44 protein-coding genes and 2 pseudogenes (1 of these 46 running past the window's edge) are annotated in these 57,671 nt (G+C 73.2%); 10 read left to right on the forward strand and 36 right to left on the reverse strand.

All coding sequences use genetic code 11. The features are described from left to right. A pseudogene (locus ACIPSC_RS09965) lies at positions 1 to 94 on the forward strand (ATP-binding protein); the annotation flags it as partial. Positions 95 to 235: 141 nt separating this feature from the next. Here ACIPSC_RS09965 and cimA read toward each other — a convergent pair. The 4 genes from cimA to ACIPSC_RS09985 form a co-directional block, all read right to left on the reverse strand. After that, the gene (cimA, locus tag ACIPSC_RS09970) at positions 236 to 1,840 is read right to left on the reverse strand and encodes a citramalate synthase (RefSeq protein WP_400824565.1); all 1,605 of its coding nucleotides are present in this window, start codon (positions 1,838 to 1,840) and stop codon (positions 236 to 238) included. Between the two features lie 352 nt (positions 1,841 to 2,192). Beyond that, complete coding sequence (locus ACIPSC_RS09975) at positions 2,193 to 3,305, reverse strand: branched-chain amino acid aminotransferase (protein WP_400824566.1); 1,113 nt, start codon at positions 3,303 to 3,305, stop codon at positions 2,193 to 2,195. A 261-nt stretch (positions 3,306 to 3,566) separates the two neighbouring features. Next, on the reverse strand, positions 3,567 to 4,604 hold the full coding sequence (locus ACIPSC_RS09980) for a 3-isopropylmalate dehydrogenase (protein ID WP_400824568.1): 1,038 nt from the start codon (positions 4,602 to 4,604) through the stop codon (positions 3,567 to 3,569). A gap of 62 nt (positions 4,605 to 4,666) precedes the next feature. After that, positions 4,667 to 5,245, reverse strand: a complete 579-nt coding sequence (locus ACIPSC_RS09985) for a Uma2 family endonuclease (RefSeq protein WP_400824569.1) — start codon at positions 5,243 to 5,245, stop codon at positions 4,667 to 4,669. A 155-nt stretch (positions 5,246 to 5,400) separates the two neighbouring features. Between ACIPSC_RS09985 and ACIPSC_RS09990 the strand changes: the two genes are divergently transcribed. After that, complete coding sequence (locus ACIPSC_RS09990; RefSeq protein WP_400824570.1) at positions 5,401 to 7,920, forward strand: YfhO family protein; 2,520 nt, start codon at positions 5,401 to 5,403, stop codon at positions 7,918 to 7,920. A gap of 72 nt (positions 7,921 to 7,992) precedes the next feature. Here ACIPSC_RS09990 and ACIPSC_RS09995 read toward each other — a convergent pair whose 3' ends face one another. The 18 genes and pseudogenes from ACIPSC_RS09995 to ACIPSC_RS10080 all read right to left on the reverse strand — a co-directional run bounded on the left by ACIPSC_RS09995 (position 7,993) and on the right by ACIPSC_RS10080 (position 35,866). Next, positions 7,993 to 11,358 (reverse strand): S8 family serine peptidase, encoded by a 3,366-nt coding sequence (locus ACIPSC_RS09995; RefSeq protein WP_400824571.1) that lies wholly within the window; start codon positions 11,356 to 11,358, stop codon positions 7,993 to 7,995. Between the two features lie 235 nt (positions 11,359 to 11,593). Next, a complete protein-coding gene (locus ACIPSC_RS10000; RefSeq protein WP_400824572.1) occupies positions 11,594 to 11,755 on the reverse strand; it encodes a hypothetical protein in 162 nt (53 codons plus the stop codon). Positions 11,756 to 12,084: 329 nt separating this feature from the next. Next, positions 12,085 to 13,668 carry a phosphoglycerate dehydrogenase gene (gene serA / locus ACIPSC_RS10005; RefSeq protein ID WP_400824573.1) on the reverse strand — a complete coding sequence of 528 codons (1,584 nt, stop codon included), beginning with the start codon at positions 13,666 to 13,668 and terminating at the stop codon, positions 12,085 to 12,087. A gap of 264 nt (positions 13,669 to 13,932) precedes the next feature. Beyond that, complete coding sequence (ilvC, locus tag ACIPSC_RS10010) at positions 13,933 to 14,931, reverse strand: ketol-acid reductoisomerase (protein ID WP_400824574.1); 999 nt, start codon at positions 14,929 to 14,931, stop codon at positions 13,933 to 13,935. Positions 14,932 to 15,081: 150 nt separating this feature from the next. Further along, entirely contained in the window at positions 15,082 to 15,606 is a 525-nt protein-coding gene (gene ilvN / locus ACIPSC_RS10015) for an acetolactate synthase small subunit (RefSeq protein ID WP_238951331.1), read from the reverse strand. 72 nt (positions 15,607 to 15,678) lie between these two features. Next, entirely contained in the window at positions 15,679 to 17,535 is a 1,857-nt protein-coding gene (locus tag ACIPSC_RS10020; protein ID WP_400824575.1) for an acetolactate synthase large subunit, read from the reverse strand. 331 nt (positions 17,536 to 17,866) lie between these two features. Next, the gene (locus ACIPSC_RS10025) at positions 17,867 to 20,797 is read right to left on the reverse strand and encodes a putative bifunctional diguanylate cyclase/phosphodiesterase (protein ID WP_400824960.1); all 2,931 of its coding nucleotides are present in this window, start codon (positions 20,795 to 20,797) and stop codon (positions 17,867 to 17,869) included. Positions 20,798 to 21,270: 473 nt separating this feature from the next. Next, positions 21,271 to 24,318 carry an AAA family ATPase gene (locus ACIPSC_RS10030; RefSeq protein ID WP_400824576.1) on the reverse strand — a complete coding sequence of 1,016 codons (3,048 nt, stop codon included), beginning with the start codon at positions 24,316 to 24,318 and terminating at the stop codon, positions 21,271 to 21,273. Positions 24,319 to 24,452: 134 nt separating this feature from the next. Further along, on the reverse strand, positions 24,453 to 24,611 hold the full coding sequence (locus tag ACIPSC_RS10035; protein WP_400824577.1) for a hypothetical protein: 159 nt from the start codon (positions 24,609 to 24,611) through the stop codon (positions 24,453 to 24,455). A 331-nt stretch (positions 24,612 to 24,942) separates the two neighbouring features. Further along, positions 24,943 to 26,454, reverse strand: a complete 1,512-nt coding sequence (gene gatB / locus ACIPSC_RS10040) for an Asp-tRNA(Asn)/Glu-tRNA(Gln) amidotransferase subunit GatB (protein ID WP_400824579.1) — start codon at positions 26,452 to 26,454, stop codon at positions 24,943 to 24,945. A gap of 78 nt (positions 26,455 to 26,532) precedes the next feature. Beyond that, the gene (locus ACIPSC_RS10045) at positions 26,533 to 26,772 is read right to left on the reverse strand and encodes a hypothetical protein (RefSeq protein WP_400824580.1); all 240 of its coding nucleotides are present in this window, start codon (positions 26,770 to 26,772) and stop codon (positions 26,533 to 26,535) included. Then, the gene (gatA, locus tag ACIPSC_RS10050; RefSeq protein WP_400824581.1) at positions 26,769 to 28,262 is read right to left on the reverse strand and encodes an Asp-tRNA(Asn)/Glu-tRNA(Gln) amidotransferase subunit GatA; all 1,494 of its coding nucleotides are present in this window, start codon (positions 28,260 to 28,262) and stop codon (positions 26,769 to 26,771) included. Before gatA ends, ACIPSC_RS10045 begins: the two co-directional genes overlap by 4 nt. Positions 28,263 to 28,267: 5 nt before the next feature. Further along, positions 28,268 to 28,564 carry an Asp-tRNA(Asn)/Glu-tRNA(Gln) amidotransferase subunit GatC gene (gatC, locus tag ACIPSC_RS10055; RefSeq protein WP_035845952.1) on the reverse strand — a complete coding sequence of 99 codons (297 nt, stop codon included), beginning with the start codon at positions 28,562 to 28,564 and terminating at the stop codon, positions 28,268 to 28,270. Positions 28,565 to 29,163: 599 nt separating this feature from the next. Continuing rightward, a pseudogene (locus ACIPSC_RS10060) lies at positions 29,164 to 30,732 on the reverse strand (putative bifunctional diguanylate cyclase/phosphodiesterase); the annotation flags it as partial. Between the two features lie 372 nt (positions 30,733 to 31,104). After that, entirely contained in the window at positions 31,105 to 33,495 is a 2,391-nt protein-coding gene (gene ligA, locus ACIPSC_RS10065) for an NAD-dependent DNA ligase LigA (protein ID WP_400824962.1), read from the reverse strand. Between the two features lie 24 nt (positions 33,496 to 33,519). Then, positions 33,520 to 34,548: a methionine synthase gene (locus ACIPSC_RS10070; RefSeq protein ID WP_400824582.1), complete on the reverse strand. Its 1,029-nt coding sequence runs from the start codon at positions 34,546 to 34,548 to the stop codon at positions 33,520 to 33,522. A gap of 91 nt (positions 34,549 to 34,639) precedes the next feature. Beyond that, positions 34,640 to 35,329, reverse strand: a complete 690-nt coding sequence (locus ACIPSC_RS10075; protein WP_400824583.1) for an SDR family oxidoreductase — start codon at positions 35,327 to 35,329, stop codon at positions 34,640 to 34,642. 12 nt (positions 35,330 to 35,341) lie between these two features. Then, on the reverse strand, positions 35,342 to 35,866 hold the full coding sequence (locus tag ACIPSC_RS10080) for a TIGR00730 family Rossman fold protein (protein WP_400824584.1): 525 nt from the start codon (positions 35,864 to 35,866) through the stop codon (positions 35,342 to 35,344). 204 nt (positions 35,867 to 36,070) lie between these two features. On the opposite strand from ACIPSC_RS10080, the gene ACIPSC_RS10085 reads away from it, so the two are divergent. Beyond that, positions 36,071 to 36,385, forward strand: coding sequence for a hypothetical protein (locus ACIPSC_RS10085; protein ID WP_400824585.1), 315 nt, complete (start codon positions 36,071 to 36,073; stop codon positions 36,383 to 36,385). Positions 36,386 to 36,392: 7 nt separating this feature from the next. On the opposite strand, the gene ACIPSC_RS10090 is transcribed toward ACIPSC_RS10085, so the two are convergent. The 4 genes from ACIPSC_RS10090 to ACIPSC_RS10105 are packed head-to-tail and all read right to left on the reverse strand — an operon-like array spanning position 36,393 to position 39,289. Beyond that, complete coding sequence (locus ACIPSC_RS10090; protein WP_400824586.1) at positions 36,393 to 36,956, reverse strand: Uma2 family endonuclease; 564 nt, start codon at positions 36,954 to 36,956, stop codon at positions 36,393 to 36,395. Positions 36,957 to 36,999: 43 nt separating this feature from the next. Beyond that, positions 37,000 to 37,464, reverse strand: coding sequence for an NUDIX hydrolase (locus ACIPSC_RS10095; protein WP_400824587.1), 465 nt, complete (start codon positions 37,462 to 37,464; stop codon positions 37,000 to 37,002). Between the two features lie 17 nt (positions 37,465 to 37,481). Beyond that, a complete protein-coding gene (locus tag ACIPSC_RS10100; protein ID WP_400824588.1) occupies positions 37,482 to 38,018 on the reverse strand; it encodes a flavoprotein in 537 nt (178 codons plus the stop codon). Further along, positions 38,015 to 39,289, reverse strand: a complete 1,275-nt coding sequence (locus ACIPSC_RS10105) for a helix-turn-helix domain-containing protein (protein WP_400824589.1) — start codon at positions 39,287 to 39,289, stop codon at positions 38,015 to 38,017. Before ACIPSC_RS10105 ends, ACIPSC_RS10100 begins: the two co-directional genes overlap by 4 nt. 178 nt (positions 39,290 to 39,467) lie before the next feature. Between ACIPSC_RS10105 and ACIPSC_RS10110 the strand changes: the two genes are divergently transcribed. From ACIPSC_RS10110 to ACIPSC_RS10125, 4 genes are all read left to right on the forward strand, one after another. Continuing rightward, positions 39,468 to 39,938, forward strand: coding sequence for an ATP-binding protein (locus ACIPSC_RS10110; RefSeq protein WP_400824590.1), 471 nt, complete (start codon positions 39,468 to 39,470; stop codon positions 39,936 to 39,938). Beyond that, positions 39,935 to 40,078 carry a hypothetical protein gene (locus ACIPSC_RS10115; RefSeq protein WP_400824591.1) on the forward strand — a complete coding sequence of 48 codons (144 nt, stop codon included), beginning with the start codon at positions 39,935 to 39,937 and terminating at the stop codon, positions 40,076 to 40,078. Before ACIPSC_RS10110 ends, ACIPSC_RS10115 begins: the two co-directional genes overlap by 4 nt. A 156-nt stretch (positions 40,079 to 40,234) precedes the next feature. Beyond that, positions 40,235 to 40,369 (forward strand): hypothetical protein, encoded by a 135-nt coding sequence (locus ACIPSC_RS10120; RefSeq protein ID WP_400824592.1) that lies wholly within the window; start codon positions 40,235 to 40,237, stop codon positions 40,367 to 40,369. Next, positions 40,366 to 41,517: a methyltransferase domain-containing protein gene (locus ACIPSC_RS10125; RefSeq protein WP_400824593.1), complete on the forward strand. Its 1,152-nt coding sequence runs from the start codon at positions 40,366 to 40,368 to the stop codon at positions 41,515 to 41,517. Before ACIPSC_RS10120 ends, ACIPSC_RS10125 begins: the two co-directional genes overlap by 4 nt. On the opposite strand, the gene mnmA is transcribed toward ACIPSC_RS10125, so the two are convergent. Both mnmA and ACIPSC_RS10135 read right to left on the reverse strand, forming a co-directional pair. Then, positions 41,507 to 42,643 carry a tRNA 2-thiouridine(34) synthase MnmA gene (gene mnmA, locus ACIPSC_RS10130; protein WP_400824595.1) on the reverse strand — a complete coding sequence of 379 codons (1,137 nt, stop codon included), beginning with the start codon at positions 42,641 to 42,643 and terminating at the stop codon, positions 41,507 to 41,509. The genes ACIPSC_RS10125 and mnmA overlap by 11 nt on opposite strands. Before the next feature lie 44 nt (positions 42,644 to 42,687). Next, positions 42,688 to 43,875 (reverse strand): cysteine desulfurase family protein, encoded by a 1,188-nt coding sequence (locus tag ACIPSC_RS10135; protein ID WP_400824596.1) that lies wholly within the window; start codon positions 43,873 to 43,875, stop codon positions 42,688 to 42,690. Positions 43,876 to 44,229: 354 nt separating this feature from the next. Here ACIPSC_RS10135 and ACIPSC_RS10140 point away from each other — a divergent pair, with 354 nt between their 5' ends. Next, positions 44,230 to 44,991: an IclR family transcriptional regulator gene (locus tag ACIPSC_RS10140; protein WP_400824597.1), complete on the forward strand. Its 762-nt coding sequence runs from the start codon at positions 44,230 to 44,232 to the stop codon at positions 44,989 to 44,991. Here the strand turns inward: ACIPSC_RS10140 and ACIPSC_RS10145 are convergent. Next, positions 44,927 to 45,586: a trimeric intracellular cation channel family protein gene (locus ACIPSC_RS10145; protein ID WP_400824598.1), complete on the reverse strand. Its 660-nt coding sequence runs from the start codon at positions 45,584 to 45,586 to the stop codon at positions 44,927 to 44,929. The two genes, ACIPSC_RS10140 and ACIPSC_RS10145, sit on opposite strands and share 65 nt — an antisense overlap. 263 nt (positions 45,587 to 45,849) lie before the next feature. Between ACIPSC_RS10145 and ACIPSC_RS10150 the strand changes: the two genes are divergently transcribed. Together ACIPSC_RS10150 and ACIPSC_RS10155 are read left to right on the forward strand one after the other, a co-directional pair. Next, entirely contained in the window at positions 45,850 to 46,317 is a 468-nt protein-coding gene (locus ACIPSC_RS10150; RefSeq protein ID WP_400824599.1) for an FHA domain-containing protein, read from the forward strand. 34 nt (positions 46,318 to 46,351) lie between these two features. Further along, positions 46,352 to 48,802 carry a protein kinase gene (locus ACIPSC_RS10155; protein WP_400824600.1) on the forward strand — a complete coding sequence of 817 codons (2,451 nt, stop codon included), beginning with the start codon at positions 46,352 to 46,354 and terminating at the stop codon, positions 48,800 to 48,802. Positions 48,803 to 48,827: 25 nt separating this feature from the next. Here ACIPSC_RS10155 and ACIPSC_RS10160 read toward each other — a convergent pair whose 3' ends face one another. The 7 genes from ACIPSC_RS10160 to ACIPSC_RS10190 all read right to left on the reverse strand — a co-directional run. After that, positions 48,828 to 50,435, reverse strand: coding sequence for a protein kinase (locus ACIPSC_RS10160; protein ID WP_400824601.1), 1,608 nt, complete (start codon positions 50,433 to 50,435; stop codon positions 48,828 to 48,830). Between the two features lie 7 nt (positions 50,436 to 50,442). Then, complete coding sequence (locus ACIPSC_RS10165) at positions 50,443 to 51,660, reverse strand: hypothetical protein (protein WP_400824602.1); 1,218 nt, start codon at positions 51,658 to 51,660, stop codon at positions 50,443 to 50,445. A 286-nt stretch (positions 51,661 to 51,946) separates the two neighbouring features. Continuing rightward, entirely contained in the window at positions 51,947 to 52,993 is a 1,047-nt protein-coding gene (locus ACIPSC_RS10170) for an ABC transporter ATP-binding protein (RefSeq protein ID WP_400824603.1), read from the reverse strand. A gap of 46 nt (positions 52,994 to 53,039) precedes the next feature. Beyond that, positions 53,040 to 54,131: an ABC transporter ATP-binding protein gene (locus ACIPSC_RS10175; RefSeq protein WP_400824604.1), complete on the reverse strand. Its 1,092-nt coding sequence runs from the start codon at positions 54,129 to 54,131 to the stop codon at positions 53,040 to 53,042. Then, on the reverse strand, positions 54,128 to 55,138 hold the full coding sequence (locus ACIPSC_RS10180; protein WP_400824605.1) for an ABC transporter permease: 1,011 nt from the start codon (positions 55,136 to 55,138) through the stop codon (positions 54,128 to 54,130). The genes ACIPSC_RS10175 and ACIPSC_RS10180 overlap by 4 nt, the downstream gene beginning before the upstream one ends. Positions 55,139 to 55,237: 99 nt before the next feature. Beyond that, complete coding sequence (locus ACIPSC_RS10185; protein WP_400824606.1) at positions 55,238 to 57,010, reverse strand: ABC transporter substrate-binding protein; 1,773 nt, start codon at positions 57,008 to 57,010, stop codon at positions 55,238 to 55,240. A gap of 56 nt (positions 57,011 to 57,066) precedes the next feature. Further along, positions 57,067 to 57,671, reverse strand: partial view of an ABC transporter permease gene (locus ACIPSC_RS10190; RefSeq protein WP_400824964.1) — the 3' portion only. 385 nt of this gene lie beyond the right edge of the window; only the last 605 of its 990 coding nucleotides appear in the window; its start codon lies beyond the right edge, outside the window — the gene reads right to left on this strand; its stop codon occupies positions 57,067 to 57,069.

Here is a 57,671-nt window from a genome sequence, read left to right on the forward strand (position 1 = left end):
CCCCATCGTCACCCTCGACGCCCGCCGACGGGACAGCGCCAAGAGCGCCCTCATCACCCTCGTCGAACACGCCCTCCTCGCCCGCCTGCGCTAGGTCCTGTCTTCAGACTCCGGCCGGACGACGGGAGTCTGAAGACAGGACCTGGGCGGCCGGGAGGCGCCGCGGGTCCCCGCGGAACCGATGCGGCCCACGGCCCCCGTCCGGGAGTCCGTGGGCCGCCGGGCGTTCAGCGCCCTACTCGGAGGGCTCCAGCCCGGCCCGCAGCAGGCCGTAGGTGTAGGCGTCCTCCAGGGCCAGCCAGGAGGCGGCGACCACGTTGTCGGCCACCCCGACGGTGGACCAGGCCGCGGTGCCGTCGGTGGACTCGATCAGCACCCGGGTCTTGGAGCCGGTGCCGTGCTGGCCCTCCAGGATGCGGACCTTGTAGTCCACCAGCTCCAGCTTGGCCAGCTGCGGGTAGATCCGGTCCAGCGCGGTGCGCAGCGCCTTGTCCAGCGCGTCGACCGGGCCGTTGCCCTCACCGGTGGCGATCCGCCGCTCGCCCTTGGCCCAGAGCTTGACGGTCGCCTCGTTGCCGGTGAAGCCCTGGGGGCCCTGCTCGCTGATGGTCCGCCAGGACTCCAGGGCGTAGAAGCGCTCGCGGCTGCCGCGCACCTCGTCGCGGAGCAGCAGCTCGAAGGAGGCGTCGGCAGACTCGTAGGTGTAGCCGAGGTTCTCCTGCTCCTTGACCTTGGCGACCACCCGGCCGGCGAGGTCGCGGTCGGTGGAGAGGTCGTAGCCGAGCTCCTTGCCCTTGAGCTCGACCGAGGCGCGGCCCGCCATGTCGGAGACCAGCATCCGCATGGTGTTGCCGACCGTCTCCGGGTCGATGTGCTGGTAGAGGTCCGGGTCGACCTTGATCGCGGAGGCGTGCAGGCCGGCCTTGTGCGCGAAGGCGGAGTGGCCGACGTACGGCTGGTGGGTGGAGGGGGTCAGGTTGACCAGCTCGGCGATGGCGTGCGAGATCCGGGTCATCTCGGCGAGGCTGCCGGCCGGCAGCACCCGGCGGTCGTACTTGATCTCCAGCGCGCCGACCACCGGGAAGAGGTTGGCGTTGCCGACCCGCTCGCCGTAGCCGTTGGCGGTGCACTGGACGTGCGTGGCGCCGGCGTCCACGGCGGCCAGGGTGTTGGCCACCGCGCAGCCGGTGTCGTCCTGGGCGTGGATGCCGAGCCGGGCGCCGGTCTCGGCCAGCACGTCGGCGACGATGTCGCGCACGCCTGCCGGCAGCATCCCGCCGTTGGTGTCGCAGAGCACGACGACGTCCGCGCCGGCCTCGTGCGCGGCGCGGACCACCGCGAGGGCGTAGCCGCGGTTGGCCTTGTAGCCGTCGAAGAAGTGCTCGCAGTCGATGAAGACCCGGCGGCCCCGGGAACGCAGGTACGCCACGCTGTCCCGGACCATCTCCAGGTTCTCGTCCAGGGTGGTGCGCAGCGCCAGCTCGACGTGCCGGTCGTGGGACTTGGCGACCAGGGTGACGACCGGTGCGCCCGAGTTGACCAGGGCGGCCAGCTGCGGGTCGTCGGCCGCCCGGCCGCCCGCCCGGCGGGTGGCGCCGAAGGCGACCAGCTGGGCGTGCCGGAGGTCCAGCTCGTCCGCGGCCCGGGCGAAGAACTCGGTGTCGCGGGGGTTGGCGCCGGGCCAGCCGCCCTCGATGAAGCCGACCCCGAACTCGTCCAGGTGCCGGGCGATGGCCAGCTTGTCGGCCACCGTCAGGTTGATGCCCTCCCGCTGCGCGCCGTCGCGCAGGGTGGTGTCGAACACGTGGAAGCCGTCGTCGGTACGGCTGACCTCGGTCATGGCCCTGGTTCTCCGTTCGGGGAGGTTGGGTACTGCTCTGCCGGATTGCGAGTCCCGGCTCCACTGTCCAGCATCCCGCGCGCGGCCCCGGTGTCCCTGGGCCCCTTGTGGGGGCTCCCGGCCGGTCCGGGGGAAACAAAAAGACCCCTCGCGGGTGCGAGAGGTCTGCGCGCGGGTCTGGACGCTGGTGGTCGCTCCGCATCGGGTACTGCGGAGCGGTCACTGCGGACCGGCGCGCCTGCTGCCAATAATCAGCGAAAGCGAGGACACGCTCGCAGTCTGGCACAGCGATCCGGAATCCGGCCCGGCCGTCTCGGTATCCGAAACGGCGCGGGCCGGAGGCGGTCCGGGATCAGACGATCTTGTGCAGCCAGCCGTGGGTGTCGGGGGCCTGGCCGCCCTGGATGGCGAGCAGCGCCTTCCGGAGCTCCATGGTGACCGGGCCGGGCTCACCGGCGCCGACGGTCCAGTCGCCGCCCTCGGACTTGACCGAGCCGACCGGGGTGATGACGGCGGCGGTGCCGCAGGCGAAGACCTCGGTGAGGGTGCCGTCCGCGTTGCCCTGCTTCCACTCCTCGGTGGAGATCTTCCGCTCCTCGACCGCGTAGCCGAGGTCGGTGGCGAGCTGCAGCAGCGAGGCGCGGGTGATGCCGGGGAGCAGCGCGCCGGAGAGCGCGGGGGTGACGATCTTCGCGTCCTTGCCCTCGCCGAAGACGAAGTAGAGGTTCATGCCGCCCATCTCCTCGACCCACCGGTGCTCGGCGGCGTCGAGCCAGACCACCTGGTCGCAGCCCTTGGCGGCGGCCTCGGCCTGGGCGACCAGCGAGGCGGCGTAGTTGCCGGCGCACTTGGCGGCGCCGGTGCCGCCGGGCGCGGCCCGGACGTAGTCCTCGGACAGCCAGACCGAGACCGGCTTGACGCCACCGGGGAAGTAGGCGCCGGCCGGCGAGGCGATCAGCATGAAGAGGTAGGAGTTGGACGGGCGGACACCCAGGCCGACCTCGGTCGCGAACATGAACGGGCGCAGGTAGAGGCTCTGCTCCGGCTCGTTCGGCACCCAGTTCTGCTCCTGCTGGACCAGCAGCTCGACTGCCTCGACGAAGGCCTCGACCGGCAGCTCCGGCATGGCCAGGCGGCGGGCGGAGGCCTGGAAGCGCTCGGCGTTGGCCTCCGGGCGGAAGGTCGCGATCGAGCCGTCGGTCTGACGGTAGGCCTTGAGGCCCTCGAAGATCGCCTGGCCGTAGTGGAGCGTCATGTTGGCCGGGTCGATCTCGATCGGCGCGTACGGCTGCAGCTGCGCGTCGTGCCAGCCCCGGCCCTCGGTCCAGCGGATGGTGACCATGTGGTCGGTGAAGATGCGTCCGAAGCCGGGGTTGACCAGCCGGGCCTCGCGCTCCGCGGCGGACAGCGGGTGGGCGGAGGGCTTGAGGTCGAACGTGATGGGCGCCTGGGTGGGCGTGCTCATGGCTGTGTGTCCTTCACCGTGGGGTTGGTCCGGGCCGCCTCCGCAGGTGAACGTTTCGGCACAACGGCCCCGAAACGGACGCACAACGGCACGGCCCACTGTCGATACTCGCATCCAGAGGGCCGTGCCGAACAGTTGCGAGCTCCTTGGGAAGCTGCAAGCTGCGGTTATGCGCGTGTGCGCTCCGGCCCTGTCAGCCGGAACACCGCTTGTCGGTTCCGGCTCGTGTCAGCCGGAACGGCACATGTCGGTTCCGGCCCGTCAGCCGGATACTCGGGCGGCGAGCGCGTCGCCGACCTGGGACGTGGTCCGGGTGCCCGAGCGCTCGGCGAGGTCCGCGGCGACCGCGGTCTCCACCGCGGCGGCCTCGGCGGCGAAGCCGAGGTGGTCCAGCAGCATGGCGACCGAGAGCACGGTGGCGGTCGGGTCGGCCTTGCCCTGGCCCGCGATGTCCGGGGCCGAGCCGTGCACGGGCTCGAACATCGACGGGAACTCCCCGCCGGGGTTGATGTTGCCGCTGGCGGCCAGGCCGATACCACCGGTGACGGCGGCGGCCAGGTCGGTCAGGATGTCGCCGAACAGGTTGTCGGTGACGATGACGTCGAACCGCTCGGGCTGGGTGACGAAGAAGATGGTCGCGGCGTCGACGTGCAGGTAGTCGGTGGTGACCTCGGGGAACTCCCGGCCGACCTGCTCGAAGATCCGCGTCCACAGGTGGCCGGCGTGGACCAGCACGTTGTTCTTGTGGACCAGGGTGAGCTTCTTGCGCGGCCGCGCCTGGGCCCGCCGGTAGGCGTCCCGGACGACCCGCTCGATGCCGTACGCGGTGTTGAGGCTGACCTCGGTGGCCACCTCGTGCTCGGTCCCGGTGCGCAGGGTGCCGCCGTTGCCGACGTACGGGCCCTCGGTGCCCTCGCGGACGACGACGAAGTCGATCTCCGGCTCGCCGGCCAGCGGGGACTTCACCCCGGGGAAGAGCCGGCCCGGGCGGAGGTTGATGTGGTGGTCGAAGGCGAACCGCAGCTTCAGCAGCAGCCCGCGCTCCAGCACGCCGGACGGCACGCTCGGGTCACCGATCGCACCGAGCAGGATGGCGTCGTGGGTCTTCAGCTCCGCCAGCACGCTGTCCGGCAGCGTCTCGCCGGTGCGGTGGTAGCGCCGGGCGCCGAGGTCGTACTCGGTGGTCTCCAGCTTGACGTCGGCGGGCAGTGCGGCTTCGAGGACCTTGAGGCCTTCGGCCACCACTTCCTGGCCGATGCCGTCACCGGGGACAACTGCGAGACGAATGGTGCGAGACATGCTCGGACCCTACTCCGCCGTCCCAGTCACTGACACCTGGTGTCCACTATCCGGACGAACGGTCAGGCGAGGTCGATGTCGACCGGGAACGGCCGTTCGAGCTTCAACTGCTTGTGATGGATCCCGGTGAGCCCGTACGACTGGGTGGCCGGGTCCAGCTCGTAGGTGTGGACGACCGGGCGTCCTTCCTCGTCGCCCTCGACCCGCCAGAAGTGCGGAATGCCGGCGGCGGCGTACTTGCGCGGCTTCACCTGGCGGTCGCGGTCCCGGGACTCCTCGGAGACGACCTCGATCACGAGCAGGACGTCCCCGGCGACCGAGAAGGTCTGCTGCGGGCCGGTGTCGCCCCGCTCGTCCACCACTGCGAGATCGGGTTCGGGCCGGTTTCGCCGGTCCAGCCTGACGGTCATCTCCCGGCAGACCTCCCATCCCTCCGGAGCGGCCGCCTCAAGCGCCCTCTCCAACCTGCGAAGGGTGCGCATGTGGAATCGCGTCTGCGGACTCACGAAGATCAGGCTCCCGTCGAGCAGCTCGGTGTGCGGCGGGAGATCGGGCAGCCGGTCGAGGTCCTCGGCGGTGTACCCCTCGGGCGGGGGACGGAGCCAGTCCGGGTACGGCTCGATGGTCATGATTCCTCCCATGCGGGCATCCTGACGGGCGTTCTCAGGCTACTCGGCGGCCTTCCCCCGCACGTCCCTCCCACGAGGGAGCGCGTGCGGCGGCGTCCGCGCCGGGGGCGCGCCTATGCTCGCGGGCATCCGGATCCGGCATTGCTCGCAGAACGGGGCAGAACACCATGGGTGCGCGGTGGCGGGAGGCACGGGTCTGCGGGGCGGCGGGCGGCGCGGCGACGGCGGGGTACGCGCTCGCGGCGGCGCTGCACGGGGCCTGGCCGCCGGGGGCGGCGGAGGTCGCGGTGCCCTTCCACGCCCAGCTCTGGGACCTCTCCCACGGGCGCGCCCCCGGCGATCTGCTGTTCACCTGGAACAGCGGCTACGGGGCACCCTTCCTGGCCGACTTCTTCGCCCACCTGATGAACCCGTTCTCCTGGCTCGCCGTCCTGCTGCCGCGCGGCCAGGGGCAGCTCGCGGTGTTCCTGACCGCAGCGCTCAGCATCGGGCTGGGCACCGCCCTGATGGCCCACGTGCTGGGCCGGCTGCACGCCGGGCCGCACCGGTTGCGGGCGGTGGCCGCGCTCGGCTACGGGCTCTGCGCCTGGGTGCCGACGGTCGGCGGGGCGGCGCCGATGTGGCTCTGGGGCCTGGTCTCGCTGCCGCTGCTGGTGCTGGCCGGGGACTGGTGCCTGCACGAGCGGCGCTGGGTGGCCGGCTCGCTCTGCGTCGCGCTGGCCTGGGCGGGCAACCTCTACACCGCCGCCATGGCCACCGTCACGGCCGGCCTGGTCCTGGCGGTGCGGCTGCTCGCGGTGCGGCGGCCGTTCAAGGCCTCGGTCCGGACCACAGGCCGGGCGGTCACCATGGCCGCCGCGGGGATCGCGCTCGCCGCGCCCGTGCTGTTCACCGCCGTCCGGGCCGCGCAGGAGGCGCAGCCGGAGTCCCCGGTGCAGCCGCTCGGTCCGTCCGGCCTCGGCGGGCACCTGGCGGAGCTGCTGCCGGGTGCGGGCGGCGGGCCGCCGGTGCCGGACGTCTCGGTCGGCCTGTTCGGCCTGCTGCTGGTGGCCGGGCTGCCCTTCAACCGGAGGGTCCGCCCCCGGGAGCGGACCGTCTGGTGCGGGCTGCTGGCGCTGGTGGTGCTGAGCTTCGTCTGGACGCCCACGGTGCTGGTCTGGCACGGGCTGGCCATCCCGGCCGGCGGCCCCTACCGGGTGGCCTTCGTGCTCAGCGGCCTGCTGGTGCTGGCCGGGTGGGTCTCGCTCGCACACCGGCCGGACCGGTGGACGCTGCTCGGCGGCGCCGCGGTCGTCCTGCTGGTGGCCGGGACCGCCGCCACCCGGCGCACGGTACCGGCCTCCACCTGGGTGCTGCTGACGGTCGGCGGCGCCGTCCTGCTCGGTGCCCTCGGGGCGCTGGAGCTGCGGCACACCGACCGGCGGGCGGGCGCGGCCGCCACCGCCGTCCTGGCCTGCGCGGTCCTCGGTGGCCTGGTCTGGTCCGCGTACACGGCGCTGGGTGGCCCGGCGGGGGCGAGCGCCACCGGGGCGTCCGTCCAGGCGGCGTACGCGGCGGTGCGGCAGTCCGCCGACTGGCCGCGCGCCCGGACCGATCCCGGGCCGCACGCCTTCACCCCGAACGACCCGCTGCTGCTGGACGGTCAGGGCGGCGGCTACGCCAGCGGCTACCTGCCCACCGCCACCGCCCTGCTGCTGCACGACCTCGGCGCGGGCTGGAGGGCCGGCGGGCGGCAGACCGCGAGCGTCACCGACCCGGTCGGGCGGGCGCTGTTCGCCGTCCGCACCCATCTGGCCGACGGGCCGCCGCCGGCCGGCTTCGCGGTGGTCCGGGCCGCGGCCGTGCCCCCGCCGGTCACCGTGCTGCCACCGGGCGGTGTGCGGGACACCTCCTCGGTCTGGTCCCGGCGGGAGTCGCTGCTCGGCTCCGCCGTGTACGACGTCCCCGCCCCGGTCCCGGACGGCGGCCCGGCCCCCACCGCGCACGGCACCAGCGGCTGGTCCGTCCCGGCGACCCCGGCCGGGGCGGACGGCACCGCGTTCGCGGCCGCCTGCACGCCGGGCGGGACGGCGTACTTCCACGGGGTCTGGTTCGCCGGCACGGTGAGCGGCCTCGGGACGGCCTACCGCAGCGACGGCGAACAGCCGACCACCGCCGTGCCGATCCACGAGCTCGGGCCGGTGCCCGCCGACGGCCGGGTCCGGGTGGTGCTGCACGCGGACACCGTCACGCAGGTCCCGGCCCGGCCGATCGGCTGTCTGCGGCCCGGCGCGCTGGAGGCGGCGGTCGCCCGGCTGACCCGGACCGGCGCGACCCGGGTGGCCGCCGGCGGCCACACCGTCACGGCCGCGCTGCCGCCGGGCAGCACCGGGACGGCCCTGCTCTCCGTCCCGGCCGCCACCGGGTGGACCTGTGCGGCGGGCGGCGGCGGCTACCGGGCGCCCGACTCCGTCCTCGGCATGGTCGGCGTGCCGCTCGGCGCCGGTGCGGACCGGATCGGCTGCTCGTTCCGGCCGCCCGGGCTGAACGAGGGACTGACCGTGGCCCTGGCCTCGGCCGCCGTCGTGACACTCACCGGCGTGTTCGGCCGTCTCCGCCACCGCCCGGCCCGCCCGCCACGGCGCCTGCGCCGCCGCGCGGCCGAGCGGGCCCGGCAGGACGGGGTGCCCGGCCTGCGGTCCGGCTGACTCCCGGAGAAACGCCCCGGAGCCCCCACCCGCAGGGCAGGGGCTCCGGTGGATCGCTCGGGCGCGGGTGCGTCAGGGCAGGGCGAGGATCTGGCCGCGCCGCCCGTCCCGGTTGAAGTGGTGGAACAGGAGGACGCGCGACGTGTCGCCGTCGGCGCGGTGGATGTCGAGGACGGTGCCCGGCGGCAGCGCGGCAGCCACCGCGGCGGGCCCGCCCGGTCCGGTCCGGACGTCGACCGCGGGGTGCAGCACGTCGATGGTGAGCGTCGGCCGGATGCCGCGCAGGCCGATCGCCGAGAAGGCCTCCGCCGGGTCCGGCTTGCCGGTCGTGGCGGCGCCCGTCCAGAGGCCGTAGCGGACGGTGCTGTGGCCGGGCTTCACGCCGGGGAGGGCGCTCAGCCGGACCGGGAGCACCAGCACGTCACTGTCCAGCAGCGCGGTGTCGGTGTCCCCCCAGCGGGCGTTCAGCGGCTGGACGTCCAACTCGGCGCCGGTGCGGGCGTCCAGGGTGCGCGCCACCAGGACGTCGCTGCCGCGCTGCCGGTCGGCCTTGACCACCGCGTCCGTGACGCCGTCGCCGTCGGTGTCCAGCGACGCCCGGACGGCGAACACCCCGACCGGCGTGGCGGCGGGCGCCCAGACCTGGGCGCCGAGGTAGAGCATCCCCTGGCCGTCCGGCACGGCCGGCGCGTCGGAGGCGGCGCCCACCGCGCGCAGGTTGGCCGCCCGGTCACCGGGGTGCTCGACGCAGACGGCGTCCGGGGCCTGTGCCTCGGTGCTGTCCTCCGGAACGATGCCCGCGCCCGGCCCCACGGCGGCGCCGCTGGCGGGCGGGCAGTCGGGCCAGCGGACGCCCTCGCCGCCGAGCGCGAACGCGCTGAGCAGTCCGGGCTGTTCGGCCGGGGCCGGGGTGCCGACGAGGGCGGCCAGCGCGCCGGAGCGGGTGAGCCGGGTGGGCGCCGCCGCGGTCAGGTCGGAGGCCGGCCGCGGGGCGGCGAAGACCGGCACCCGCAGCCCGGGCAGCGCCGGGTCGGACTCGGGGGTGAGCAGCAGCCGGCCGGAGAGCTCGCCCCGGTAGCTGCGGGCCTTGCCGCCTTGGTGGGTGACGATGGTGGGGTCGGGGGCCCGGCCGAGCCGGCCGGGGACGGTCAGCGCGACCCGGACCCGGGCGGTGCCGCCGGCCGGGACCTCGATCCGTTCGGGCGTCACCGCGAAGGCGGCGCCCGGCAGTTCGGTGGCGGCCGCGTAGCCGGTGCGGTAGACCGCGGCCGTGCCGGAGAGGTTGCGGACCTCCACCTCGCGCACGTCGCTGTACGCACCGCCGACCGGGACCGGGCCGAAGGAGACGCCGACGGCGCCCTCGACCGCGCCCTCGCCGGCCGCGTAGGCCACCGCGGGGGTTCGGACGGCTCCGTCCACCCGGGCCCGGCCGGCGCCGGTGCGCTCGGGGCCGTAGACCGGGCCGGTGCCGCCGTCGCCGAGCCAGGTGTCCCCGGCGGTGTTCATCAGCGCCGCCTTGACCTGCTCGACCGTCAGGCCGGGGTGGGCCGCGCGGACCAGCGCGGCAAGGCCGGCCACCAGCGGGGTGGCCATCGAGGTGCCGTCCTCACGCTGGCCCCCGGTGCCGCTGCCGGCCTTGGCGGACCAGATGGTCTCGCCGGGCGCCGCGAGATCGGGCTTGACCACGCCCGGCACGCCGATCCCGCGCGAGGTGAAGTCGGTGAGGGTGTCGGTGCGCTGCGGCTGGTCCTGGGGGACGATGCCGTGCAGCGCGTTGCCGGGGGCGGCGAGCCGGACCTGCACCGGGCCGTCGGCCGCGCCGGAGCGCAGCCTCGCGCCGTCGGCGTGGCCGAGCAGGGCGACCGGGATGCGGTCGTTGCCGGCGATCTCGGCGAGGTGGTCGTCGTCGGCGGCCAGCAGGGCGCCGATCGCGCCGGCGTCGGCCGCGTGGTCGGCCCGCGGTCCGGAGCCGCAGGCGCGCTCGGACTCGCGGGTGCTCCAGGCGAGCACGGCGATCTTCCCGGCGAGCCGCTGCCGGTCCGCCTCGGTGAAGGCCGCGCAGCCGTCGGACTGGTCGGCGGGCAGGGCGAGCAGGCCACTGACGTCGGCGGTGGCCCAGTCCTGGTAGCGGCCGCTCCAGTGGGACGGGACGACCGCGGCCAGCGGATCGGGGGCGAGCACGGTGATGCCGTCGGCGTCGCTGTGCGGGTCGACGGAGGCGGCGACGGCGATCGCCCGGGGTGCGGTGCCGGGGCTGCCGCCGATGCCGTAGACGTCGCCCTCGTTGCCGGCCGCGGCGACCACCACGGTGCCCAGCTCGGCGAGGTGGTCGACGGCGATCGCGTCGGCGTCGTCGGGCGAGCCGAAGCGGCTGCCGAGGGAGAGGTTGACGACGTCCAGCCGGTCGCCGAGGTCGCCGTCGCCGTTCGGGTCGGCGGCGACGTCGAGCGCCTGGGTGAGCTGGTCGGTGGCGCCGTCGCAGCCGAAGACCCGGATCGCGTAGAGCTGCGCGCCGGGGGCGGCGCCGGGGCCGACCCGGAAGCCGGCCGGGTCGAGCCCGGGCCGGTAGGGCCCTGCGTACGGCCTGCCGTCGGCGGTGACGCCGAGCCCGGCGGCGGTGCCGGCCACGTGGGTGCCGTGCCCGTTGAGCGCGCAGTCGATCGGATTGCCGTCGGGGTGCGGTACGGGCTGGTACGCCGGGGAGGACGGGTCCGGGTTGTAGTCGTCGCCGACCAGGTCGCGGCCGCCGGCCACCTTGGCGCTCGGGAAGAGGCCGGCCGGCGCCGGGCGGGCTCCGTCGACCGCCTTGAACGCCTCCTCGGTGCCGGGGCCGCCGAAGTCCGCGTGGGTGTAGTCGATGCCGCTGTCGACGATGCCGATCCGCACCCCCTGCCCGGTGTTCCCGCCGGCGCCGGCCTCGCCGGACGGCCCGGCCCAGACGCCGGGCGCACCGGTCAGCGGCACGGAGTGCGCGTTGTCCCGCTGCTTGCGGACGACCGGGTGGACTGCCTCGACCCCGGGCAGCGCCCGCAGGGCGGGCAGCCGGTCGGCCGGCACCGTGACGGCGAGGCCGGTGAGCAGGGTACGGGTGCGGTAGAGCTCACGGGCGGTGGGCGCCGCGCCGTGCACGGCCGCGGCCAGCCGGTCGAGCGCGTCCTGGGCGCGGGCCCGCTGCCCGGCCCCGGCCGCGGCGGCCTCGCGGCGCACGGCCTCCGGGGAGCGCTGGGCCCGCCGGGCCTCGGCCGCGGCCCGGCGCCAGGCGGGTCCTGCGGCCTCGGTTCCGAGCTCCAGCAGGACGGAGGCCTCCCGTTCGCCCGGCGGTGCGGCCGTCGGCGGGCTGCCGGCCGCCGGGGCGGCGCTGAACAGCGCCGGCCCTGACAGCAGGGCCAGGGTGAGGCCGATCCGGACGATCGGACGACGGACGGGTGGCTGACGCACTGGGCCCTCTCCCCCGGCAAGGGGGACTGATCCGCACGCCGTGTCGCTGACGCCCGCCCGCGCGGACGTCGATCACCCTTCCCGGGCCCCACATATAGGAGGCCCGCGCCGGGGAGTGCGAGCAACATCCCTCCAACGGGCGCCACTTGCACTCTCCCGGGTGACCCGGCGTCAGTCCGGACGGGCTAATGGGCGGATGAACGCCGCGGCACGGGCCCCCGGCCGCGAGGACCGCTCAGAGGTGCCCGGTGACGCCGCCGTTGTCGCGGCGGTCCAGCGCGCGCTGCAGCGCGGCGGCCGCGAACGGGGTCCGCTCGGCCGCACGGCGGCGGCGCGGGGTGCGGGCGGTGGCGGCGGCGGGGGCGGGAGTGGCGTGGCGGTCTGCGGTGGGGGGCATACCGGGCTCCTTGGCGAAGAGGGGCACGCAAGCGGCGCGCGAGGGGGAGGAGAGAGGTACGCGGAGCAGGGGTCGCCTGCCCTCAGGGCGCACGGGCGCACACGGGCCGCAGGCCCTGGCTACAGGGGCGGCACACCGTATGGCTCTTCCAAGGTACGGCCATGCCCCTGCCGTGTCTGCACGAATACTTGGATTTCCTACTATCTGAGACGGGTGCCACCCGGAGCGCCGGACACACCCTCGAACACGCCGCTCCCGAACGCCGCAGGGCCCGTACCGCCGGCGGCGGTACGGGCCCTGCATGGCTCCCGGGCAGGCCCGGGGCGGGCTCAGGCGCCCAGGTCGACGGAGCGGGCGAAGCGCGCGCCGATCTCGGCGGCGATGGCCGACAGGACCTCCTGCGGGATCTGGCTGTCCACGGTGATGGACGCCAGCGCGCCGCCGCCGTCGCGGGCCACCTGCATGCCGGCGATGTTGATGCCGGCGTCGCCGAGGTGGCGGCCGAGGACGCCGACCACGCCGGGGCGGTCCTCGTACTTGAAGAACGCCATGTGGTCGGTGAGCGCCACGTCCACGTCGAAGGCGTCCACGCCGACGATCTTCTGGGTCTGCTTCGGGCCGGCCAGCGTGCCGGAGATGGCGATCTCGCTGCCGTCGGCCAGGGTGCCGCGGACGGTGATCACGTTGCGGTGCTCGGGGCTCTCGCTGGAGGTGGTCAGGCGTACCTCGACACCGCGCTCCTGGGCGAACAGCGGGGCGTTGACGTAGGACACCGTCTCCGCCACGACGTCCTCGAACACGCCCTTGAGAGCGGAGAGTTCGAGAACCTTGACGTCGTGCTGGGTGATCTCGCCGCGGACCTCGACGTCGAGGCGGACGGCCACCTCGCCGGCCAGGGCGGTGAAGATCCGGCCGAGCTTCTCCGCCAGCGGCAGACCCGGGCGGACGTCCTCGGCGATCACGCCGCCCTGGACGTTGACCGCGTCCGGGACGAGCTCGCCGGCCAGCGCCAGGCGCACCGACCTGGCGACCGCGATGCCGGCCTTCTCCTGCGCCTCGTCGGTGGAGGCGCCGAGGTGCGGGGTGGCGACCACGTTGTCGAAGGCGAACAGCGGGGAGTCGGTGCACGGCTCCTTGGCGTAGACGTCCAGGCCGGCGCCGGCCACCCGGCCGTCGCGCAGGGCGCTGGCGAGCGCCTCCTCGTCCACGATGCCGCCGCGGGCGGCGTTGACGATGCGGACGGTCGGCTTGACCTTGTGCAGCGCCTCGTCGCCGATCAGGCCGATGGTCTCCGGGGTCTTCGGGAGGTGGACGGTGATGAAGTCCGAGACCTCCAGCAGCTCCTCCAGCGAGACCAGCTTGACGCCCATCTGCGCGGCGCGGGCGGCCTGGATGTAGGGGTCGTACGCGACGATCTTCATGCCGAACGCGGACATCCGCTGGGCGACCAGGACGCCGATCCGGCCGAGGCCGACGACGCCGAGGACCTTCTCGCTGAGCTCGACGCCGGTGTACTTGTTGCGCTTCCACTCGCCCTGCTTGAGCGCGGCGTTGGCCGGCGCGATGTTGCGGGCGACGGAGACCAGCAGGCCGCAGGCGAGCTCGGCGGCGGTGACGATGTTGGAGGTCGGCGCGTTGACGACCATCACGCCGGCCTTGGTGGCGGCCGAGACGTCCACGTTGTCCAGGCCGACACCGGCCCGGGCGACCACCTTGAGCTTGCGGGCGGCGGCCAGCGCCTCGGCGTCCACCTTGGTGGCGGAGCGGATCAGGATGGCGTCCACGTCGGCGATCGCGGTCAGCAGCTCGGTGCGGTCCGCACCGTTGCAGTGGCGGATCTCGAAGTCGGGGCCGAGGGCGTCGACGGTGGCGGGCGACAGCTCCTCGGCGATCAGCACAACGCCGGTTGTCACAGTGTTAGCAGTGCTCACGACAGTGTGTCCTTAACTGTCCGGTTCTCCCCGGGCACGTAGGTGGCGTGGAAGGCGGGGGGAAGGTGGCATGCCGCGTAGGTAGACGCACGACGCTGTGGGCCTGACGCGCACTCGGAAGTGTATCGACGGGCTGGGTGCCAGGCTGCTCCCGTCCGGCGAAATCACCCGGACGGGAGCAGCCTAGTTGTACAAGGTTCCTGCAGAACGCGGCAGGACCGTCGTCGGACCGGAGTCCGCGCAGGCTCAGGCCTTGTCGTTGACCCAGCTCATCAGCGAGCGGAGCTTCTTGCCGGTGGTCTCCAGCAGGTGGTCCTCGTCGGCCTTCTTGTACTCGTTGTACTTCGGCAGACCGGCCTTGTACTCGGCGATCCAGGTGTTGGCGAAGGTGCCGTCCTGGATCTCCTCCAGGACCTTCTTCATCTCGGCCTTGGTGGCGTCGGTGATGATGCGCGGACCGGTGACGTAGTCGCCCCACTCGGCGGTCTCGGAGACCGACCAGCGCATCTTCTCCAGGCCGCCCTCGTACATCAGGTCGACGATGAGCTTCAGCTCGTGCAGGCACTCGAAGTAGGCGATCTCCGGCTGGTAGCCGGCCTCGACCAGGGTCTCGAACCCGGCCTTCACCAGGGCGGCGGTGCCACCGCAGAGGACGGCCTGCTCACCGAACAGGTCGGTCTCGGTCTCCTCGGTGAAGGTGGTCTTGATGACGCCGGCCTTGGTGGCGCCCAGGCCCTTGGCGTAGGAGAGCGCCAGGGCGAAGGCGTTGCCGGTGGCGTCCTGCTCGACGGCGACGATCGCGGGGACGCCGCGGCCCTCCTCGTACTGGCGGCGGACCAGGTGGCCCGGGCCCTTCGGGGCGACCATGCAGACGTCGACGTCGGCCGGCGGCTTGATGAAGCCGTAGCGGATGTTCAGGCCGTGGCCGAAGAACAGGGCGTCGCCGGCCTTCAGGTGCGGCGCGATGTCCTGGGCGTAGACGTCGGCCTGGATCGGGTCCGGGACCAGGATCATGATGACGTCGGCCTCGGCCGCGGCCTCGGCGGGGGTGACCACGCGCAGGCCGGCCTCCTCGGCCTTCTCGCGGGACTTCGACTCCGGCTTCAGACCGACCCGGACGTCCGCACCGGAGTCGCGCAGGGACAGCGCGTGGGCGTGGCCCTGGCTGCCGTAGCCGATGACCGCGACCTTGCGGCCCTGGATGATGGACAGGTCGGCGTCGTCTTCGTAGAACAGCTCGGCCACGGGGGCACATCTCCTTGCGTGATGGTCTTGCCGGGTACTGCGTTTCCTACCGTACGTGGACCCGGCGGGGGTGTGGGGCAGTGCTTCAGGGGATGAGACGGCGCGCGTCGGCGGTGGTCACGCCGGTGGTGGGCGCGCCGTCCCCGGGGGTCACGCGCTGCGGTCGAGGGCGCGCAGCGAGCGGTCGGTGATCGACCGGGCGCCGCGCCCGATGGCGACCAGGCCGGACTGGACCAGCTCCTTGATGCCGTACGGCTCCAGCATCCGGAGCATCGCCTCCAGCTTGTCCGAGCTGCCGGTGGCCTCGATGGTCACCGCGTCCGGGGACACGTCGACCGTCTTGGCGCGGAACAGCTGGACGATCTCGACGATCTGCGACCGGGTCTCGTTGTCGGCGCGGACCTTCACCAGGACCAGTTCCCGCTGGATCGCAGCGGCCTGGTCGAGCTCGACGATCTTTATCACGTTGACGAGCTTGTTGAGCTGCTTCGTGACCTGTTCCAGCGGAAGGTCCTCGACGTTGACCACGATGGTCATCCGGGACACGTCCGGGTGCTCCGTCGGGCCGACGGCGAGGGAGTCGATGTTGAAACCCCGACGGGAGAACAGCGAGGCGATGCGGGCGAGCACGCCGGGCTTGTTCTCGACCAGGACGGAGAGGGTGTGCTTGGACATGTGTCTCTGTTTCCTCGGTCGCTAGGGGAGTCCGGCGAGCCGGTCGTTGGAAGGGTGGCGGCGGGCGGGAGGTCAGTCGGTGTCGTCGCCGAAGTCGGGCCGGACGCCCTTGGCGAACTGGATCTCGTCGTTGCTGGTGCCGGCCGCGACCATCGGCCAGACCATCGCGTCCTGGTGGACGATGAAGTCGATGACCACCGGGCGGTCCTCGATCTCCATCGCCTTCTTGATGACCGCGTCGAGGTCCTCGGGGCGCTCGCAGCGCAGGCCGACGCAGCCCATCGCCTCCGAGAGCATCACGAAGTCCGGGATCCTGGTGCCGCCCTGGACCGGCGGCTCGACACCGTCGTGGTCCGGGCCGGAGTGCAGCACCGTGTTGGAGTAGCGCTGGTTGTAGAAGAGGGTCTGCCACTGGCGGACCATGCCCAGCGAGCCGTTGTTGATGACCGCGACCTTGATCGGGAGGCCGTTCAGGGCGCAGGTGACCAGCTCCTGGTTGGTCATCTGGAAGCAGCCGTCGCCGTCGATCGCCCAGACCGCGGTGTCCGGCAGGCCCGCCTTGGCGCCCATCGCCGCCGGGACGGCGTAGCCCATGGTCCCCGCGCCGCCCGAGTTGAGCCAGGTGCCCGGCTTCTCGAACTGGATGAACTGCGAGCTCCACATCTGGTGCTGGCCGACGCCCGCGGCGTAGATCGCGTCCGGGCCGACCAGCTTGCCGATCCGCTCGATGACCTGCTGCGGGGAGAGCTGCCCGGACGGGGCCGGCTCGTAGCCCAGCGGGTAGGTGTTCTTCCACTCGTTGAGCTTGGTCCACCAGTCGGCGTAGTCGGCCTTGTGGCCGGCGTCGAACTCGGCCTGGACGGCGACGATCAGGTCGGCCAGGACCTCGCGGGCGTCGCCGACGATCGGCACGTCGGCCGGGCGGTTCTTGCCGATCTCGGCCGGGTCGATGTCCGCGTGGACGATCTTGGCGTACGGGGCGAAGCTGTCCAGCTTGCCGGTGACGCGGTCGTCGAAGCGGGCGCCCAGGGTGAACAGCAGGTCCGACTTCTGCAGCGCGGTGACCGCGGGGACGCTGCCGTGCATGCCGGGCATGCCCAGGTGCTGCGGGTGGCTGTCCGGGAAGGCGCCGAGCGCCATCAGGGTGGTGACCACCGGGGCACCGGTCAGCTCGGCGAGGATCCGCAGCTCGGCCGTGGCGTGCGCCTTGATCACGCCGCCGCCGACGTACAGCACCGGGCGCTTGGCGCTCACCAGCATCTTCGCGGCCTCGCGGATCTGCTTGGCGTGCGGCTTGGTGACCGGGCGGTAGCCGGGCAGCGAGGTCTCGGCCGGCCAGCGGAAGGTGGTGGTGGCCTGCAGGGCGTCCTTGGCGATGTCGACCAGGACCGGGCCGGGGCGGCCGGTGGCGGCGATGTGGAAGGCCTCGGTGATCACGCGCGGGATCTCGGCCGGGTCGGTGACCAGGAAGTTGTGCTTGGTGATCGGCATCGTGATGCCGCAGATGTCCGCCTCCTGGAAGGCGTCCGTGCCGATCGCCTTGGAGGCGACCTGGCCGGTGATGGCGACGACCGGCACCGAGTCCATGTAGGCGTCGGCGATCGGGGTCACCAGGTTGGTCGCGCCCGGGCCGGAGGTGGCCATGCAGACGCCGACCTTGCCGGTCGCCTGGGCGTATCCGGTGGCGGCGTGGCCGGCGCCCTGCTCGTGGCGGACCAGGATGTGGCGCACCTTGGACGAGTCCATCAGCGGGTCGTACGCGGGAAGGATGGCCCCGCCCGGGATGCCGAAGACGGTGTCCGCGCCCACGGCCTCGAGCGAGCGGATGAGCGACTGGGCGCCGGTCATGGTCTCGACGACGTGCTGGGGAGCGGGAGCGTGGGCGGCCGGGGTGTCCCCGCGGCGGGGGGATGCGGCGTGCTCAGTCATCTGCCTGTCTCTTCTCGGTTTCTGCCGGCCCTGGTGGCTGCGGTCCCCGGTTGTCGAGGGTGGGGTACCGCTGATCGGGCCGATCGCCGGCTCTGCCCCAATCGTCCCGCTTTTTCCTGGTAAATCGGAGCAGTTCGGGCGATCGGGGCCAGGAGGTCTTGCCTGGTGGAACAGCGTCAGTGCAACAAAAAACCCCTCGTGCCAAGGGCATGCGAGGGGTGGCGCGTCGGTCTCTCACGAGCAGGGCATGGCCCGCTCAGCCGACGCGCCCGCCAAGTACGAGAATTCGGGTGCGCATGGCAACGACCTTCCTCCCGTGCGGGGCCGACTGTCAAGCAGGTGGGACGACAGTCTCGCCATGCGGACCCCGCCCTGGACCCGCCACGGCACGGTGTTCGGGCAGGTCGGAGGCGCCGTGGTGATGTTCGACACGCCCTGCGCCGGGCTCCCCCCGGCCACCCGGACGGGTGTCGGCGGCCAGGAAGCCGCGGCGGGCCGTGAGCGGGCCGAGCGGTCTCGGCAGCGGGTACACCCGCCGGGCCAGCGCGCGGCGCAGTCTGGTCTCGTCCAGCGGCGGGGCGAAGGCCGAGCCCTGCCCCTGCCGGCAGCCGAGCTCCTGCAGCACGGCGACCTGGCGCGGCAGGTCCACCCCCTCGGCGGCGGTGCCCAGCCCGAGGTCCCGGCCGAGCCGCAGGGCGTGCCCGGCCAGCGTTCTGCCGAGCCCGGACTCGCCGAGGTCCTGGACCAGCGTGCGGTCCAGCTTGAGCGAGTCGAAGGGCAGCCGGGCCAGCGCGCCGAGCGAGCCGTTCCCGGCCCCGAGGCCGGCCAGCGCGGTGGAGACGCCCAGCCTGCGCAGCGCGGCCAGCCGTCTGCCGAGCTCGTCGGCGAGCCCGTCCGAGCCCATCCGGGCGACCTCGACGACCAGCTGGCCGGCCGGCAGCCCGCTGTCGCGCAGGGCCGCGACCACCGCCTCGTAGGTGCCGGGCGAGCAGAGCCGCTCGGCCGAGAGGCGCACCGAGACCGGGACCGGCGCCGGCCCCGAGCGGCCCCGGCCCGCCGGCCCGCGTCGCTGCGCGGCGGCGCCCACCGCCTCGTGGATCAGCCAGCGGGAGAACCGGGCGGCCGCGTCGCCGTGCTCGGCGGAGCGCAGGAACTCGGCGGGGGTGAGCAGCAGGCCCTGCGCCGAGCGCCAGCGGGCCTGCGCCTCGACGCCGGTGACGGTGCCGGTGGCGAGGTCGACCACGGGCTGGTGCAGCAGCGTGAAGCCGCCCTCGCGGACGGCGACCCGCAGCCGCTCGTCCAGCTCGGTGCGGCGCTCCAGGTCGGCCCGCATGGCCGGGGTGTAGAGCACCACCCGGCCCTTGCCCTCGGACTTGGCCCGGTACATCGCGAGGTCGGCGTTGCGCATCAGCTCGTCGGTGGCGGCTCTAGGGTCGGCGGCCGGGCCGCGCTCGGGCGTACCGAAGGCGATGCCGATGCTGGCCGCGACGCTCAGCTCGGCCCCGCCGATCCAGTACGGCTCGGAGAGCGCCACCCGCAGCCGCTCGGCGAGCTCCTGCACCTGGAGCCGGCCGAGCGGTCCGCAGACCAGCGCCGCGAACTCGTCGCCGCCGAACCGGGCGACGGTGTCCCCGCTGCGCACCGCGCCCTGCAGCCGGCGGGCGGCCTGCACCAGCAGCTCGTCGCCGACCTGGTGGCCGGCGCTGTCGTTGACCGCCTTGAAGCCGTCGAGGTCGAGGAAGAGCACCGCGATGCCCGCGCCCGCCCCCTCCTGCAGCCCGCGGGTGGCCAGGGCGGCTCGCAGCCGCTGGGCGAAGAGCGCCCGGTTGGGCAGGTCGGTGAGCGGGTCGTGGGAGGCGTTGTGCTGCAACTGGGCCTGCAGCATCACGCGTTCGGTGACGTCCCGGCTGTTGAGGATCAGGCCGTCGCGGTACCGGTCGACGGTCGACTCGACGTGCAGCCACTCGCCGGAGCCGGAGCTGATCCGGCACTCCACCCGGGCCGGGGAGGTCTCGCCGGCGGCGCCCGGCGACCGGTGGGCCAGCAGCCGGCCGCGGGCCAGGAAGCGGCGGACCTCCATCAGCACCCGGTCCACGTCCTCGGGGTGGACGAGGTCGAGCAGGTTGCCGCCGACCAGCTCCTCCGGGTCGCGGCCGTAGACGCCGAGCGCGGCCGGGGAGACGTAGGAGAGCACGCCGCTGGCGCCGGCGATCATGATGACGTCGCTGGAGCCCTGCACCAGGGAGCGGAAGTGCGCCTCCTTGTGGGCGAGTTCCTGGGCCAGCGAGAGGTTGTCCAGCAGCATCACGCCCTGGCGCAGGATCAGCGCCAGCCCGACCGTGCAGGCGGCCGCGGCCACCACCCGGTCCAGCGGACGCCCGCCGAGGGCGTTGTAGAGGATGCCGGCGGTGCAGACGGCGGCCGCCGCGTACGGGGTGAGGGCGCTGAAGGTGGTGGCCACCCGGCGGCGCGGCAGACCGCCGGCCGAGGGGTGCTCGCGCAGCGGCCGGCGCCAGCGCGGCGACCACGGCGCCCAGGCCAGCAGCAGGCTGCCGGCGAACCAGCCGGCATCCAGCAGTTCCCCCGAGTGGTAGCTGTTGCGCAGCTCGGGCGAGGTGAACAGGGCGTCGCAGAGCACCGTGACGGCCAGGCCGATCATGGCGGTGTGCACCGCGGCCCGGTTTCCGTCCCGGCCGCCGAAGCGCAGCCCGACCACCAGGCTGACCAGCAGGATGTCCAGCACCGGGTAGGCCAGGTTGAGCGCCAGCCGCAGCGGGGAGCCGTCCTCGCCGGCGGCGATCCGGCCCAGCGCCAGGCTCCAGCTGAGCGTGAACAGCGAGCCGGCCACCAGCCAGCCGTCCAGCATCAGGCAGAGCCAGCCGGCCGCGCTGCGCGGGCGCTGGGCGAGCACCAGCACGCCGGTGATGGCGAGCGGGGCGAAGAGCAGGAACGCGTACTCGGCCAGCGAGTCCTGCGGGAGCGGGGTGCGCTCGACCAGCTCGTACCAGCCCCAGGTGCCGTTCCCGAAGGCGACCATGAGCGAGGAGAGGCCGAACAGCAGCCAGGCCGGGCGGGCGTGGCCGCCGACCGTGCAGCCGTAGGCGAGGCAGGAGAGCGCCGCCGCGAGGGCCGCCGCCGCCAGTCCGAAGTCCCCCATGAAGACTGCGAGTTGGCGGGAGCCCCAGCCGAGGGCCGCGCCCAGCGCGTAGGCGAGGCAGAGCCCGCCGAGGACGGCGCCGGGCAGGCTGCGGCTGTCCAGCATTCGACGCACCGGGCCGCGCCGGTCCGCGGCCGGGCCCACGTCGGCGTCCGGCACCCCCGGCCGTCCGGTTCCGGGCAGCACCGCATCGGTGGAGCTCACTCGGCCTCTCCCCCTCCGGCGCGGGACCCGGCGCCCCGGCCACGGACCACCGGCCGCGCAGCTGGTGGCCGTACGCGGTGACCTGTCGCCCCGCCAGGGCAGCGGCCCAGGGGGTGGACGGCCTGCCGGCCGACACACCGCACCGATGTTCCCACTCCGGACCCTACACCACTTCGGTCACTCAATGACACGCACACTCCACTTAGAGTAATGGTGCCGGAGTGGGGAATTGCACCTGATTCCGCCGGAACGGGCCGGTTGGCGGGGGCGCGCACGAAGGGGCTCACGCAGCGCGCACAGGAGCACAGGTCAGCGCCCTCCGACCGCCGTACCGCCCGGGGCTCCTCCGGCCCCGGACCGCGGCACCGTCCGCGTCACCGCCCGGCCGGCACCAACTCCTCCGGGAACAGCCGCAACCGGTGGGCCAGCGCGGCGGCCTCGCCCCGGCCGGCCACCCCGAGCTTGCCGAGGATGTTGGAGACGTGCACGCTCGCCGTCTTCGGCGAGATGTACAGCTCCTCCGCGATCTGCCGGTTGGTCCGGCCCCGCGCGAGCAACCGGAGCACGTCCCGCTCACGGGGGGTGAGGCCGAAGGAGTCGCCGGCCGGCGCCGGCCGTGCAGGGGCGGCCGCCGGGCGCGCGGTGAGCGCCAGCCCGGCCCGCTCGGCGAGCGCGTCGATCTCCGCCAGCAGCCAGCTGTCGCCCCGCACACCGGCCAGCTCCCGCGCCTCGCGCAGCCGCTCCGCACCGGCCTCGCGCCGGCCGGCCAGCACCTCGGCCTCGCCCGCCCGCAGCAGCACCAGCGCCAGCGGGTACGGCAGCCCGGTCGGCCGCAGCACCGTGGCGGCGGCCTCCCAGTGCGCCGGGGTGTCCGCCCCCTCGGCGCGGGCCAGCTCGGCCTCCAGCAGCCGGGCCCAGCCCTCGTGCAGCGGCGCCTTCGGGATCAGCCCGGCCGCCGCCGCGGCGATCCGCGCGAGCACCGCGGCCCGGTCCCGGTCCAGCTCGGGCAGGCCGCGGTGGTCCGCCTCGACGCCCGCGCCGAGCGCCAGCAGCGGGTACAGCGAGGCCTCGTTCCCGGCCGGGAGGTGGCCCTCGGCGACGGCGAGCAGTTCGGCCCGGGCCTCCGCCGGCCGGCCGGCGCGGGCCGCGAGCACCATCGCCAGCCGGGAGATCGGGACGCTGTGCTGGAACTGGCAGTTGTGCTTGGACGCCCGGGCCTGGGCCAGCATGCCGGCCGCGGTGGCGAGGTCCCCGCGCCGCATGGCGAGGTCGCCGCGCAGCCGGTCCAGGAACTCGGCGTGGCTGCCCGGCGGGTCGACCCGCTCGGAGTCGGCCAGCAGCGCGGTCGCCTCGTCGACCCGGCCGAGGTCGAGCAGCGCCTCGGCGAGGTTGCCGGTCAGGATCGTGCCGACGTTGCGCAGCAGCCCGTTGCCGTCGGCCGCCTCCAGCCCCTCCCGGGCCAGCGCCACCGCCTCCTCGGCACGGCCGAGCGACTGCAGCATGCTGGCGAGGTTGTTGATGCCGCGCAGCAGCACGTCCGGGACGCCGAGACCGCGGGTGGCGGCGACCGCCTCGGACAGCTCGGCGATGCCCCGCTCCGGGTCGTGGTGCAGGTCGCTGCGGAGCGAGCCGAGCGTCATCCGGGCGTGCTGCTCGATCGCGTGCGCCCCGACCTGGCGGGCGATCTCCGCGGCCCGCTCGGCGAGCCGCACGTCCTCCTCGGTCGGATCGGTGAGCATCGCGACGCCGGCGCTCAGCGCCAGCACCTCGGCCTGCACCGCGGACGGCGGCAGGTTCTCCACCAGCCGCCGGGCGTGCGCCGCCTCGTCGTGGTTGCCGGCCCGGTTGAGATGGCCGAGCATCCGGGCCCGGTTCATCCGGAACCAGGCCGCGCGCACCGGGTGCTCGGTCTCGTCGACCAGCTTCAGCCCGCGCTTGGCCAGGCTCAGCCCGCGCTCCCGGTCGCCGCTGCGCCGGGCCGCGACCACCGCCTCGGCCAGCACGTCGATCAGCTGGATCCGGCCGCAGTCCTGGTCCCCGGCGCCGTGGTCGCAGGAGCCGGGCGGGTAGGTCTCGGCCCAGTCGTACGGGCGCAGGGTGTTCGCCAGGACGTCCTCGGAGACCTCGTCCCACAGCTCCAGGGCCCGCTCCAGCATCCGCAGCTGCTCGGCGAAGGCGTTGCGCCGGCGGGCGGCCCGGGCGGCGTCCAGCGCGGTCGGCAGGGCCCGGGCCGGATCGTGCGCGTGGTACCAGTAGTTGGCCAGCCGGGCCGGGCGGACGTCGGCGCCGACCAGGTGCGGCTGCTCCTCCAGGACGGTGGCGAAGCGGCGGTTGATCCGGTGCCGTTCCCCGGGCAGCAGGTCGTCCGAGACTGCCTCGCGGACCAGCGCGTGCCGGAAGCGGTAGCCGTCGCCGTCGGTGTCCGGGCGCAGGATGCTGGCGCCGACGGCCGTGCGCAGCGATTCGATCAGCGCCTCCTCGTCCTCCAGCACCGCGGCCAGCAGCGCGTGTTCGACGTAGGAGCCGCCCTCGGCGGCGATCCGCAGCACCCGCTGGGTCTCCTCGTCCAGCGCCTCGACCCGGACCAGCAGGATGTCCCGCAGCGAGTCGGTGAGCCCGGCGGAGCAGCCCTCCCGGTAGGAGGTGGCCAGCTCCTCGACGAAGAACGGGTTGCCCTCGGAGCGGCGGTGGATCCGGTCGACCAGCTGCCGGTCGGGGGCGGCGGTGCCGAGGATGCCGGCCAGCTGCGCGGCGACCTCGCCCGGGCCGAACCGCTCCAGCTCCAACCGCCGGACGGTGCGCAGCCGTTCCAGCTCGGCGAGGAAGGGCCGCAGGGGGTGGCGGCGGTGCAGGTCGTCGGTGCGGTAGGTGGCGACCAGCAGGACCCTGGCCCGGTGCAGGGTGCGGACCAGGTAGGCGAGCAGCTCCCGGGTGGAGCGGTCGGCCCAGTGCAGGTCCTCGACGGCGAGTACGAGGGTACGGTCCGCGCCGAGCCGTTCGAACAGCCTCGCGGTGTGCTCGAACAGCCGGGCCCGGCCGTACTCGTCGTTGGGTCCGCCGTCCTCCTCGCCGAAGTCGGGCAGCAGCCGGGCGAGATGGCCTTCCAGACCGGCGGCCGCGGCCTCCAGTTCGGCGCCCAGGCTCCGGTGCAGGCGGCGCAGCGCGGTGGCCAGCGGTGCGTACGGCAGCCCCTCCGCGCCGACCTCCGGACAGCCGCCGACGGTGGCCGCCACTCCCCCGCCGGTGGCGCGGGCCGCCCGGTCGAGGAACTCCTCCAGCAGCCTGGTCTTGCCGACCCCCGCCTCGCCGCCGATCAGGACGGTCTGCGGGCTCCCCGCCCCGGCCCGCCGCAGCGCGTCGGTCAGTTCGGTGATCTCGCTGCCGCGGCCGACGAAGACGGGACTCACCGATATCTGCTGCATGGAGGCGAGCATGCCATACGCCGATCCGCCCGGCCGAGCGGTTATCCCGGTCCCCGAACGCCCGGAAGGGGAGGCGCTCCCCTGCAGCGCCTCCCCTTCCGGAGTCCCTTCGGCACCCCGAGGGTGCCGGTCCGTCAGCATTCCTGCAGGCGCTGGGCGCGCCGCACGGCACGGGCGGCCGGCTGCCGCAGCCAACCGCGGCGGCCCCCCTTGGCCTCGCGGACCAGGCGCTGGTGCTCGGCGCGGGCGTGCAGCTCGCGTACCTGCTGCTGGATGAGCTCGTACTCGATCACTTCGGTTCCCCTTTTGGGTTTCACTGCGTTTCGCTGTCGAGTAAGAGCTTCCTCCCCCAGGTGGGGCCGCCACATCGGAAGCCTGACCGATCTTCCGGGCCCCGGACGCCTTAGACGGGGCATCGGAAAACGGCAAAGGCCCGGTCCCACTCCGATTCGGAGGTGGGACCGGGCCTTAGGTCCTACTTAGGAGGCCTTAGACACCTTAGGTGCCTTAGGAAGCTCAGGCTGAGACGCCCAGCTTCTGCAGGCTGCGCCTACTGTCCTGCCGCGCCGAGGCGCTCCAGGCTGCGCCTACTGACCTGCCGCGCCGAGGCGCTCCAGGCTGCGCCTACTGTCCTGCCGCGCCGAGGCGCTCCAGGATCAGGTCCTTCACGCGGGCCGCGTCGGCCTGGCCGCGGGTGGCCTTCATGACCGCGCCGACCAGCGCGCCCACCGCGGCGACCTTGCCGTCGCGGATCTTGGCGGCGATCGCCTCGTTCTCGGCGATGGCCTGGTCGACGGCGGCACCGAGCGCCGAGTCGTCCGAGACGACGGCCAGGCCGCGCTTCTCGACGACCTCGTCCGGCTCGCCCTCGCCGGCCAGCACGGCCTCGATGACCTGGCGGGCCAGCTTGTCGTTCAGCTTGCCCTCGGCGACCAGCGCGGTGACCCGGGCGACCTGCGCCGGGGTGATCGGCTGCTCGCTCAGCTCGGTGCCGGTCTCGTTGGCGCGGCGGGCCAGCTCGCCCATCCACCACTTGCGGGCCTGGTCGGCCGGGGCGCCGGCGGCGATGGTCTCCTGGATCGGCTCGACCGCACCGGCGTTCAGCACCGCCTGCATGTCCTTGTCGGACAGGCCCCACTCGGACTGCAGCCGGGCCCGGCGCACGCGCGGCAGCTCCGGCAGCCCGGCGCGCAGCTCCTCGACCCACTCGCGCGCGGGCGCGATCGGCACGAGGTCCGGCTCGGGGAAGTAGCGGTAGTCCTCGGCGTTGTCCTTGATCCGGCCGGAGGTGGTGCTGCCGTCCTCCTCGTGGAAGTGCCGGGTCTCCTGGATGATGGTGCCGCCGTCGACCAGCACGGTGGCGTGCCGCTGGATCTCGAACCGGGCCGCCCGCTCGACGCTGCGCAGCGAGTTGACGTTCTTGGTCTCGGAGCGGGTGCCGAAGGTCTCGGTGCCGTTCGGGCGCAGCGACAGGTTGACGTCGCAGCGCATCTGGCCCTTGTCCATCCGGGCCTCGGAGACGCCCAGCGCCTTGATCAGCTCACGCAGCTCGGCCACGTACGCGCGGGCCACCTCGGGGGCGCGCTCGCCGGCGCCGACGATCGGCTTGGTGACGATCTCGATCAGCGGGATGCCGGCCCGGTTGTAGTCCAGCAGCGAGTGGGTGGCGCCGTGGATGCGGCCGGTCGCGCCGCCGACGTGGCTGGACTTGCCGGTGTCCTCCTCCATGTGGGCGCGCTCGATCTCCACGCGGAAGGTCGAGCCGTCCTCCAGCTGCACGTCGAGGTAGCCGTTGAAGGCGATCGGCTCGTCGTACTGCGAGGTCTGGAAGTTCTTCGGCATGTCCGGATAGAAGTAGTTCTTCCGGGCGAACCGGCACCACTCGGCGATCTCGCAGTTCAGCGCCAGGCCGATCTTGACGGCAGACTCCACGCCGACCGCGTTGACCACGGGCAGCGAGCCGGGCAGGCCCAGGCAGGTCGGGCAGACCTGGCTGTTCGGCTCGGCACCCAGCTCGGTCGAGCAACCGCAGAACATCTTGGTCTTGGTGCCCAGCTCGACGTGGACCTCAAGGCCCATCACCGGGTCGTACGACGCGAGAGCGTCCTCGTAGGAGACCAGGTTCATGACGCTCACAGCGTCCCCTTCGCTAAAAGTCTGTGGAGGTACGGGCCCGGCCGCGCACGGTGGGTGCGGGCCGGGCCGAGGGCTTGCTCAGCCCAGCAGCACGTCGTCGTCGCCGAGGCGGCGCAGCTCGCGCACCAGCAGGGCGGTGCCGGTGAGCAGGGCCGCGGCGCCGACCAGGGCGTTGACCAGCTTGAGGGTGTCGCTCTCCTCGCGGGCCTTCCGGACGTCCTTGACCACCGAGATCGCACCGAATGCGCTGGTGCCGATGGACAGCCAGAGGCCGGGCTTGGAGTGCTTGAACCCCTTGGCCTTCTCGATCTTGCTCACAGTGCCGGTGCCTCCTCCAGCAGGGGGTGCCCCCACTTGTCGTTGAGTGCGGCCTCGACGGCGCCGCCCACGCGGTACAGGCGGTCGTCCGCCATCGCGGGTGCGATGATCTGCAGGCCGACCGGGAGATTGTCCTCCGGGGCCAGCCCGCAGGGCAGCGACATGGCCGCGTTGCCCGCGAGGTTCGACGGAATCGTGCAGAGGTCGGCCAGGTACATCGCCATCGGGTCGTCGGCGCGCTCGCCGATCGGGAAGGCGGTGGTCGGGGTGGTCGGGGAGACCAGCACGTCCACACCGGCGAAGGCGGCGTCGAAGTCGCGCGAGATGAGCGTGCGCACCTTCTGGGCCGAGCCGTAGTAGGCGTCGTAGTAGCCCGAGGAGAGGGCGTAGGTGCCGAGGATGATGCGGCGCTTCACCTCGGGGCCGAAGCCGGCCTCACGGGTCAGCGCGGTGACGTCCTCGGCCGAGCGGGTGCCGTCGTCGCCGACCCGCAGGCCGTAGCGCATCGCGTCGAAGCGGGCCAGGTTGGACGAGGCCTCGCTGGGCGCGATCAGGTAGTACGCGGGCAGCGCCAGGGTGAACGACGGGCAGGAGACCTCGACGACCTCGGCGCCCAGCTCGCGCAGCAGCTCCACGGACTCGTGGAACCGCTGCATCACGCCGGCCTGGTAGCCCTCGCCGGCGAACTCCTTGACGACACCGATCCGCATGCCGCGGATGTCGCGCATCTTCGCGGCCTCGACCACGGCCGGGACCGGCGCGTCGATCGAGGTGGAGTCCAGCGGGTCGTGGCCGGCGATGGCCTCGTGCAGCAGCGCCGCGTCCAGCACGGTCCGCGCACACGGGCCGCCCTGGTCCAGGCTGCTGGAGAAGGCGACCAGGCCGTAGCGGGAGACCGAACCGTAGGTCGGCTTCACGCCGACGGTGCCGGTGACGGCGCCGGGCTGGCGGATCGAGCCGCCGGTGTCGGTGCCGATCGCCAGCGGGGCCTCGAAGGCGGCCAGCGCGGCGGCCGAGCCACCGCCGGAGCCACCGGGGATGCGGGAGAGGTCCCACGGGTTGCCGGTGGTGCCGAAGGCGGAGTTCTCGGTGGAGGAGCCCATCGCGAACTCGTCCATGTTGGTCTTGCCGAGGATGACCACGCCGGCGTCCTTGAGACGCGAGGTCAGGGTGGCGTCGTACGGCGGGATCCAGCCTTCGAGGATCTTGGAGCCGCAGGTCGTCGGCACGTCCTTGGTGGTGAAGACGTCCTTGAGCGCGAGCGGGACGCCGGCCAGCGGGCCCAGCTCCTCGCCGCGGGCGCGCTTCTCGTCGACGGCCTTGGCCGCCTTCAGCGCACCCTCGGTGTCGACGTGCAGGAAGGCGTTGACCTTCTTGTCGACGGCCTCGATGCGGTCCAGGTGGGCCTGGGCGACCTCGACGGCGGAGACCTCGCCCTTGGCGATGGCACCCGCGGTCTCGGCGGCGGTGTAACGGATCAGCTCGGTCATCTCGGTCAGTCCTCCCCGAGGATCTGGGGAACGCGGAAACGCTGCTCCTCGGCGGCCGGGGCACCGGCCAGGGCCTGCTCCGGGGTGAGCGACGGCCGCACCTCGTCCGCGCGCATGACGTTGGTCAGCGGCAGCGGGTGGGAGGTCGGCGGGACGTCCTGTCCGGCGACCTCGGAAACGCGGGCGACCGCGCCGATGATCACGTCGAGCTGCTCGGCGAAGTGGTCCAGCTCTTCGGCCTGCAACTCAAGACGCGACAGCCGAGCGAGGTGGGCGACCTCCTCGCGCGTGATGCCAGGCATGCAGCGATCCTCAGGGTGAGTTCTGGTGAGGCCCGGCGGTGCCGTGAGGCGGCACCGGGCCCGGGCAGGAGCAGCCGGCTCGGCGCTCCCGTCCTCTTGGTCTGTGGCCCCCATCCTATGGGGCACGGCCCGGCCACCGGCCAACGAGTAACGGGCGGGTCCGGTCACCCCGGCCCCGGCGGGCGCTACTGCGGCCCGGTGGGAGCCCAGTTCGGGGTGGCCGGGGCCTGGATCTCCAGCTGCGCGGCCTGCACCGCCTGGACCACCGGCGGCAGCACCGACGGCAGCACCGGCGGTCGCGCCTGCGGGACGGACGGCGTGGCGGCCGCCGGTAAGGACGTCGGCACGGCCGCCGGGACGGACGCCTGGAACGGGGAGGAGTGGAGCGCGGAGGCCTGGGCGGCTGCGGGGACGGAGGCCGCCGCCACGGACGCCGCCGGAACGGGCGCCGCCGGTACCGGGGGCTTCGGGAACGAGGACGCCGGGAAGGAGGACGCGACCGGCTGGGCGGACGAGGCGACCGGCGCCGGGACGGGCTGCGGCAGCGGCGGCAACGGCTGCAGCGGCGGCAGCTGTGCCGGGAGCGGCGCCTGAAGGGACGGCGGGAGCACCGGCTGCGCGGCCGGCGGCAGCGTCGCCGCGGCCATCCGCTCCACCGGCGGGGCGCCGGTGCGGTGCACCCGCAGCCAGGCCGTGGCCTGCTCGGCCGGCAGCGCCGCCGACACCAGCCAGCCCTGGACGGCGTCCACCCCCAGCCCCTGCAACTGCTCCCAGGTCTCGTCGTCCTCGACGCCCTCGGCGACCACGGTCAGGCCCAGCGAGTGCGCCAGCTCCACCGAGCAGCGGACCACCGCCGCGTCGTGGTCGTCGGCGACCATCCGGGAGACGAAGGAGCGGTCGATCTTCAGCTCGCCGACCGGCAGGCTGCGCAGCCGCACCAGCGAGGAGTGCCCGGTGCCGAAGTCGTCCAGGGACATCCCGACGCCGTAGCCGCGCAGCTCGGCCAGGGTGTCGGCGGCCCGCCGGGAGTCGTCCAGCAGCAGCCGCTCGGTGATCTCCAGCTGCAGCGCGTGGGCCGGCACCTGGTGGCGGACGAGGTGGCCGGCGACCCGCTGGGCGAAGCCGGGGTTGAGCACGTCCCGCGGCGAGACGTTCACCGCGACCTGCACCTGGAGGCCCTGCTCCCGCCAGTGGGCGAGCTGGCCGACGGCCGCCTCCAGCACGTAGTCGGTCAGCCGGGGCATCAGCCCGCTGGACTCGGCCAGCCCGACGAACTCGTCGGGCGAGACCTTGCCCTGGCCGGGCCGCTCCCAGCGCAGCAGCGCCTCCAGCCCGACCACCCGGCCGTCGAAGGCCACCTTCGGCTGGTAGTGCAGTTGCACCTCGCCGGTCTCCAGCGCCCGCCGGAGGTCCCCGAGCAGCCCTATCCGGTACGGCGTGTCGGCGTCCTGGGCCTCGTCGTAGCACTCGACCGAGGTCCGGCCGCGCTGGGCGTGGCCCATCGCGACGTCGGCGCGGCGCAGCAGCGACTCGGCGTCCTGGGCGTGCTGCGGATAGATGCAGACCCCGGCGCTCGCCTCCAGGACGAGCAGCAGCCCGTCCAGCCGGATCGGTGCGGCCAGCTCGGCGATCAGCGCCTTGGCGACCCGCTCCAGGGTGCCCGGGCAGCCGACGCCGGGCAGCAGGACGGCGAACTCGTCGCCGCCCATCCGGGCCACCAGCGGCCGCCCGCCCCGGTAGTGCCGGGGCAGCCCGGCGAAGACGTCGTCGATCGACTCGCGGGTGGCGCTGCCGGCCGGGCCGCCCGAGCGCAGCGCCCGGTGCAGCCGGCGGGCGATGTGCACCAGCAGCCGGTCCCCGGCGGTGTGCCCGAGGGTGTCGTTGAGCGACCGGAACCGGTCCAGGTCGAGCAGGATCAGGCCCACGCTGTAGCCCTGCTCGTGCTCGGCGATCGCCTCCTGGGCGGCCAGCAGCAGCGCCTGGCGGTTGGGCAGGTCGGTCAGAGCGTCGGTGAGCTGGTCCCGGGCGCGGTCGCGGGCGATCCGCCAGGCGGCGACCAGCACCGCCAGCGGCACCGCGAACAGCGGAAGCAGCTCGGGCTCGTACCGGTACACCAGGACGGCCAGCGGGATGAGCGGTGCGGCGCCGGCCAGCAGTACGCCGAGCAGCAGGACCGCACCTGCCACCCCCTGCGGCGGGCGTGTGGGCGCGCCGCCGGTCGTACGATCCATAAGCCCTGTCCTCCGTCGGGCCCGCCCCGTCAGGCCGCCTTACGGTGAGGCACCGTGCCGGTGCCGGCAGCTGCCGGGCATGAGTGACCCCGCGGAGACCGGCTCAGCCGGTGCCCCCACCCCTGCTGACACTCTGTTGCGCTCCAGGGTATTCCGGGGTCCACCCGGCGGGCAGACTTTCGGACAACCGGAAACGCGCCACCGCGTCCGGGTGCCGCACAGTGACACCATGCCCGCTCCCACTGTGCGGCACCGGATGACGTTGCATCAGGACGATAACAAGACGGATTCGACGGCTCCGCGCGCGGGTCAGCCCTCCGCGGTGGCCTCGGCGGCGGTCTCCGCGGGGGCGTCGGCGGCGGCCTCCCCGGCCGCGTCCTCGACGGGCTGCTCGGAGGCCTTGCGGGCGGCCTTCTTCGCGGGCGCCTTCCTGGCCGGCGCTGCCTCCTCGGGCTCCGGCGGGAGGCCCAGGTGCACCCGGGCCGCCGCCGCACCCTGCTCCAGCAGCACGGCGAAGCCCGCGTCGTCCAGGACCGGCAGCCCGAGCTGGACGGCCTTGTCGTACTTGGAGCCGGGGTTGTCACCGGCCACCACGAAGTGGGTCTTCTTCGACACCGAGCCGGTGACCTTGGCCCCGCGCGAGGTCAGCGCCTCCTTGGCGCCGTCCCGGGTGTGCCCGGCGAGCGTCCCGGTGACCACCACGGTCAGCCCCTCCAGCGGGCGCTCGCCCTGCTCCTCGTCGCCCGCCTCCTCGGTGAAGCGGACGCCGGCGGCGCGCCACTTCTCCAGGATCTCGCGGTGCCAGTCCACCTGGTACCACTCGATGATCGAGCGCGCGGTACCCGGGCCGACGCCCTCGGTCGCGGCCAGTCGCTCCTCGGTGGCCGCGAAGATCGCGTCCAGGTCGCGGAACTCCCGGGCCAGGTCCTGGGCGGCGACCGGACCGACGTGGCGGATGGACAAGCCATTGAGGAAGCGCCAGAGCGGGCGTTCCTTGGCCTGTTCGATGTTGTCGAGCATCAGGCCGGTGTTCTTCTTCGGCGCACCCGCGGTGGTCGCGAAGAAGAACACCTCCTTCTCCTCGCCGGTCTCGTCGTCGAGCTTGGGCATGCCGGTCTTCGGGTCGCGCAGCAGCACCCTGATCGGCAACAACTGCTCCACGGTCAGTCCGAAGATGTCGCCCTCGTTCCGCACGGGCGCCTCGGCCGGCTCCAGCGGCTGGGTCAGCGCGGTGGCCGCGACGTAGCCGAGGCCCTCGATGTCCAGCGCCGAGCGGCCGCCCAGGAAGGCGATCCGCTCGCGGATCTGGGCCGGGCAGAACTGGGCGTTCGGGCACCGCAGGTCGATGTCGCCCTCGGCCATCGGGCGCAGCTCGGCCCCGCACTCGTGGCAGTGCGAGGGCATCACGAACTCCTGCTCGGTGCCGTCCCGCAGGTCGTAGACCGGGCCGAGGATCTCCGGGATGACGTCGCCGGCCTTGCGCAGCACCACGGTGTCACCGAGCAGCACGTCCTTGGCCTTGACGATCTGCTGGTTGTGCAGCGTCGCGTACTGGACCATCGAGCCGGCCACCTTCACCGGCTCGGCCAGCACCGCGTACGGGGTGGCCCGGCCGGTGCGGCCGATGCCGACCTTGATCGCGGCCAGCTTGCCGGTGACCTCCTCCGGCGGGTACTTCCAGGCGATCGCCCAGCGCGGGGACTTGGAGGTGGAGCCGAGCCGGCCCTGGAGGGCGATCTCGTCCACCTTGACCACGACGCCGTCGATCTCGTGCTCGACCGAGTGGCGCTGCTCGCCGAACTGCTTGATGAAGGCGCGGACCTCGTCGAGCGTGCCCACCACCTTGTTGTGCCGTGCGGTCGGCAGCCCCCACTCGTGCAGCAGCCGGTAGGCGTGCGACTGGTTGTCGATGTCGAAGCCGACCCGGGCGCCGATGCCGTGCACGACCATGTGCAGCGGACGGGACGCGGTGATGTGCGGGTCCTTCTGCCGCAGCGAGCCGGCGGCGGCGTTGCGCGGGTTCATGAACAGCCGGATCATCGCCCGGGGCCGCTTGCCCTCCTCGGCGCGCTCCTCGTTCTCCTGCCGGCGGCGCTCGTTCTCCTCCGAGAACGAGGCGTTGAGCGCCTCGAAGGCGTCGGTCGGGAAGTAGACCTCGCCGCGGATCTCGACCAGCTCGGGGATGTTCTCCCCCTTGAGCTGGTGCGGGATCTCCTTGATGGTGCGGACGTTGGCCGTGATGTCCTCGCCGACCCGGCCGTCGCCGCGGGTCGCGGCCTGCACCAACGTCCCGTTCTCGTAGGTGAGGTTGACGGCCAGGCCGTCCACCTTGAGCTCGCAGAGGTAGTGGTACTCGATGCCGGCCAGCTCGGTGGCGACCCGCTCGGCCCAGGCGGCGAGCTCGTCGTCGTCCATCGCGTTGTCCAGGCTGAGCAGCCGCTCGCGGTGCTCGACCGCGGCGAAGAGGTCGGTGACGACCGCGCCGCCGACCTTCCGGCTCGGCGAGTCCGGCGTGCGCAGCGCCGGGTGCTCGTCCTCCAGCCCCTCCAACTCGCGCATCAGCGCGTCGAACTCGGCGTCGCTGACGATCGGGGCGTCCTGCTCGTAGTAGCGGGCGCGGTGGTCCTCGATCTCGGCCGCCAGCTCGGCGTGCCGCCTGCGCACCTCCGCCGGGACGTCCTCCCAGCCCTCGACAGCCACCACCGCAAGCCCTCCGTTAACGTCTCATTCCGGGTTGTCCACCAGGCTCTGCGCCGCCCGCACGCTGAGTGACAGTGCCTGGCGCGCGTAGGACGGGGAGGCCCCGGCCAGCCCGCAGGCGGGCGTCACCAGCACGCGGCGGCCCAGCAGCTCCGGGGCGAACCCGAGCCTGCGCCACAACGTCCTGACACCCTGGACACTACCGGCAGGGTCCGACACCGCCTTTGATTGAGCGGCGGCCTGGTCGGTGGCCGGGACCACCCCGGCGAGGATCGCGGTGCCGCCCTCGACCGCCTCGCCGAGGTCGTCGTCCTCACGCTCCGTCAACAGCGAGAAGTCGAGCGAGATCGCGGCGACCCCGGCCCGGCGCAGCAGCGGGATCGGCACCTGCGGCGCGCAGCTGTGCACCACCACCGGTGCGTCGAGGCCGCGGATCAGTTCGCGCAGGTTCTCCTCGGCGATCTGCCGGTCGACCGCGCGCAGCCTCTGGAAGCCGCTGGCGGTCTTCACCGAGCCGGCCAGCACGGCGGGCAGCGAGGGCTCGTCGAGCTGGAGCACCACCTCGGCGCCGGGGATCCGCTTGCGGACGTCGGCGAGGTGGCGGCGCAGGCCCTCGGCGAGCGAGCCGGCGATGTCGCGGCAGGCGCCGGGGTCGGCGAGCGCCTTCTCGCCGTGCTTGAGCTCGATCGAGGCGGCCAGCGTCCACGGGCCGACGGCCTGGACCTTCAGCGCCCCCTGGTAGCCCTGGGTGAACTCCTCCAGCGCGTCGAGGTCCTCGCCGAGCCAGGAGTGGGCGCGCCGGGTGTCGCGGCCGGGGCGGTCGGTGAAGCGCCAGCCGCTGGGCTCGGTCTGCGCGAACAGCTCGACCAGCAGGCCGGCGCTGCGCCCGATCATGTCCGCCCCCGGCCCGCGGGCGGGCAGCTCGGGGAGGAACGGCAGGTGCTCCAGGGCTCCGGTGGAGGTCTTCGCGGCCTCCCGCGCGTCGGTGCCGGGCAGCGAGCCGACGCCGGTGGCGGCGCCGTGCAGATCGGGGAAGGGGTGTCCGTTGCTCACCCGTCCGAGCCTAGTGCGCGGGAGTGGGAAGTCGGACCGGCCGACCTCCCACTCCGGGCACCCCCGGCCGGGTTGCGCCGGGAGGGCCGGGTCAGTTCCCCGGGCGGACGGTGATCTCGGTGACGTGCGCGTCGCGGGAGGTCTCCAGCGCCGCGATCACGGCCCTGGCCACCGACTCGGGCGCGATCCAGCGCTCGGCGTCGTACTCCCTGCCCTCCTGCTGGTGCACCTTGACCTGCATCGGGGTGGCGGTGCGGCCCGGGTAGACGGAGGTGACCCGGATGCCGGCGGCGGACTCCTCCAGGCGCAGCGAGTCGGCGAGCGCCTTCAGCCCGTGCTTGCTGGCCGCGTACGCCGACCACTCGGCGTGGGCGTTGAGCCCGGCGCCGGAGTTGACGAAGACCACGTGGCCCCGGGCCAGCCGCAGCGAGGGCAGCATCAGCCGGGTCAGCTCCGCGGGGGCGACCAGGTTGACGTTCAGGGTCTGCTGCCAGGCCTTGACCGGCAGCTCGCCGACCTGGCCCAGCTCGACCACGCCGGCGACGTGCAGCAGCGAGTCCAGCTCGACGGGCAGCGTCTGGTGGCCGAAGGCCCAGGAGAGCTTGGCCGGGTCGGCGAGGTCGCCGACCAGGGTCTTCGCCCCGGGGAAGCGCTCGCGCAGTTCCGCGGCCCGGCGGGCGTCGCGGGCCAGCAGCCAGAGGTCGTCCCCGCGCTCGGCGAGGCGCTCGGCCAGGACGGCGCCGATGCCGGAGCCGGCGCCGGTGATCAGATGTGCAGCCATGCGTCGATCCTCTCAGGCCTTGAGCTGCTCGAAGACCTCGGCGGGGGTGTCGGCGAAGGTGATCAGCTCGCCGAGCGGGCGGGGCAGGAAGCCCTCGGTGTCCATCCGCTCCAGCTGGGTCCGCAGGCCGGCGTAGAAGCCCTCGGTGTCCAGGACGACCACCGGCTTCTCGTGCAGCGCGTGCTTCTTCAGCTCCAGCACCTCGGTGACCTCGTCGAGGGTGCCGAGGCCGCCGACCAGGACGACCACGGCGTCGGCGCGCATCAGCAGCTGCGCCTTCCGCTCGGCCAGGTCGCGGGTGACGACGAACTCGTCGGCGCCCTCGTAGCCCTTGTGCTTGAGCAGTTCGACCTGCACGCCGACCAGCCGGCCGCCGGCCGCCTTCACCCCGTCGGCGAGCAGGCCCATCAGTCCGGCGTTGGAGCCGCCCCACACCAGGGTGTGCCCGCCCTCGCCGAGGAGCCGGGCGAACTCGGCGGCGGGGGCGGTGTAGCGGTCGTCGAGGGAGTACGCGGAGCAGAAGACAGTGATGTTCATAGTGGTAGTCGGTCTATCACGTGTCCGGTTCCCGCTCACGGCCTTTTCCGCCCCAGCGGTGCACCCCCGCCCCAGGAGTGGTTCGCCCACTACCCGGTGGCGTCACAGGCGTGGTAGTTGTCATATCCACGCCATGCTATTCACGCCATCCACGTGGCTGGTGAACGACGGTTCGCCGCGCACGCACCCGCGAAGGGGACCCTGATGACCTTGCTGCCGGGGACCGACCGCGCCCACGCCGCCGACCTCTACGGCTGCCCGTCCGGCGCCGTCTGCATCTACGCCCGGGACCAGCCCGCCGGCAGCAGCACGCTGACCGACACCTACTGGTCGTCCGGCGCCCACAACCTGTCCGACCACTACGGCTGGCACTGGGTGGTCAACAACCGGCACGGCGGCGCCGGCGCGACGCTCTGCCACCGCTTCGACGGCGGCGACTGCACCGGCGCCACCGTCCCCGCCGGCAGCTGGGTCGCCGCCGACCTCGGCCCGGTCCACTCCATCCGCCTCGACCCGTAGCGGGTGCTCACTCGCAGTCCTTGTACGGGACGAGCTCCGACAGTCCCAACGTGAAGCCGAAAGGCTCCGGGATGCCGATCGCGTCGCCGAACTTCCGGTCGCTGCGGGTGTGGTACCGGTCGTGGTTCGGCTCGGAGAACAGCGTCACCGTCTGCTGGCGCGGGTCCACGATCAGGTACAGCGGGATGCGCATCACGGCGTAGTCGTGCAGCTTGTCCATCCAGTCGTTGCCCGGATTCGACGGCGAGACGATCTCCACGGCGATCAGGGCTTCCGCAGCAGGTGCCTTGTTGCCCGGCCGGGAGAGGACGTCCACGGGAAGGTAGGTCAGGTCCGGCTCGCGCCCCTTGGAGACATCCGGGCTGACGATCTCGCTCCGTTCGCTGGGGAGATAGCCGTCAGGAGCGTGCCGCTCGAACTGCCTGCGCACCTGCGCCACGTTGAGCTGATGGATGTTCGACGGCGACGCCTGCATGATCAGCGTGTCTCCGGACCACTCGATCCGGACGCCTTCCGGAGCGATCCGCTCCAGCTCCTCGACGAAGTCACGGTGTTGCTCGTAGAAGGTCATGCCGTCCTCTCCGGAGGGTGCCTCGGACATCGTCAACAGTTACTCATCCCGGCGGCTGCCGGCCAAGCACGTGGCGACCGTCGTGGGTGCGGATGCTCGGCGCGGTGTCGTCCTTCCGAAGGGCATCCAGCACCCGCACGGCGTAGACCTCGGCCATGCACTCCGACACCTCGGCCGGTGTGAGCCAGTCGACATCGATCGACTCGTCCGAGAGCTGTTCGACGCCTCCTTCGGGGCGACAGCGGAACACCAGCGCGACAATGCCTCGCGCCACGTTCTTGTAGACCCCGGTCAGCCGCTCCACACGAACCTTGATCCCGGTCTCCTCGAACACCTCACGCCGGACCCCGTCCTCCGGCGCCTCCGCGAGCTCCAGGACCCCACCCGGAGGCTCCCAGGTGCCGTCGTCCGTTCGCCGGATCGCCAGCACGCGCCCGTCCGCGCGTACCACCACACCCGCTACGGAGACCGAGTGGAGCGGCAACGAATTCGCGGCCTTGGCATCCATGAGGTCATGGTGCTCGGTCAAAGGTCGACCCCGGGGCGGAGCAGGTCGAGAACGCTCGTCCAGCTGTATTTGTCCCGGCCGCCACCGGACTTGGGCTTGTGAGGCACGTAGTCGCCGATCAGAACGCCCATCGATCGGAGGCGGCCCAGGCTCTCCGCGTAGGCCGGATGGGCGGCTTGCGCGGAATTGACGTACGGCTGGACGGCCACGGGGATGCCGAGTCCGTATGACTCGCAGAGGATGCCGAGCGCGAGTGTGTCGGAGATTCCTGCGGCCCACTTGTTGACACTGTTGAACGTGGCAGGGGCAACTGCGATGGCATCGGCAGGGGGCAGCGGCTGCGGGCTGCTCGGTGTGCGCCAGGCCGAGCGGATCGGGTAGCCGGTCTGGGCCTCGATGACTTCCTGATCTATGAAGTCCAGGGCGCTGGGAGTGGCGATCACACCGACCTTCCAGCCCTCGGCATGCGCGGCGGAGATCAACTCGCCCACACCGTCGGCGATGCCCGAGGCGCAGACGACGACGTAGAGGAACGGATCGCGGTGCTCGGTCAAACCTCGACTCCCAACTCCTGGCAGAAACTGCGTAGTTCCGGGACAGTACCGCGCCGGTCACGAACGGCCATGTCGCCGACCAGCTCCAGCACGCTCGGACGTCGGCGAATGTCCTCTGACGCGCAGCTCTCCGCGATCCTGAGCGCTCGGTACCCTTCGGCCAGCCTCCCTTGTTGGCTGTAGGCGCGCGCAGCGTCCACCCAGAGCGCGGCCCGACGTTCCGGGACGGGGATGCGGCGGCGCATCAGAGGCTGGGCTGCCTCCAACGCAACGCCTGCGTCGCCAAGAACCACGGAGGAGCTGACTGCGTGGAGCGCGACATTGGTCTGGCTGAAGTTCGCCCAGGAGTCCGGGCCTTCGAGGTCGACATAGCGCGCGACCTCCCGGGCTTCGGCGAGGAGTTCCGCAGCTGTCCCGCGGTCGCCGCCCGCACTCGCTGCCGTCACACCACGGAGCAGCAGAAGGCCGAACGCGGCAAGGTACTGGGGCGATCTCAGGTCATAGCCACCTGCGAGTTGGTCCGCCGTATGACGGATGAGACCGATGGCGGGCGCGGCGTGCCGATCGCGGGCGAGAACGTGCGCCTGGACACGGACGCTGGAGGCCATCACCACCGGATCACCGCTCCGCTCGGCCTCGGTCATTGCTCGACCGACCGCGAGCCAGGCGTTCCCCTGATCGCCAAGCTTGAGCAGCAGACTCACAGCGGTCTGGTAGGCAGTCGCAAGCATGCCCGACAGGGACTGGTCGTCGCCTCGCGCCGCATGTTGAGCTTGGCGAAGGTCGGCGATCAACCGCGGCAGAGTGGCTTCGAGTTCAGCGTACCGGCAGGAGTAGAAATGCTTACGGGCCTGGGCCAGCCGGACCGCAAGCGCAGCCGGTGACTGCGGTGAGTCATCGGAGCGTACCGGTCCGGGTAGCAGCTCCCTAACGAGCTCCATCCCCACTCGCGGATCGCCTGCCGGAGCCGCGAGCGCAACGACGCTCGCGGCCAGGAAGCTGCGACGGTGCATGTCGTCCGCCCTACTGTGCGTACTGATCGAGGCCGCGAGGCCAAGGTTCACCAGGGGAATGTCGAGCACGGCTGCGACAGCACGCAGGACACCCACATCATGCGTCCCTTTGCCACTCTCCAGACGGCTGATCTTCGACTGGTGGTAGCCCAGCTCGGAAGCCACATCGGCTTGAGATCGGCCACTGAGCACTCTCGCCCGGCGAATCACTTCGCCGGGCGAGAGTGATTCGGAATGTCCCTCGGCCGTCCCTGACATGGCTTCTCCTGCTAGCACCGATCACACCCGATATGCCGAGCGTAACGACACCAGGACAAGCTGTGATGCGTGATCTGCATGAATCATGCGCCTTGGGCCTGCAGCCCGGCGTCAGCGCATCGACATGCAGTTGTCTATTCGTCAGCAGGCGAACCCCGGTCGCTAAGGAGAAGCGCTGATGATCCTCCTGTCGGACATTGCGAGCCGCAGCGCCCCGCCCCAACGGAACCAGGACGTAGCAGTCCGCGCGGTCGCCGCACCGGCGACGATCTGCCTGCCGTACCGGCCCGAGTCCGTCGCTGCTGCGCGGCGCTTCGTCGGGGCGAAGCTGCGGGAGTGGGGGCTGGACGACCTGATGGACGACGCCTCGGTGATCGTCAGCGAGCTGGCCACCAACTCCGTCAGGACCGGCTGCCAGACCCGCATGCTCGTTGCCGTCCGGCGCCCGAGCGACCGGGTCATCCGCATCCTCGTCGGTGACGGCTCCCGTTCGATGCCCGTGATGGTAGAGACCGGCCCCGGCCACACCTCCGGCCGAGGCCTGGCGATGGTCCACAGGCTCACGCGCGGGCGATGGGGTGTCACTCCGCTGCCTCTCGGGAAGATCGTGCACGCCGACCTCACCGTCCCCGAGCCAACCTCCCGATGAACCCTCAGCCGCCGTACCGCAGGCCCGGTTCCGACGATTCGCCGGTCTCCGTCCGGGTCTGGGTGGCCTACGGGGTGTCCGCTGCGGCCGGACTGCACGTCGTCGTCGCGGCTCTGGTGCTGATCAACCGCGCCCGCTGAGCCCCCTCCGACCCGACAGGAGCACAGCCATGCCCAAATCCGAACCGAAGCCGGCCCGGCCCAAGCCGTCCAGCCCTCCCACGCCCCGGCCGCCGGACCGGTAGCCGCACACCACACCACCACCCGACAACCGACGACGAACCACCTGGAGGGCCCATGGCCTGGGGAACCGACAAGAACAGCGGCGGCAAGCACGGAGGCAAGAAGGACCCCGGCACGCACAAGCCGTCCCCCGACGGCGCGCGGCCGGCGCCCGAGCCCAAGCACAAGAAGGAAGACGGCAAGAAGTGACGAACCCCGCGCATCGACCGGAGCAGGCCGCCACCCGCGGCCTGCTCCGGGCCGTCGGCGAAGCGCTTGGCGGCCCGGTCCCCCGCGAGTGGAAGGAAGCGATCAAGGACGTCCCGCGCCACCGCTTCCTCCCCGAGCGGATCTGGCTGGAGGACGGCCACGGCGGCTACACGCCGTGCGACCTCCGAACCGATCACCAGCGGTGGTTCGACACGGCGTACTCGGACCTGCCGCTCGTCACGCAGGTCAACGATGGCCGGGAACCCGGCGAGACCGATGCCTGGCCGTCCTCCTCCGCCTCGGCTCCCTCGGTCGTCGTCCGGATGCTCCACGACCTCGACGTCCGGCCCGGGATGAACGTGCTGGAGATCGGCACCGGTACCGGCTGGAACGCGGCACTGCTGGCACACCGGCTCGGCGCCGGACAGGTCGCCTCGGTGGAGATCGATCCCGAGGTCGCCAGACAGGCCTGGGCCTCCCTGAACGCGGCAGGCCTGGACGTGGACGTGCTCTGCGGGGACGGCGCCCTGGGGTGGAGTCGCCGCCAACCGTACGACCGGATCATCTCCACGTGCGCGGTCCGGCGCGTGCCGTGGCCCTGGATCCACCAGACGCGGCCCGGGGGCGTGATCGTCACCCCCTGGGACAGCCCCATGATCTGCTGGGGGCTGCTGAAGCTCACCGTCGAGCGCGGTCGCTCCCAGGGCCGGTTCAGCCCGCACTCGGCGTTCATGCTCATGCGCAACCAGCGACAGGACCTGCGGATCTTCCGGGATGTCGTACGTGACGAACACCTCCCGGAAGAGTCCCGAACGGCACTGTCGCCGTGGAGGATCACGGGCGACGCGTGGGAGGCCCGCTTCGCCCTCGGGCTCCGACTGCCCGACGTGTGGACCGCCTGGGAGGACGACGAGGAACGGCTCTGGGTCGCGACGACGGACGCCCGCTCCTGGGCGGCCGTCGACCGCTCCGACGGGCAGTTCACCGCCTGGCAGTACGGCCCGCGCCGGCTCTGGGACGAGGTGGAGGCCTCCTACCGGTGGTGGGAGGAGCGCGGCAGGCCGGGCCCCGAGCGCTTCGGGCTGACGGTCACCGCGGAGGCCCAATCGGCCTGGCTGGACCACCCCCGCCAGACGTTCAGGCCTTGACGGCGGGCCGCTCCGTCGTCGCGATGGTGGCGGAGCCGACCACGCGGGTGCCGTCGTAGAGGACCACGGCCTGGCCGGCGGCGATGCCGCGGGCCGGGGTGTCCAGCCGGACGTGCAGCTCGCCGTCGACGACCGAGGCCTCCACCGGCACCTCGCCACCGTGGGCGCGCAGCTGCGCCGTGTAGCGGCCGTCGGCGAGCGGCTCGGTGCCGCACCAGCGGGGGCGGATCGCGGTCAGCGCGGTCACGTCCAGGCCCTCGACCGGCCCGACCGTGACGGTGTTGTTCACCGGCGAGATGTCGAGCACGTAGCGCGGCTTGCCGTCGGCCGCCGGGCGGCCGATCCGCAGGCCCTTGCGCTGGCCGATGGTGAAGCCGTACGCGCCGTCGTGCTCGCCGAGCTTGGTGCCGTCCACGTCGAGGATGTCCCCGGTCGCGGAGCCGAGGTGCTTGGCCAGGAAGCCCTGGGTGTCGCCGTCCGCGATGAAGCAGATGTCGTGGCTGTCCGGCTTCTTCGCGACCGCCAGGCCCCGGCGCTCGGCCTCCTCGCGGATGACGTCCTTGGTGGTGTCGCCGAGCGGGAAGAGCGAGTGGGCCAGCTGGTCGGCGTCGAGCACGCCGAGCACGTAGGACTGGTCCTTGGCGGCGTCCGCGGCGCGGTGCAGCTGCCGCTCCCCGGAGGGCAGGTCGACGATCCGGGCGTAGTGGCCGGTGCAGACGGCGTCGAAGCCGAGCGCGATCGCCTTGTCCAGCAGGGCGGCGAACTTGATCTTCTCGTTGCAGCGCAGGCACGGGTTGGGCGTGCGGCCGGCCGCGTACTCGGCGACGAAGTCGTCGATGACGTCCTCGCGGAACCGCTCGGCGAGGTCCCAGACGTAGAACGGGATGCCGATCACGTCGGCGGCCCGGCGGGCGTCGCGGGAGTCCTCGATGGTGCAGCAGCCGCGGGCGCCGGTGCGGAAGGACTGCGGGTTGGCCGACAGCGCCAAGTGCACGCCGGTGACCTCGTGCCCGGCTTCGACCGCGCGGGCGGCGGCGACGGCGGAGTCCACCCCGCCGGACATCGCGGCGAGCACACGCAGGCGGCCTGTGGACGGGGCGGTCGGGGCACCGGGGAAGTCAGTCATGATGCCTCCAAGAGTACGTGCTCGGCGCGGCCGCCCCGCCGGGATTACCGGGCGCGCGCGGCCGCCGCCAGACCGGCGTTGCGGGCCCGCTGGACGGCCGGGGCGATCGCCGCGGCCAGCGCCTCGACGTCGTCGCGGGTGGAGGTGTGGCCGAGCGAGAACCGCAGCGAGGCACGGGCCAGCACCGGATCGACGCCCATCGCCAGCAGGACGTGGCTGGGCTGCGGCACCCCGGCCGAGCAGGCCGAGCCGGTGGAGCACTCGATGCCCTGGGCGTCGAGCAGCATCAGCAGCGCGTCGCCCTCGCATCCGGGGAAGGAGAAGTGCGCGTTGGCGGGCAGCCGGCCCTCGGCCGCCGGGTCGCCGTTGAGCACCGCGTCCGGGACGGCGGCCAGCACCGCGGCCACCAGTTCGTCCCGCAGCCCGCCGAGCACCGCCGCGTGCTCCGCCCGCCGCTCGACGGCCAGCGCCGCCGCGGCCGCGAAGCCGGCGGACGCCGGGGCGTCCAGCGTGCCCGAGCGGACGTCGCGCTCCTGGCCGCCGCCGTGCAGCAGCGGAACGGGCGCGGCCCCGCGCGACAGCAGCAGCGCGCCGATGCCGAACGGGCCACCGATCTTGTGGCCGGTGACGGTCAGCGCGGTGAGCCCCGACTCGGCGAAGGAGACCGGCACCTGACCGAGCGCCTGGACCGCATCGGCGTGCATCGGGATGCCGAACTCGGCGGCGACGGCGGCCAGTTCGGTGACCGGCTGGACGGTGCCGACCTCGTTGTTGGCCCACATCACGGTGACCAGCGCGACCGACGCCGGGTCCCGCTCGATCGCCTCGCGCAGCGCCGCCGGGTGGACCCGGCCGAGGCCGTCGACCGGCAGGTACTCGACCGTGGCGCCCTCGTGCTCGGAGAGCCAGTGCACCGCGTCCAGCACCGCGTGGTGCTCGACCGGGCTGCTGAGAACCCTGGTCCGGGCCGGATCGGCAGCCCGCCGGGCCCAGTACAGGCCCTTCACGGCCAGGTTGTCCGACTCGGTGCCGCCACCGGTCAGGACGATCTCGCTCGGGCGGGCGCCCAGCGACTCGGCCAGCGACTCACGGGCCTCCTCGACCACGCGGCGGGCCCGCCGGCCGGCCGCGTGCAGGGAGGAGGCGTTGCCGACAACCCCCAGGTGCGCCGTCATCGCGGCGATCGCCTCGGGCAGCATCGGCGTGGTCGCCGCATGGTCCAGGTATGGCATAACCATCCGATTGTAGAGGGCCGCCGGACCACCCTCGGGCCGGCGCCGCATCCGGGGGCCGGGCGAACGAACCGGCCGTCACCGGCGCCACCCCGGCCCCACGCGCACCCCGCCGTCCTCCCCGACACCCCACCGGTGCAGCGCCGTTGGGCGGACGCCGGCGTCCGGGGGCGGTTTGCGCCGCCGCCGGGGCCGGCGGTTAGCCTGACGGCCGCTCGTGATCGGCCGGACGGGCGGGACGAGCCGAACTGGCCGGAGCTGCCGAACGCATCCGGCACCGGGCACCACCGGAGCCGCGTCACGCCGCACGGGCCGGAGCAGCCACGGCCGGGACAGGAGGAGGAGGGGAACGGAATGCCGCAGTCGGTCGACCGCGCCCTCACCCTGCTCGGCTCCCTCGGCGACGGCCCGGTGACCCTCGAACAGGCCGCCACCAGCATCGGCGTCCACAAGTCCACCGCCCTGCGCCTGCTCCGCACGCTGGAGGAGCACGGCTTCGTCCACCGCCAGTCCGACCGGCGTTACCGGCTCGGCGGCCGGCTCCTCTCGCTCGCGCACCGCGCGCTGGAGGAGACCGACATCCGGCAGATCGCCGCGCCCCACCTGTCCGCGCTGAACCGGCGCTCCGGCCTGACCGTCCAGCTGGCGGTGCTGCAGGACGGCGAGGTGCTCTACCTGGACGAGCTGGCCGGCCGCCGGTCCGGGCCCGGCACCGCCGCCCGGCCGTCCCGGATCGGGCGCCGGGCCCCGGCGTCCGGCACCGCGATCGGCCGGGTGCTGCTGGCCGGCCTGCCCGAGGACGGCACGCCCGAGGACGAGCTGCCCGCCGATCTGGCCAGGGTCCGCCGCCAGGGCTGGGCGGCGGAGTCGGCCGAGCACCGGGAGGCGGTGGCCTGCGTGGCCGCGCCGGTGGCCGGCAGTGCCGGACGGCCGATCGCCGCCTGCGCGGTGAGCGCCCCGACCGACCGGGTGGCGCCGGTCGAGCTGTTCCGGATGCTGCCCGAACTGCTCTGCACCGCCGAGGCGATCTCCCTCGCCTACGGCGGCTCGCCTACTCCTCGCTGGTGCGAGAACCGTTGCGGTGCCACGCCCGCGGAGCGCGCCAGCCGTACTTGAGGGCGAGCACCCGGAGCACGAACGCGGTCAGCGCGGCGGCCGTGCCGGTGAAGGCGGTCAGCCGGTCGAGGCCGATCAGCACCACCACCAGGGCCGAGCCGACCAGGGCGGGCACGGCGTAGATCTCCCGGTCCCAGCGGAGCAGCGAGGGGATCTCGCCGGCCAGCACGTCGCGCATCACGCCGCCGCCGGCCGCCGTCACCATGCCGAGCGCCATCGCCGCCACGGCGCCGAGGCCGTAGTCGTGCGCCTTGACCGTCCCGGTGACGCAGAACAGGCCGAGGCCGAGCGCGTCCAGGGTCTGCACGGCGCGGTTGATCCGCTCGACCTCGGGGTGCAGGAAGAAGACCACCAGGCCGGCCACCAGCGGGGTGAGGAAGTACCCGAGGTTGGTGAAGGCCGCCACCGGGGTGGCCCCGATCACGAGGTCGCGCATCACGCCACCGCCCAGCGCGGTGACCTCCGCGAGCACACAGATCCCGAAGATGTCCATGTTCTTGCGGACGGCGAGGAGGCCCCCGGAGAGGGCGAAGACGAAGATGCCGACCAGGTCGAGGGACTGCTGGACATCGGACGGGAAGATCTGCGAGCTCACCGCACAACTATGTACCGCTTGTCCGGCTTGTACTGCACCGGGCCCCGGGCCGCCGCAGGCCGGGCACCGGCGGGGAGCGGACCGGGCGTCGGCCGGGAGCAGACCGGCGGCCGACCGGCCACGGCCCGGGCGCCGCCACGGCCCGCCCCCACCACGCCACCAAGATCGCCAACCATCGCGCACCCGTGCGGACTTGAGCCCACGTCAGGCCGCCCTCGGGTATGATCCGGGCAGTCGGACACAGGCGTGGACGGGGGCCGCGAGTGGCAGGAGCAGCAGCGCACGAGCCGTGTGGCTGCGGCACCGCGCCGGCCGTTCCCGACCAGCTGGTCTGCCGGACGTGCCTCACCCCGCTCGCCCTCGGCCGGCCGCCGAGGACGCTCCTCGCCACCCGCCGGGCCCGGATCGCGCACCGCCTGGAGATCGTCTTCGACGCCGGCACCGTCGAGCTCGCCGCCGGCCAGGAGGTCGAGCTCGGCCGGGACCCGGCCACCTCCCCCTACGCCCACCTGCTGACCGACGGCACCGTCTCCCACCGCCACCTGCTGGTCGCGCTGCGCACCGACGGCAGCGCCTGGGTGACGGACCTCGGCTCCACCAACCACACCTACGTCAACGGGGTGCGGCTCTCTCCCCGGACGCCGTCCCCGGTCCGCTCCGGCGACCGGCTGCGCCTCGCCATGGCCATCCGCGCCGAGCTCCGCATCGTCGATCACGACGCGTCCGACTGAACCCCGGCCTGCCGGGCCGAAGGGGGGAACACCGATGCCGACCAGGGGCACCGAGCAGCACCGACCCGACGGGGTCCGGCTGCCCGCCGAACTCACCCACCGCCTCACCGCCGTCCACCGCCTCGACCGGGGCGGCGCCGAGGCGGAGCTCGTCCTGGCCCGGGAGGCCGGCGGCGAGCAGGTCGTGGTCAAGCACTACCTGCCCGGCAACTCCGCCGACCGGGCCGTCTGGCGCCGGCTCGACCACCTGCGGCACCCCGCGGTGATCCCGGTGCTCGACCGGGGCACCACCGCCGCCGGGCGCGACTTCGAGGTGTTCCCGTACTTCCCGCACGGCTCGCTGCAGCGGTTCTGGGACGGCTCGCCGCTGCGCACCGCCCTCCTGCGCACCTTCGTGAACCGGCTCACCGGCGGCATCAACTGCCTGCACGCCGCCCGCATCGTCCACCGCGACCTCAAGCCGGACAACCTGCTGGTCCGCACCGGCGTGCGGGACGTGGTCATCGCCGACTTCGGCATCAGCCGCGCCGCCGACGCCACGCGGGCCCGCGCGACCACCTCGATGACCCTCGCCTACGCCCCGCCGGAGGCACTGGACGGGCGGTACGGCGAGCCCTCCGACTGGTGGTCGCTCGGCATGATCGTCCGGCAGCTCGCCACCGGCGCCACCCCGTACGCCGGCCAGGACTCCGCCCAGGTCATCGCCGCGCTGCGCCACCGCGACCAGGACGTCTCACACGTCCCCGCCGAGCTGCGCGAGCTCTGCGCGGGCCTGCTCCAGCGGGATCCGGAGCGACGCTGGCGCGGCCCGGAGGTGCTGGCCTGGCTGAACGGCGAGCGGCCCGCGCCCCGGCCGGGGAGCCGGTCGGGCCTCGCCACGACCCGCGTGGTGGACGACGGGCCGACGCCCCCGCCGGCCCCGGCGCCGGCAGCCGCGCCCGAGGCCGTCCGGGGCGGCATCGCGGCCCACGTGGTCCGGGGCGGGCCGGCCGGCACCGCCGGCCCGCTGAGGGCGCTGCCCTTCGCCGGCCGGCGGCACACCGACCGGGCCGGTCTCGCGCGCGCCGTGCGCGAGCACCAGACGCAGGCCGGGCGGACCTTCTTCGCCCGGATGGGCACGCCCGAGTCCCCCGGCGAGGGCTGGTCCACGCTGCGGCAGTGGCTACGCCAGTTCGACGACCCGGACGTGGACGACGTCGAGGGCCGGATCCGGCTCATCGACCAGCAGCTGACCGTCGACCACACCCCCGACGTGAAGGTGATCTACCTGCTCCGCTGGCTCGACCCGACGACGCCGCCCGCCCTGCGCGGCCGCGCGGTCACCACCGAGGCACTGATCGGCGAGTGCCTGAGCGTCGTCAACGGCAGGAAGTGGGAGAGCTCCGAGCTCCTGGTCGATGTCTCCCGGCCCGGCGTCCTCGACGCGCTCGCCGAGTTCCCCGATCTGCGCGAGCTGCGCGGTGTCGCCCAGCGCCGACAGGTGCTCGCCCGGGCCTGGGAGACGGGCTTCGCGGGTGCGGCGAGCGGCTGGGAGGGCGCGGCCGGGAACGGCGGCCCCGACCCCGAGATCCGGCACCTGGTGCTGCTTGCGGCCCTCGGGCAGCCGGCGGAGCGGGCGCTGACCAGGCTCCGGCGCCGGGTCGTCCCGCCGGAGGCGGACCAGTACCCGCAGTACCGCGGCGTGCTGGCCGCCGCCCGCAAGGCGGCGCCGGGCATCTCCGAACTGGTCCAGCTGGTGCACGGCACGGCCGCTGCCGCTGCCGCCGGGGCGCGGGCGCGGACCACCGCCCAGAAGCAGGCGCAGGAGCAGGCCGCGGTGCGGGCGCGGGAGAAGGCGCAGGCCGAGAAGCAGGCGCAGGACGCCGCTCGGAAGGCCCGCAAGGCCCGGCGGTCGACGCTGGTCAAGGAGTGGCAGGCCGAGGAGGAGCAGCGGCTCTCGTTCCGCTCGCGGGCGGCCGCGCTGGCGCGGGCGGCCGGCTGGGTGGCGTGCTGGGCCGGGCCGGGCGTGCTGCTGGCACTGCTGGCTGTACCGCAGCTCTTCGACAACCCGAACCTCGGCTGGCACCTCGCGACCGGCATCGGCTGGGCGTCCGGCCTCTGCCTCCTCCTGCGCGCCGGCACGATCTGGAAGCTGGGCGGCGCGTACCGGCCCCCGTTCCTGTCGGCCGAGCGGTGGCGGGCCGAGGAGACCGGTGGCAACGGCTGGTCCTGGCTCTGGACGGTACCGGGTCTGGCGCTGGTGGCCGTCGGCTCCCTCGCCTACCGCGAGCCCGGGCCGCTCGACGACTTCTTCGCGGACTTCGGCTGGCGGATCCTGTGGCTGCTCGCCATGGCGGGGGCGCTCTTCTGCTTCGTCGCCGCGGCCTGGTCCACCCGGCTCTGGGACAGCGACCACCAGGCCCGGGCGGCCGCCCACAAGGCCGCATTGAACAAGCTCGCCGAGCCCGCGGCCACCCGCCGCTCGAACACCGGCCGCCGGGGGTAGGCCCCCGCGGCAGGGCGCGCCCCGCTCAGCCCGCGGGCGGCCGCGGCCCGTGCGCGAGCACGGCGCGGGTGAGCGGGTGGTCCCGGCCCAGGGTCGCGGCGATCCGGCCGCTGAGGCGGGCGAGGCGGGCTGCCGCGTCCTCGGCCCGGCCCAGCCCCTCCCGGGCCCGGACCCGGCCGAACGAGGCGGCCAGCATCGCCGGGTGGGTGTGCGCGCCCTGCTCGTAGCAGCGCGCGGCGACGGCCGCGAACCGGCGGTCGGCGAGCGCGAAGCGGCCCGCGAGCAGGTCCGCCTCGGCCTGCTCCAGCTCGCGCCAGTGCTCCGGGACGGTGTCCGCCTCGGCGCGTCGGCCCACCTCGGCCCGGGCGGGCGGGGGAGGCGGCGACGCCGGTCGGCGGTCCGGGTTCCGCGGGGCCCGGCCGTTGCTCCCCTGCGGAGCGGCGGGCTGCCCCGGTCCCGGGCCGGCACCGGCCACCGCGGGCCGGGCCGGCATCAGGTGGGCATCCTGCGCCACGTCCGCGCCCGCCACGGCCTCCGCCGCGGCCGGCCCCGCCCCGGCCCCGGCCGCGGCCCGCCCCCGCGCGCCGCCGCCGGTCGGCACGTCCCGTTGCGCGGCGACGAACCGCCCCACGTCACCCCCGCCACCGCCGGTCACCACCCCGCGCTGCTCCGCGACGAACCGCCCCACCGCGTCGTCCGCCCCGCCGGACCGCACCCGCCGCCGCGCGCCGTCGACCGTCGCCGTCCCCCGCTGCTCGGCGACGAACCGCTCGGCCGGGTCGCCCGCGGTCAGCCGCGCCATGGCCTCGGCGGCCGACGGCCGCTGCGCGGCGTCCTTGGCCAGCAGGGCGTGAACGAGGGCGGCCAGCCCGGCCGGCGTCTCCGGCCGGTAGTGGGTGACCGGCCGGGGCAGCTCGGAGAGCACCTGGTGTTCCAGCTCCACGTCCCCGTGCGTGGGCAGGAAGGGCGGCCGCCCGGCCAGCAGGTTGTAGAGCACGGCCCCGAAGGCGTACAGGTCGCAGCCGACCGCGGCCGGCTCACCGCGCAGTTGCTCGGGGGACATGAAGATCCGGGTGCCGAGCCGGGTGCCGATGCGGGTGTAGGCGGTGAGGTCGGAGGTGGGCGCGGCGGCGATGCCGAAGTCGAGGATCTTGACCTCGCCGCGCGCGTCGAGCATCAGGTTGGACGGCTTGAGGTCGCGGTGAACGACCGGGTCGGGCTGGGTGTGCGCGTAGTGCAGGGCGTCGGCGATCCGCGCCGCGTGCCGCAGGAGGTCGCCGATCGGCAGCGGGCCGTCGCCGAGTACGGCCGCCAGGTCGGGGCCGGCCAGGTGCTCCATGACGATGAACGGGGTGTCCTGGTGGCTGCCGCGGTCGAGCACGGAGACGATGCCGGGGTGCTGGAGTCCGGCCATCAGCCGGGCCTCGCGGTCGAACCGGCCGCGCAGCATGGGGAGTTCGGCCGGGTCGTGACGCGAGGAGTCGAGCAGCTTGACGGCCACCCAGCGCGGCAGGTTCTCGTCGGTGCCGAGGAAGACCGTGCCGAACCCGCCCCGGCCGAGCGGCCGGACGAGCCGGTAGCGGCCGCCCAGCAGGGCGCCGGCGGCGATCATCCGCCCGTCCGTTCCCGCCATCGTCGCCTCACTTCCGCCCGCCGCGCCGACGGCGCCCCGCCGGGCCGGAGGGGCGGGGCGGCCGCGGTGGCGGCACGATCCACGTCGCCCGGTACTCCTCGCCGGTCAGGGCCGCCCCCGCGCCGCCGGGCCCGTCCGCACCCTCCCCGGCTTCCTCCCCGAAGGCGAACTCCCGCCCGCTCGGCATCAGTTCGACCTCGTCGTGGAGCAGGACGACGTCGTCGCGGCGGAGCGTCCAGGACTGGCCGCGCAGCCGGACCGACTCGCCGCCGCGGCGCCGGATCACGGTGCCGTTGGCGCTGGTGTCCCGCACCACGAGCCCCCCGGAGCCGGTGTGACTGATGGTCACATGGCTGCGGCTGATCCAGTCCAGCGCCCGCGGCCCGAGCCAGGCGGCGAGCGCGAGGCCGCCCGGGCCCTCGGCCGGGGCCCGGCCGACCACCAGGTCGGCGCCCTCGGTGATCAGCCGCCGGGCCCGGACGGTGCCGTCGATGCGGACCTTGATCTGGCTGCGGTGCGGGGCCGGGCCGAGGTCGGTGAGCGGCTTCAGGTGGGTCGGGCAGGTGACGGTGCCGCTGCGGCGCAGCGGCAGCGGCCCGGTGGCCCGGGGGCGGGTGCCGAAGGCGGGGCAGTCGGGCTCGGGGCAGCCCCAGCGCCGGCCGAGCAGATCGCGGCGGGGCCCGCCGGACCCGCGCCGGTCGTAGAGCCCGGCGGCGAGCAGCAGACCCTCCTCCTCCTTCCGGGAGACCTGCCATTCGGCGGGGACGGGGACGACCCGGCGGCGCACAGCGATCCCGGGCGGCGCGTCGACGGCGACCGGACGCAGGAAGCGGTCGGCGCAGCCCGGGATCCACGGATAAGTGCGGTGGTACTCAGCGAAGTTGTCCTCGCTGACGACGGGTCGGCCGGTGCTGTCGGCGAGTTCGAGGACGCGGTCGTCGGCCTTCGGCAGGACCTCGATCCGGCCCTCGGCATGCCAGGCGCGCAGCTGGGCACGCTCGGCGGCGGTGTGCCGGCCGTCGACCAGGACGGCGTGGTCGCAGACCGCGTAGACCTGGACGGAGTCGTCCCGGGCGTGGTGGGCGAGGGCCTCCAGGAGTGCGGTGAAGCGGGCGAGGTCGGCCTCACGGGGGCCGAGCAGCCCGCGGTTGCGGATGACGTTGGCCATGTCGACGATGAAGTCCGCGGTCAGGGCGTCGACCGCGAGGCGCTTCTCCGGCTGCATGGTTCGGAAGCTAGCACCTGGGCGCGGCCCGGCGGGGCATGTTCGGTGATCTGCCGTCAACGGCGGGCCGCCGCGGGGTCCGTGTCGGTGCACGGTCCCCGCGGCGGCCGGTGGCGTCCTCGTCGGACGGGCCTCACTCCGAGGCGAGCGCCTTCTCCTCGCCGCCCTCGCCGAGCTCGGGGCTGCGCTTGTCGTTCCCCTCGCCGAGCTCGGGGCTGCGCCAGTCGTTCCCCTCGCCGAGCTCGGGGCTGCGCTAGTCGTTCCCCTCGCCGAGCTCGGGACTGCGCTAGTCGTTCCCCTCGCCGAGCTCGGGGAAGTGGCACGCCACCTGGTGCCCCGTCTTCCGCGCGGCCAGCGGCGGCTCCTGGGTGGCGCAGATCTCCTGCGCCTTCCAGCACCGCGTGCGGAACCGGCAGCCGGAGGGCGGGTTGATCGGCGAGGGCACGTCGCCCTTGAGCAGGATCCGCTCGCGCCCGCCGCTGTGCCGGCGGCGCGGGTCGGGCACCGGCACCGCGGACATCAGCGCGTTGGTGTAGGGGTGCATCGGGCTCGCGTAGAGCGAGTCCCGGTCGGCGATCTCGACGACCTTGCCGAGGTACATCACCGCCACCCGGTCCGAGACGTGCCGGACCACCGAGAGGTCGTGCGCGATGATCAGGTAGGTCAGGCCGAGCTCCTTCTGGAGGTCGTCCAGCAGGTTGACGACCTGCGCCTGGATGGAGACGTCGAGCGCCGAGACCGGCTCGTCCGCGACGATCATCTTCGGCCGCAGGGCGAGCGCCCGGGCGATGCCGATGCGCTGGCGCTGGCCGCCGGAGAACTCGTGCGGGTAGCGGTTGTAGTGCTCGGGGCTGAGGCCGCAGAGCTCCAGCAGCTCCTGGACGGCTTTCTTGACGCCGCCGGCCGGCGCCGCCTTCTGCAGCTTGAACGGCGCGCCGACGATGGTGCCGACGGTGTGCCGGGGGTTCAGCGAGGAGTACGGGTCCTGGAAGATCATCTGGAGGTCGCGGCGCAGCGGCCGCATCGCGCCGACGCCCAGGTGGCTGATGTCGTGGCCGTCGAACTCGATCTTCCCGCCGGTCGGCTCGTCGAGGCGGGTGACCAGCCGGCCCATGGTCGACTTGCCGCAGCCGGACTCGCCGACGACGCCCAGGGTCTCGCCCGCGTTGACCGTGAAGTCGATGCCGTCGACGGCCCGCACCGCGCCGGTCTGGCGCCGCAGCAGCCCGCCGCGGATCGGGAAGTGCCGCGTCAGGCCGCTGACCCGGAGCAGGGGCTCGCGGTCGGAGGCGGGCGCGGGCGTGGGGATCACGGCCGCCTGGGTGTCCGTCATCGGTTCTCTCCAGAATGGTGGTACGAATCCGGGGTCACAGCCGGGTTCACAGCCGGGGCGCGATCTCTTCGGTGAAGATGCGGTGCCGGTCGGCGGCCTTGATGTGGCAGGCCGCGTGGTGCCCGGGGGCGGCCTCGGCCAGGACCGGGACCTCGGTGGTCGAGCGCCCGCCGGTCAGCTCCGCGTACGGGCAGCGCGGGTGGAACGCGCAGCCGGACGGCACGTTGATCAGGCTGGGAGGGGTGCCCTTGACCGGGACGAGCCGGTCCTGGAGCTCGCGGTCGAGCCGCGGCATCGAGCCCAGCAGGCCCCAGGTGTAGGGGTGCTCGGGCGCATCGAACAGGGTGTCGGCGGGGCCGCGCTCGACGCACTTGCCGCCGTACATGACCAGGATGTCGTCGGCGAGTTCGGCGACCACCCCGAGGTCGTGGGTGATGATGATGACGGCCGAGCCGAACTCCTCCTGGAGGTCGCGGATGAGGTCCAGGATCTGTGCCTGGACGGTGACGTCCAGGGCCGTGGTGGGCTCGTCGGCGATCAGCAGCGAGGGGTCGTTGACCAGGGCCATGGCGATCATGGCGCGCTGGCGCATGCCGCCGGAGAACTGGTGCGGGTAGTCGTCCACCCGGCGGTCGGGCTGCGGGATGCCGACCCGGTCGAGCATCTCGACCGCGCGGGCCCGGGCCTGCTTCTTGCTCGCCTGAGGGTGGTGCACCCGGTAGGCCTCGACGATCTGCGCCCCGACCGTGTAGTAGGGGTGCATCGCGGTCAGCGGGTCCTGGAAGATCATCGCCATCGAGCGGCCGCGCAGCTGGCGGACCCGGTCGGGTCCGGCCGCGATCAGCTCCTCGCCGTCGAGGTGGATCTCGCCGCTGATCCGGGCCCGCTTGGAGCGGTGCAGGCCCATGATGCCGAGCGAGGTCACGGACTTGCCCGAGCCGGACTCGCCGACGATGCCGAGGGTCCGGCCCTTGTGCAGGTCGAAGCTGACCCCGTCGACCGAGCGGACCAGGCCGTCGTCGGTGTCGAAGTGGATCCGCAGGTCCCGGACGGAGAGGAACGGCGTCCCGGTCGGGGCCTTCGCCGCGCCGGCCGGAGCCTGCGCGGCGTCCGCCGGGGTCTTCTGGAGCTCGGTCACGACAGCCTCACCCGGGGGTCGACAGCGGCGTACAGGAGGTCAACCACGAGGTTGCAGAGGACGATGAAGAAGGCGGCGAGCAGCGTGACGCCGAGGATCTTCGGCAGGTCGTTGTCGGTGATCGCGGAGACCGCGAAGAAGCCGACGCCCTGGAGCGAGAAGACCTGCTCGGTGATCATCGCCCCACCGAGCAGCAGGCCGAGGTCCATGCCGAAGATGGTGACGATCGGGGTGAGCGCGGAGCGCAGCCCGTGCTTGACGACGACCTTGCGCTCGATCAGGCCCTTGGCCCGGGCGGTGCGGATGTAGTCCTCGCTCATCGTCTCCAGCATTCCGGCCCGGGTGAGCCGGGCGTAGAGCGCGGAGTACAGGAAGGCCAGCGAGATCCACGGGAGGATCAGGTTGCGGGCCCACATCAGCGGGTCGTCGGTGAAGTTGACGTACTGCAGGTTGTCCAGGATCGGCCACTCGTAGCTGAAGATCGTGAGCAGCAGCGCGCCGGTGAAGAAGACCGGCAGCGAGACACCGGCCAGCGCGACGCCCATGGAGAGCCGGTCGAAGATCGACTTCGGCTTGAGCGCCGAGATGACACCGGTGGTGACACCCGAGAGCAGCCAGAGCACCGCCGCGCCGATGGCGAGCGAGATGGTGACCGGGACGCGCTTGGTCAGCTCCGGCCACACCTCCAGGTGGTTCTTGAACGAGTAGCCGAAGCACGGCACGTGGCAGGTGGCCGGTTCCGGGCCGAACTTGTACTCGGCGCCGCTGACCAGGGACTTCAGGAAGTGCCAGTACTGGGCGTACAGCGGCTGGTCGAACCCGAGGTTCTTCTTGACCGCCGCGATCGCGTCGGGCGAGGGGTTCTTCCCGATGTACTGCGCGGCCAGCTGGTCGGTCGTCTCACCGGCCAGGCGCGGGAGCAGGAAGAAGATCGCGAAGGTGACCGCGCTGACCACCAGCAGCAGCACCGCGGCCGCGAGGATCCTGCGGATGATGTAGGCAAACACAGTTGGGCGGCTCCGGCGGCCCGCCGCCGTCCGGGATCCTCCGGACGGCGGCGGGCGCCGCTGCCTTCACCTGCCTTCAGGGATTGCGGAGCCAGGCTCTTACTTGGTGGTGCCGATGTTCAGGTAGTCGTACTCACCGGAGAAGGCCGGCGTCGAAGCGAGGTTGGTGGCGCTGTCCGGGCGGTACAGGAAGACCTTGAAGTCGGTCAGCGGGACGTAGACGGCCTGCTCCATGACCTTCTTGTCGATCTGGGCGTAGATCTTCTCGCGGGCCGCGCGGTCCGGGTTGACCGCGGCCTCGTCGAGCAGCTTGTTGACCTCGGGGTCGTTCAGCTGGGCCAGGTTGCTGTTGCCGGAGGCCTTGATCGCGCGGCCGTCGACGATCTGCTGCAGGAAGCCGTAGCCGGTCGGCCAGTCGGCACCCCACTGCATCATCATCAGACCGATGTTGTGGTCCTGGGTGAACTGCGGGGCACCGGCGCTGTCGGTGAGGTACTTGCCCTGCGGGAACTGCTGGATCTCGGCGTTGATGCCGACCTTCTTCAGCGCGGCCTGGATGGAGGTCGCGGCGGCGACCTCGGTGGCGCGCTCGGTGCGGGCGGTCAGGACGGTGTTGAAGCCGTCGGGCTTGCCACAGGCCTTGAGGGCCTCCTTGGCCTTGGCCTCGTCGCCCTTGTTGTCCTTGGTCTCGTAGAGGTTGAAGTCCTGGTGGCCCGGGATGTCCGGCGGGAGCACCGTGGTGGCGACCGAGCCGCGGATCGGGCCGCCGAGCGCGGTCTGCACCGACACCTTGTCGATCGCGAACTGGACGGCCTTGCGGCAGTCGAGGTTGTCGAACGGCGCGACCTTGGTGTTGATCGCGGTGTAGACCAGGCGGCCGCCGTAGGCGTTGTCGGTCTTGGCCTTGAGCTTCGGGTCGCGCAGGATCTGCGCCTGGGTCTGCGGGTCGACACCGGCACCGACGAGGTCGACCTGGGCGTTGCCCGCCAGCAGGTCCTTGTCGACGGTGGCCTGGTCGATGTTCATCTTGAGCACGAGCTTGTCCGCGAGCTGCTTGCGGATCGGGTCGGTGCTCTTGTCCCAGTTGGTGTTCGGCACCAGGACGGCCTGCTTGCCGTCCTCGTAGCTCTCGAACTTGTAGGTGCCCGAGGAGACCACGTGCTTGACGTAGTCGGCGCCGGTGTCCTTGGCCTGCGGGACCGGAGCGGTCTGCGGGGCGCTCACCAGGTAGTCGAAGTCCGCGAACGCGTGCTTCAGGTGGAAGACGATGGTCTGGTCGTCCGGCGTCTCGATCGACTTCAGGTCGCCGGTCTTGTCCTTGTACGGACCCTCGTACGGGGTCTCGTTGTCGACCAGCAGCTCCTTGAAGTACGTCGGGCCGTTGGAGTTCACGTCCGGCGCGAAGTTGGAGCGCTCCACGGCGTACTTGACGTCCTTGGAGGTGATCGGCGTGCCGTCGTCGTACTTCAGGCCCGCGCGCAGCTTGTACGTCCAGGACAGGCCGTCCGCGCTGGGCTTGCCCAGGGACTCGGCGAGGTCCGGGACCAGCTTGTTGCCCTCCTCGCCGGCGGCCGGCTGGAAGGTGGTCAGCGGACGGGCGTACAGGCGGGAGAAGTTGTAGATGTACGCGTAGTACGTGTTGCCGGGGTCGAGGGAGTCCGGCGTACCGCGCATCTCGAAGGTGACGGTGCCGCCCTTCTTGTCGGAGGCGTTGACGATGCCCTTGGTGGCCGCATCGGCACCGGCGCCGGCGCTGCTGCCGGACGCGGAGGAGGAGCTGTCGCCGCTCTTCGAGCTGGAGGAGCAGCCGGTGACGACCAGGACCGCAGCAGCGGCCGCGGCGGTCAGCGCGACGGTACGGGACCTACGCATGGGTGAGATCAACCCCTTGAGGAAGTGGAGGCGAAACGAAGGGTCCTGACGTTGAGTCAGTTGCTCTTGGGATCGAGGGCGTCACGCAGCCCGTCGCCGAGCAGGTTGAAGGCGAGCACGGTGAGGAAGATCGCCAGACCGGGGACCACCATGTACTGGGGGTCCACCTGGTAGTACTTGATCGCGTCGTTGAGCATCCCGCCCCAGGAGGCCTGCGGGGCCTGGATGCCGACGCCGAGGAAGCTGAGCCCCGCCTCGAAGAGGATGTTGGTCGGGATCAGCAGGGTCGAGTAGACCAGGATCGGACCGACCAGGTTCGGCAGCAGCTCCTTGAACAGGATGAACGGCCCGCGGGCGCCCAGGCTGCGGGCGGCATAGACGAACTCGCGCTCGCGCAGCGAGAGGGTCTGGCCGCGCACGATCCGGCCCATGTAGGGCCAGTTGAAGAAGCCGATCACGAAGATCAGCACCATGATGTGCAGCGGGAGGCCGTGCAGGCCGAACGCGCCGCCCTGGAGCGAGGCGGAGATCGCGATGGCGAAGAGCAGCAGCGGGAAGGCGAGGAACACGTCCATCACCCGGCTGATCAGGGTGTCCACCCAGCCGCCGTAGTAGCCGGCCATCACGCCGAGCACGGTGCCGATGGTGTTGGAGAGCAGGG

This window comes from Kitasatospora sp. NPDC090091 (assembly GCF_044747365.1).
Lineage (GTDB): Bacteria > Actinomycetota > Actinomycetes > Streptomycetales > Streptomycetaceae > Kitasatospora.

Bases quoted from the DNA above. Each gene is read 5' to 3' on its own strand.
- cimA (WP_400824565.1), bottom strand. From the start codon at position 1,840: ATGACCGAGGTCAGCCGTACCGACGACGGCTTCCACGTGTTCGACACC.
- ACIPSC_RS09975 (WP_400824566.1), bottom strand. From the start codon at position 3,305: ATGAGCACGCCCACCCAGGCGCCCATCACGTTCGACCTCAAGCCCTCC.
- ACIPSC_RS09980 (WP_400824568.1), bottom strand. From the start codon at position 4,604: ATGTCTCGCACCATTCGTCTCGCAGTTGTCCCCGGTGACGGCATCGGC.
- ACIPSC_RS09985 (WP_400824569.1), bottom strand. From the start codon at position 5,245: ATGGGAGGAATCATGACCATCGAGCCGTACCCGGACTGGCTCCGTCCC.
- ACIPSC_RS09990 (WP_400824570.1), top strand. From the start codon at position 5,401: ATGGGTGCGCGGTGGCGGGAGGCACGGGTCTGCGGGGCGGCGGGCGGC.
- ACIPSC_RS10000 (WP_400824572.1), bottom strand. From the start codon at position 11,755: ATGCCCCCCACCGCAGACCGCCACGCCACTCCCGCCCCCGCCGCCGCC.
- ilvN (WP_238951331.1), bottom strand. From the start codon at position 15,606: ATGTCCAAGCACACCCTCTCCGTCCTGGTCGAGAACAAGCCCGGCGTG.
- ACIPSC_RS10020 (WP_400824575.1), bottom strand. From the start codon at position 17,535: ATGACTGAGCACGCCGCATCCCCCCGCCGCGGGGACACCCCGGCCGCC.
- ACIPSC_RS10025 (WP_400824960.1), bottom strand. From the start codon at position 20,797: ATGCTGGACAGCCGCAGCCTGCCCGGCGCCGTCCTCGGCGGGCTCTGC.
- ACIPSC_RS10030 (WP_400824576.1), bottom strand. From the start codon at position 24,318: ATGCAGCAGATATCGGTGAGTCCCGTCTTCGTCGGCCGCGGCAGCGAG.
- gatA (WP_400824581.1), bottom strand. From the start codon at position 28,262: ATGACCGAGCTGATCCGTTACACCGCCGCCGAGACCGCGGGTGCCATC.
- gatC (WP_035845952.1), bottom strand. From the start codon at position 28,564: ATGCCTGGCATCACGCGCGAGGAGGTCGCCCACCTCGCTCGGCTGTCG.
- ACIPSC_RS10075 (WP_400824583.1), bottom strand. From the start codon at position 35,329: ATGGCTGCACATCTGATCACCGGCGCCGGCTCCGGCATCGGCGCCGTC.
- ACIPSC_RS10080 (WP_400824584.1), bottom strand. From the start codon at position 35,866: ATGAACATCACTGTCTTCTGCTCCGCGTACTCCCTCGACGACCGCTAC.
- ACIPSC_RS10085 (WP_400824585.1), top strand. From the start codon at position 36,071: ATGACCTTGCTGCCGGGGACCGACCGCGCCCACGCCGCCGACCTCTAC.
- ACIPSC_RS10090 (WP_400824586.1), bottom strand. From the start codon at position 36,956: ATGACCTTCTACGAGCAACACCGTGACTTCGTCGAGGAGCTGGAGCGG.
- ACIPSC_RS10095 (WP_400824587.1), bottom strand. From the start codon at position 37,464: ATGGATGCCAAGGCCGCGAATTCGTTGCCGCTCCACTCGGTCTCCGTA.
- ACIPSC_RS10105 (WP_400824589.1), bottom strand. From the start codon at position 39,289: ATGTCAGGGACGGCCGAGGGACATTCCGAATCACTCTCGCCCGGCGAA.
- ACIPSC_RS10110 (WP_400824590.1), top strand. From the start codon at position 39,468: ATGATCCTCCTGTCGGACATTGCGAGCCGCAGCGCCCCGCCCCAACGG.
- ACIPSC_RS10115 (WP_400824591.1), top strand. From the start codon at position 39,935: ATGAACCCTCAGCCGCCGTACCGCAGGCCCGGTTCCGACGATTCGCCG.
- ACIPSC_RS10120 (WP_400824592.1), top strand. From the start codon at position 40,235: ATGGCCTGGGGAACCGACAAGAACAGCGGCGGCAAGCACGGAGGCAAG.
- mnmA (WP_400824595.1), bottom strand. From the start codon at position 42,643: ATGACTGACTTCCCCGGTGCCCCGACCGCCCCGTCCACAGGCCGCCTG.
- ACIPSC_RS10135 (WP_400824596.1), bottom strand. From the start codon at position 43,875: ATGCCATACCTGGACCATGCGGCGACCACGCCGATGCTGCCCGAGGCG.
- ACIPSC_RS10140 (WP_400824597.1), top strand. From the start codon at position 44,230: ATGCCGCAGTCGGTCGACCGCGCCCTCACCCTGCTCGGCTCCCTCGGC.
- ACIPSC_RS10155 (WP_400824600.1), top strand. From the start codon at position 46,352: ATGCCGACCAGGGGCACCGAGCAGCACCGACCCGACGGGGTCCGGCTG.
- ACIPSC_RS10160 (WP_400824601.1), bottom strand. From the start codon at position 50,435: ATGGCGGGAACGGACGGGCGGATGATCGCCGCCGGCGCCCTGCTGGGC.
- ACIPSC_RS10165 (WP_400824602.1), bottom strand. From the start codon at position 51,660: ATGCAGCCGGAGAAGCGCCTCGCGGTCGACGCCCTGACCGCGGACTTC.
- ACIPSC_RS10170 (WP_400824603.1), bottom strand. From the start codon at position 52,993: ATGACGGACACCCAGGCGGCCGTGATCCCCACGCCCGCGCCCGCCTCC.
- ACIPSC_RS10185 (WP_400824606.1), bottom strand. From the start codon at position 57,010: ATGCGTAGGTCCCGTACCGTCGCGCTGACCGCCGCGGCCGCTGCTGCG.